The 53497-nt window shown below is 44.0% G+C and carries 73 protein-coding genes (1 of these 73 cut by a window edge); 61 read left to right on the top strand and 12 right to left on the bottom strand.

The features are described from left to right. The 35 genes from rpoC to rplQ all read left to right on the top strand — a co-directional run. Positions 1 to 79: the 3' portion of a DNA-directed RNA polymerase subunit beta' gene (rpoC, locus tag KS2013_RS10050; RefSeq protein ID WP_068993341.1), read on the top strand. The gene continues 4148 nt to the left of window position 1, outside the view; 79 of the gene's 4227 nt are visible here — the last part of the coding sequence; its start codon lies beyond the left edge, outside the window; the stop codon is at positions 77 to 79. Positions 80 to 232: 153 nt separating this feature from the next. Then, positions 233 to 607: a 30S ribosomal protein S12 gene (gene rpsL / locus KS2013_RS10045; protein ID WP_068993338.1), complete on the top strand. Its 375-nt coding sequence runs from the start codon at positions 233 to 235 to the stop codon at positions 605 to 607. 286 nt (positions 608 to 893) lie between these two features. Beyond that, positions 894 to 1367: a 30S ribosomal protein S7 gene (rpsG, locus tag KS2013_RS10040; protein WP_068993335.1), complete on the top strand. Its 474-nt coding sequence runs from the start codon at positions 894 to 896 to the stop codon at positions 1365 to 1367. Positions 1368 to 1382: 15 nt separating this feature from the next. Beyond that, a complete protein-coding gene (gene fusA, locus KS2013_RS10035; RefSeq protein WP_068993333.1) occupies positions 1383 to 3482 on the top strand; it encodes an elongation factor G in 2100 nt (699 codons plus the stop codon). Positions 3483 to 3523: 41 nt separating this feature from the next. Next, a complete protein-coding gene (tuf, locus tag KS2013_RS10030; RefSeq protein WP_068993330.1) occupies positions 3524 to 4714 on the top strand; it encodes an elongation factor Tu in 1191 nt (396 codons plus the stop codon). Positions 4715 to 4912: 198 nt separating this feature from the next. Then, positions 4913 to 5434, top strand: coding sequence for a peptide-methionine (S)-S-oxide reductase MsrA (gene msrA, locus KS2013_RS10025; RefSeq protein ID WP_068993326.1), 522 nt, complete (start codon positions 4913 to 4915; stop codon positions 5432 to 5434). 32 nt (positions 5435 to 5466) lie between these two features. Continuing rightward, a complete protein-coding gene (locus KS2013_RS10020; protein WP_068993323.1) occupies positions 5467 to 5745 on the top strand; it encodes a GNAT family N-acetyltransferase in 279 nt (92 codons plus the stop codon). Positions 5746 to 6037: 292 nt separating this feature from the next. Then, positions 6038 to 6349 (top strand): 30S ribosomal protein S10, encoded by a 312-nt coding sequence (gene rpsJ / locus KS2013_RS10015; RefSeq protein ID WP_068993320.1) that lies wholly within the window; start codon positions 6038 to 6040, stop codon positions 6347 to 6349. A gap of 49 nt (positions 6350 to 6398) precedes the next feature. Next, a complete protein-coding gene (gene rplC / locus KS2013_RS10010; RefSeq protein ID WP_068993316.1) occupies positions 6399 to 7031 on the top strand; it encodes a 50S ribosomal protein L3 in 633 nt (210 codons plus the stop codon). Between the two features lie 17 nt (positions 7032 to 7048). After that, the gene (gene rplD / locus KS2013_RS10005) at positions 7049 to 7651 is read left to right on the top strand and encodes a 50S ribosomal protein L4 (protein WP_068993313.1); all 603 of its coding nucleotides are present in this window, start codon (positions 7049 to 7051) and stop codon (positions 7649 to 7651) included. Next, complete coding sequence (gene rplW, locus KS2013_RS10000; protein WP_068993311.1) at positions 7648 to 7944, top strand: 50S ribosomal protein L23; 297 nt, start codon at positions 7648 to 7650, stop codon at positions 7942 to 7944. The genes rplD and rplW overlap by 4 nt, the downstream gene beginning before the upstream one ends. Positions 7945 to 7958: 14 nt before the next feature. Then, complete coding sequence (rplB, locus tag KS2013_RS09995) at positions 7959 to 8786, top strand: 50S ribosomal protein L2 (protein WP_068993308.1); 828 nt, start codon at positions 7959 to 7961, stop codon at positions 8784 to 8786. A gap of 11 nt (positions 8787 to 8797) precedes the next feature. Next, entirely contained in the window at positions 8798 to 9076 is a 279-nt protein-coding gene (rpsS, locus tag KS2013_RS09990; RefSeq protein ID WP_046561879.1) for a 30S ribosomal protein S19, read from the top strand. Between the two features lie 15 nt (positions 9077 to 9091). Further along, the gene (gene rplV, locus KS2013_RS09985; RefSeq protein WP_068993306.1) at positions 9092 to 9424 is read left to right on the top strand and encodes a 50S ribosomal protein L22; all 333 of its coding nucleotides are present in this window, start codon (positions 9092 to 9094) and stop codon (positions 9422 to 9424) included. A gap of 9 nt (positions 9425 to 9433) precedes the next feature. Continuing rightward, the gene (rpsC, locus tag KS2013_RS09980; protein WP_068993304.1) at positions 9434 to 10135 is read left to right on the top strand and encodes a 30S ribosomal protein S3; all 702 of its coding nucleotides are present in this window, start codon (positions 9434 to 9436) and stop codon (positions 10133 to 10135) included. A gap of 11 nt (positions 10136 to 10146) precedes the next feature. Next, a complete protein-coding gene (gene rplP / locus KS2013_RS09975) occupies positions 10147 to 10554 on the top strand; it encodes a 50S ribosomal protein L16 (RefSeq protein ID WP_068993302.1) in 408 nt (135 codons plus the stop codon). Beyond that, entirely contained in the window at positions 10554 to 10745 is a 192-nt protein-coding gene (rpmC, locus tag KS2013_RS09970; protein WP_046561875.1) for a 50S ribosomal protein L29, read from the top strand. Before rplP ends, rpmC begins: the two co-directional genes overlap by 1 nt. Beyond that, complete coding sequence (gene rpsQ / locus KS2013_RS09965) at positions 10745 to 11002, top strand: 30S ribosomal protein S17 (protein ID WP_068993300.1); 258 nt, start codon at positions 10745 to 10747, stop codon at positions 11000 to 11002. Before rpmC ends, rpsQ begins: the two co-directional genes overlap by 1 nt. A 110-nt stretch (positions 11003 to 11112) precedes the next feature. Next, complete coding sequence (gene rplN, locus KS2013_RS09960; protein WP_068993298.1) at positions 11113 to 11481, top strand: 50S ribosomal protein L14; 369 nt, start codon at positions 11113 to 11115, stop codon at positions 11479 to 11481. A 14-nt stretch (positions 11482 to 11495) separates the two neighbouring features. Continuing rightward, positions 11496 to 11813, top strand: a complete 318-nt coding sequence (gene rplX / locus KS2013_RS11930; protein WP_068993296.1) for a 50S ribosomal protein L24 — start codon at positions 11496 to 11498, stop codon at positions 11811 to 11813. 24 nt (positions 11814 to 11837) lie between these two features. After that, the gene (gene rplE / locus KS2013_RS11925; RefSeq protein WP_068993294.1) at positions 11838 to 12377 is read left to right on the top strand and encodes a 50S ribosomal protein L5; all 540 of its coding nucleotides are present in this window, start codon (positions 11838 to 11840) and stop codon (positions 12375 to 12377) included. Between the two features lie 10 nt (positions 12378 to 12387). Beyond that, complete coding sequence (gene rpsN, locus KS2013_RS09945) at positions 12388 to 12693, top strand: 30S ribosomal protein S14 (protein WP_068993291.1); 306 nt, start codon at positions 12388 to 12390, stop codon at positions 12691 to 12693. A gap of 18 nt (positions 12694 to 12711) precedes the next feature. Continuing rightward, entirely contained in the window at positions 12712 to 13104 is a 393-nt protein-coding gene (gene rpsH / locus KS2013_RS09940; RefSeq protein WP_068993289.1) for a 30S ribosomal protein S8, read from the top strand. A 13-nt stretch (positions 13105 to 13117) separates the two neighbouring features. Beyond that, a complete protein-coding gene (rplF, locus tag KS2013_RS11920; protein ID WP_068993287.1) occupies positions 13118 to 13648 on the top strand; it encodes a 50S ribosomal protein L6 in 531 nt (176 codons plus the stop codon). 12 nt (positions 13649 to 13660) lie between these two features. Continuing rightward, positions 13661 to 14014 (top strand): 50S ribosomal protein L18, encoded by a 354-nt coding sequence (gene rplR / locus KS2013_RS11915; RefSeq protein ID WP_068993285.1) that lies wholly within the window; start codon positions 13661 to 13663, stop codon positions 14012 to 14014. Positions 14015 to 14024: 10 nt separating this feature from the next. Continuing rightward, positions 14025 to 14528 carry a 30S ribosomal protein S5 gene (rpsE, locus tag KS2013_RS09925; protein ID WP_068993283.1) on the top strand — a complete coding sequence of 168 codons (504 nt, stop codon included), beginning with the start codon at positions 14025 to 14027 and terminating at the stop codon, positions 14526 to 14528. A gap of 4 nt (positions 14529 to 14532) precedes the next feature. Beyond that, positions 14533 to 14715: a 50S ribosomal protein L30 gene (gene rpmD / locus KS2013_RS09920; RefSeq protein ID WP_068993280.1), complete on the top strand. Its 183-nt coding sequence runs from the start codon at positions 14533 to 14535 to the stop codon at positions 14713 to 14715. Positions 14716 to 14719: 4 nt separating this feature from the next. Then, entirely contained in the window at positions 14720 to 15157 is a 438-nt protein-coding gene (rplO, locus tag KS2013_RS09915) for a 50S ribosomal protein L15 (protein ID WP_068993277.1), read from the top strand. Further along, positions 15157 to 16488, top strand: coding sequence for a preprotein translocase subunit SecY (secY, locus tag KS2013_RS09910; protein ID WP_068993275.1), 1332 nt, complete (start codon positions 15157 to 15159; stop codon positions 16486 to 16488). The genes rplO and secY overlap by 1 nt, the downstream gene beginning before the upstream one ends. Positions 16489 to 16505: 17 nt before the next feature. Continuing rightward, the gene (rpmJ, locus tag KS2013_RS11865) at positions 16506 to 16619 is read left to right on the top strand and encodes a 50S ribosomal protein L36 (RefSeq protein ID WP_046561862.1); all 114 of its coding nucleotides are present in this window, start codon (positions 16506 to 16508) and stop codon (positions 16617 to 16619) included. A gap of 87 nt (positions 16620 to 16706) precedes the next feature. Beyond that, positions 16707 to 17063 carry a 30S ribosomal protein S13 gene (gene rpsM, locus KS2013_RS09905; protein ID WP_068993272.1) on the top strand — a complete coding sequence of 119 codons (357 nt, stop codon included), beginning with the start codon at positions 16707 to 16709 and terminating at the stop codon, positions 17061 to 17063. Between the two features lie 14 nt (positions 17064 to 17077). Further along, positions 17078 to 17467, top strand: a complete 390-nt coding sequence (gene rpsK, locus KS2013_RS09900) for a 30S ribosomal protein S11 (protein WP_068993269.1) — start codon at positions 17078 to 17080, stop codon at positions 17465 to 17467. An 18-nt stretch (positions 17468 to 17485) separates the two neighbouring features. Then, entirely contained in the window at positions 17486 to 18106 is a 621-nt protein-coding gene (gene rpsD / locus KS2013_RS09895) for a 30S ribosomal protein S4 (RefSeq protein WP_068993266.1), read from the top strand. Between the two features lie 24 nt (positions 18107 to 18130). Further along, the gene (locus tag KS2013_RS09890) at positions 18131 to 19111 is read left to right on the top strand and encodes a DNA-directed RNA polymerase subunit alpha (RefSeq protein WP_068993263.1); all 981 of its coding nucleotides are present in this window, start codon (positions 18131 to 18133) and stop codon (positions 19109 to 19111) included. A gap of 189 nt (positions 19112 to 19300) precedes the next feature. After that, the gene (rplQ, locus tag KS2013_RS09885) at positions 19301 to 19705 is read left to right on the top strand and encodes a 50S ribosomal protein L17 (protein WP_068993261.1); all 405 of its coding nucleotides are present in this window, start codon (positions 19301 to 19303) and stop codon (positions 19703 to 19705) included. 49 nt (positions 19706 to 19754) lie between these two features. On the opposite strand, the gene KS2013_RS11910 is transcribed toward rplQ, so the two are convergent. Together KS2013_RS11910 and KS2013_RS09880 are read right to left on the bottom strand one after the other, a co-directional pair. Beyond that, positions 19755 to 19892, bottom strand: coding sequence for a DUF3149 domain-containing protein (locus KS2013_RS11910; RefSeq protein WP_083217832.1), 138 nt, complete (start codon positions 19890 to 19892; stop codon positions 19755 to 19757). A gap of 79 nt (positions 19893 to 19971) precedes the next feature. After that, the gene (locus KS2013_RS09880) at positions 19972 to 20613 is read right to left on the bottom strand and encodes a class I SAM-dependent methyltransferase (RefSeq protein WP_068994533.1); all 642 of its coding nucleotides are present in this window, start codon (positions 20611 to 20613) and stop codon (positions 19972 to 19974) included. A 226-nt stretch (positions 20614 to 20839) separates the two neighbouring features. On the opposite strand from KS2013_RS09880, the gene KS2013_RS09875 reads away from it, so the two are divergent. After that, complete coding sequence (locus tag KS2013_RS09875) at positions 20840 to 21778, top strand: cation diffusion facilitator family transporter (protein ID WP_068993257.1); 939 nt, start codon at positions 20840 to 20842, stop codon at positions 21776 to 21778. Between the two features lies 1 nt (position 21779). On the opposite strand, the gene KS2013_RS09870 is transcribed toward KS2013_RS09875, so the two are convergent. Next, positions 21780 to 22334 (bottom strand): response regulator, encoded by a 555-nt coding sequence (locus KS2013_RS09870; RefSeq protein WP_068993255.1) that lies wholly within the window; start codon positions 22332 to 22334, stop codon positions 21780 to 21782. 160 nt (positions 22335 to 22494) lie between these two features. Here KS2013_RS09870 and KS2013_RS09865 point away from each other — a divergent pair, with 160 nt between their 5' ends. The 10 genes from KS2013_RS09865 (at position 22495) to KS2013_RS09820 (ending at position 30341) form a co-directional block, all read left to right on the top strand. Beyond that, positions 22495 to 23076 (top strand): transglycosylase SLT domain-containing protein, encoded by a 582-nt coding sequence (locus tag KS2013_RS09865; RefSeq protein WP_068994531.1) that lies wholly within the window; start codon positions 22495 to 22497, stop codon positions 23074 to 23076. Between the two features lie 124 nt (positions 23077 to 23200). Next, a complete protein-coding gene (glyA, locus tag KS2013_RS09860; protein ID WP_068993252.1) occupies positions 23201 to 24451 on the top strand; it encodes a serine hydroxymethyltransferase in 1251 nt (416 codons plus the stop codon). Positions 24452 to 24475: 24 nt separating this feature from the next. Next, positions 24476 to 24931 carry a transcriptional regulator NrdR gene (nrdR, locus tag KS2013_RS09855; protein ID WP_068993249.1) on the top strand — a complete coding sequence of 152 codons (456 nt, stop codon included), beginning with the start codon at positions 24476 to 24478 and terminating at the stop codon, positions 24929 to 24931. A 14-nt stretch (positions 24932 to 24945) separates the two neighbouring features. Beyond that, positions 24946 to 26046, top strand: a complete 1101-nt coding sequence (ribD, locus tag KS2013_RS09850; RefSeq protein WP_068993246.1) for a bifunctional diaminohydroxyphosphoribosylaminopyrimidine deaminase/5-amino-6-(5-phosphoribosylamino)uracil reductase RibD — start codon at positions 24946 to 24948, stop codon at positions 26044 to 26046. Between the two features lie 4 nt (positions 26047 to 26050). Then, positions 26051 to 26650: a riboflavin synthase gene (locus tag KS2013_RS09845; protein ID WP_068993242.1), complete on the top strand. Its 600-nt coding sequence runs from the start codon at positions 26051 to 26053 to the stop codon at positions 26648 to 26650. A 12-nt stretch (positions 26651 to 26662) separates the two neighbouring features. After that, positions 26663 to 27781, top strand: a complete 1119-nt coding sequence (gene ribBA, locus KS2013_RS09840) for a bifunctional 3,4-dihydroxy-2-butanone-4-phosphate synthase/GTP cyclohydrolase II (RefSeq protein WP_068993239.1) — start codon at positions 26663 to 26665, stop codon at positions 27779 to 27781. Between the two features lie 131 nt (positions 27782 to 27912). Next, positions 27913 to 28389, top strand: coding sequence for a 6,7-dimethyl-8-ribityllumazine synthase (gene ribH / locus KS2013_RS09835; RefSeq protein WP_068993236.1), 477 nt, complete (start codon positions 27913 to 27915; stop codon positions 28387 to 28389). 19 nt (positions 28390 to 28408) lie between these two features. Continuing rightward, positions 28409 to 28837, top strand: coding sequence for a transcription antitermination factor NusB (gene nusB / locus KS2013_RS09830; protein WP_068993233.1), 429 nt, complete (start codon positions 28409 to 28411; stop codon positions 28835 to 28837). A 9-nt stretch (positions 28838 to 28846) separates the two neighbouring features. Beyond that, complete coding sequence (thiL, locus tag KS2013_RS09825) at positions 28847 to 29842, top strand: thiamine-phosphate kinase (protein WP_068993231.1); 996 nt, start codon at positions 28847 to 28849, stop codon at positions 29840 to 29842. Positions 29843 to 29852: 10 nt separating this feature from the next. After that, positions 29853 to 30341, top strand: coding sequence for a phosphatidylglycerophosphatase A family protein (locus tag KS2013_RS09820; protein ID WP_068993228.1), 489 nt, complete (start codon positions 29853 to 29855; stop codon positions 30339 to 30341). Between the two features lie 45 nt (positions 30342 to 30386). Here the strand turns inward: KS2013_RS09820 and dxs are convergent, their stop codons facing one another. Genes dxs through KS2013_RS09805 form a run of 3 tightly spaced genes read right to left on the bottom strand, consistent with a single transcriptional unit; the run spans position 30387 to position 33396 of the window. Next, a complete protein-coding gene (dxs, locus tag KS2013_RS09815) occupies positions 30387 to 32228 on the bottom strand; it encodes a 1-deoxy-D-xylulose-5-phosphate synthase (protein ID WP_068993225.1) in 1842 nt (613 codons plus the stop codon). Between the two features lie 33 nt (positions 32229 to 32261). Next, a complete protein-coding gene (ispA, locus tag KS2013_RS09810; RefSeq protein ID WP_068993222.1) occupies positions 32262 to 33152 on the bottom strand; it encodes a (2E,6E)-farnesyl diphosphate synthase in 891 nt (296 codons plus the stop codon). Between the two features lie 10 nt (positions 33153 to 33162). Continuing rightward, on the bottom strand, positions 33163 to 33396 hold the full coding sequence (locus KS2013_RS09805) for an exodeoxyribonuclease VII small subunit (RefSeq protein ID WP_068993219.1): 234 nt from the start codon (positions 33394 to 33396) through the stop codon (positions 33163 to 33165). A gap of 209 nt (positions 33397 to 33605) precedes the next feature. On the opposite strand from KS2013_RS09805, the gene KS2013_RS09800 reads away from it, so the two are divergent. The 7 genes from KS2013_RS09800 (at position 33606) to KS2013_RS09770 (ending at position 41885) form a co-directional block, all read left to right on the top strand. After that, positions 33606 to 34724, top strand: a complete 1119-nt coding sequence (locus tag KS2013_RS09800) for an ABC transporter permease (RefSeq protein ID WP_068993216.1) — start codon at positions 33606 to 33608, stop codon at positions 34722 to 34724. Between the two features lie 2 nt (positions 34725 to 34726). Then, positions 34727 to 35527: an ABC transporter ATP-binding protein gene (locus tag KS2013_RS09795; protein WP_068993215.1), complete on the top strand. Its 801-nt coding sequence runs from the start codon at positions 34727 to 34729 to the stop codon at positions 35525 to 35527. A gap of 23 nt (positions 35528 to 35550) precedes the next feature. Further along, a complete protein-coding gene (locus KS2013_RS09790) occupies positions 35551 to 36525 on the top strand; it encodes an MlaD family protein (protein WP_068993213.1) in 975 nt (324 codons plus the stop codon). Continuing rightward, positions 36522 to 37091 carry a PqiC family protein gene (locus KS2013_RS09785; RefSeq protein WP_068993211.1) on the top strand — a complete coding sequence of 190 codons (570 nt, stop codon included), beginning with the start codon at positions 36522 to 36524 and terminating at the stop codon, positions 37089 to 37091. Before KS2013_RS09790 ends, KS2013_RS09785 begins: the two co-directional genes overlap by 4 nt. 191 nt (positions 37092 to 37282) lie before the next feature. Beyond that, positions 37283 to 38968, top strand: coding sequence for a glutamine--tRNA ligase/YqeY domain fusion protein (locus tag KS2013_RS09780; protein WP_068993210.1), 1686 nt, complete (start codon positions 37283 to 37285; stop codon positions 38966 to 38968). Positions 38969 to 39220: 252 nt separating this feature from the next. Beyond that, positions 39221 to 41059, top strand: a complete 1839-nt coding sequence (locus KS2013_RS09775) for an AsmA family protein (protein ID WP_068993209.1) — start codon at positions 39221 to 39223, stop codon at positions 41057 to 41059. A 58-nt stretch (positions 41060 to 41117) separates the two neighbouring features. Continuing rightward, positions 41118 to 41885 carry a DUF4097 family beta strand repeat-containing protein gene (locus KS2013_RS09770; protein ID WP_068993206.1) on the top strand — a complete coding sequence of 256 codons (768 nt, stop codon included), beginning with the start codon at positions 41118 to 41120 and terminating at the stop codon, positions 41883 to 41885. 52 nt (positions 41886 to 41937) lie between these two features. Here the strand turns inward: KS2013_RS09770 and KS2013_RS09765 are convergent, their stop codons facing one another. Then, positions 41938 to 42576, bottom strand: coding sequence for a class I SAM-dependent methyltransferase (locus KS2013_RS09765; protein ID WP_068993205.1), 639 nt, complete (start codon positions 42574 to 42576; stop codon positions 41938 to 41940). A 43-nt stretch (positions 42577 to 42619) separates the two neighbouring features. Between KS2013_RS09765 and uup the strand changes: the two genes are divergently transcribed. Genes uup through KS2013_RS09745 form a run of 4 tightly spaced genes read left to right on the top strand, consistent with a single transcriptional unit; the run spans position 42620 to position 46576 of the window. Further along, positions 42620 to 44518, top strand: coding sequence for an ATP-binding cassette ATPase Uup (gene uup / locus KS2013_RS09760; RefSeq protein WP_068993202.1), 1899 nt, complete (start codon positions 42620 to 42622; stop codon positions 44516 to 44518). A gap of 20 nt (positions 44519 to 44538) precedes the next feature. Continuing rightward, on the top strand, positions 44539 to 45120 hold the full coding sequence (gene smrA, locus KS2013_RS09755; RefSeq protein WP_068993200.1) for a DNA endonuclease SmrA: 582 nt from the start codon (positions 44539 to 44541) through the stop codon (positions 45118 to 45120). Positions 45121 to 45132: 12 nt separating this feature from the next. Then, a complete protein-coding gene (locus KS2013_RS09750; protein WP_068993197.1) occupies positions 45133 to 45534 on the top strand; it encodes a hypothetical protein in 402 nt (133 codons plus the stop codon). Positions 45535 to 45550: 16 nt separating this feature from the next. Continuing rightward, on the top strand, positions 45551 to 46576 hold the full coding sequence (locus tag KS2013_RS09745; RefSeq protein WP_068993194.1) for a lipid A deacylase LpxR family protein: 1026 nt from the start codon (positions 45551 to 45553) through the stop codon (positions 46574 to 46576). Between the two features lie 2 nt (positions 46577 to 46578). Here the strand turns inward: KS2013_RS09745 and greB are convergent, their stop codons facing one another. After that, entirely contained in the window at positions 46579 to 47067 is a 489-nt protein-coding gene (gene greB, locus KS2013_RS09740) for a transcription elongation factor GreB (protein WP_068993191.1), read from the bottom strand. Then, on the bottom strand, positions 47068 to 47280 hold the full coding sequence (locus tag KS2013_RS09735) for a hypothetical protein (RefSeq protein ID WP_068993187.1): 213 nt from the start codon (positions 47278 to 47280) through the stop codon (positions 47068 to 47070). It lies immediately after the preceding gene. Between the two features lie 315 nt (positions 47281 to 47595). Between KS2013_RS09735 and KS2013_RS09730 the strand changes: the two genes are divergently transcribed. The 3 genes from KS2013_RS09730 (at position 47596) to KS2013_RS09720 (ending at position 50644) form a co-directional block, all read left to right on the top strand. Beyond that, entirely contained in the window at positions 47596 to 49818 is a 2223-nt protein-coding gene (locus KS2013_RS09730; protein WP_068993182.1) for a TonB-dependent receptor family protein, read from the top strand. A 116-nt stretch (positions 49819 to 49934) separates the two neighbouring features. Then, positions 49935 to 50273, top strand: coding sequence for a YqcC family protein (locus KS2013_RS09725; protein ID WP_068993179.1), 339 nt, complete (start codon positions 49935 to 49937; stop codon positions 50271 to 50273). 5 nt (positions 50274 to 50278) lie between these two features. Continuing rightward, positions 50279 to 50644, top strand: a complete 366-nt coding sequence (locus KS2013_RS09720; protein WP_068993176.1) for a TraR/DksA family transcriptional regulator — start codon at positions 50279 to 50281, stop codon at positions 50642 to 50644. Positions 50645 to 50650: 6 nt separating this feature from the next. Here KS2013_RS09720 and KS2013_RS09715 read toward each other — a convergent pair whose 3' ends face one another. Further along, complete coding sequence (locus KS2013_RS09715; RefSeq protein ID WP_068993173.1) at positions 50651 to 51028, bottom strand: MGMT family protein; 378 nt, start codon at positions 51026 to 51028, stop codon at positions 50651 to 50653. Positions 51029 to 51139: 111 nt separating this feature from the next. Here KS2013_RS09715 and KS2013_RS09710 point away from each other — a divergent pair, with 111 nt between their 5' ends. Continuing rightward, on the top strand, positions 51140 to 51658 hold the full coding sequence (locus KS2013_RS09710) for a DUF937 domain-containing protein (protein WP_068993170.1): 519 nt from the start codon (positions 51140 to 51142) through the stop codon (positions 51656 to 51658). Positions 51659 to 51697: 39 nt separating this feature from the next. On the opposite strand, the gene KS2013_RS09705 is transcribed toward KS2013_RS09710, so the two are convergent. Further along, on the bottom strand, positions 51698 to 52249 hold the full coding sequence (locus KS2013_RS09705) for a cytochrome b (protein WP_068993166.1): 552 nt from the start codon (positions 52247 to 52249) through the stop codon (positions 51698 to 51700). 132 nt (positions 52250 to 52381) lie between these two features. Beyond that, complete coding sequence (gene asd / locus KS2013_RS09700) at positions 52382 to 53233, bottom strand: archaetidylserine decarboxylase (protein WP_068993163.1); 852 nt, start codon at positions 53231 to 53233, stop codon at positions 52382 to 52384. Positions 53234 to 53497 lie beyond the last annotated feature (264 nt).

The raw sequence follows: 53497 nt of genomic DNA, 5'->3' as shown, positions 1-53497 counted from the left end.
TGTTGTAGGTCCATCAGCAGATGATGTTGAGCAAGCTCTTTCTGAAGAGTTGAGCTCAATGGAAGATAACGAGGCTTAAAGTGCTTGTGCCTGTTCAATTCTTGATCATTGAGCAGGCTTGACAACGTATTAGGACCTCTTTAGAATAGCGCGCCCTAGATGTAAGTCCTTACGGTAAACCGTATACAGGGTACGCTATATAAAGCGTGAACCAGATATAGAGAATGAATTAATGGCTACTATTAATCAGCTTGTAAGAAAACCTCGCGTTAAGCAGGTAAAAAAGACCAACGTTCCAGCGTTGGAAGCTTCTCCACAGAAACGTGGTGTATGTACGCGTGTTTATACTACAACGCCTAAAAAGCCGAACTCGGCTTTGCGTAAGGTTGCACGTGTGCGTTTAACTAACGGTTATGAAGTATCGTCATACATCGGCGGTGAAGGTCATAACCTGCAAGAGCACAGTGTTGTACTTATCCGTGGCGGTCGTGTAAAGGATTTGCCAGGTGTACGTTATCACTGTGTACGTGGCTCGCTTGACCTTGCTGGTGTTAAAGACCGTAAGCAAGGCCGTTCGAAGTACGGTGCTAAGAAGCCAAAAAGCTAAATTACTAGTTGCAGCGTTAATTGAATTTTTGTTTCAGCAACTCGTTGGAATCAAAGCCAACTTCGCTTCACAAAAATTCAATTGCCTTGCAATAGAAATTTAGTAGGTCTAGCTAAATAGACCAAGCGCTTTAATTAGTTTGACATATTAAAGCGTTACAATGAGAGAATAGTCTAGTAGCTGATCGTCCGATCGGCTATTTCACTATGTGAGTAAGGCCAGATAAGTGTCGTAACAGCTTATTCTGGGTCGTCCTGAAGTTACACATGCATGAGGAAAAATTGACATGCCAAGAAGACGTGTTGTCGCAAAACGCGAAATCCTTCCTGATCCTAAGTTCGGAAGTGAATTACTAGCGAAGTTCATCAACGTATTAATGCTTGACGGTAAAAAGTCTGTAGCAGAGAAAATCGTTTATGGCGCGTTGGATATCATCTCTGAAAAGAAATCAGGTGAAGAACCATTAGAAATGTTTGAAAAAGGCTTGGAAAACATCCGCCCAATGGTGGAAGTTAAGTCTCGCCGTGTTGGTGGTTCAACATACCAGGTACCAGTAGAAGTTCGCCCTGCTCGTCAGACTGCACTAGCCATGCGCTGGTTGACTGACGCAGCTCGTAAGCGTAGTGAAAAATCTATGCGTGAGCGTCTAGCTGGTGAAATTCTTGATGCTATCGAAAGCCGTGGCTCAGCTGTGAAGAAACGTGAAGACGTTCACCGTATGGCTGAAGCTAACAAAGCTTTCTCGCATTTCCGTTGGTAATCCAAGGAGTTTATTGTGGCACGTAAAACCCCAATTAAACGATACCGTAACCTTGGTATCGTTGCGCACGTGGACGCTGGTAAAACAACGACTACAGAGCGTATTCTTTTCTACACTGGTCTTTCTCATAAGATCGGTGAAGTACATGATGGCGCCGCGACCATGGACTGGATGGAGCAGGAGCAGGAACGTGGTATTACTATTACCTCAGCTGCGACTACTACTTTCTGGAGTGGTATGGAACAGCAGTTTGACGAGCACCGTATTAACATCATCGACACCCCTGGACACGTTGACTTTACCATTGAGGTAGAGCGTTCATTACGTGTACTAGATGGTGCGGTAGTTGTACTGTGTGGTTCATCTGGTGTACAGCCTCAGACTGAAACTGTATGGCGTCAGGCTAACAAGTATGAAGTTCCACGTATGGTCTTTGTTAACAAAATGGACCGTGCTGGTGCTGATTACGGAATGGTTATTGACCAGTTGAAATCAAAGCTGAATGCTAACCCAGTTCCGATGCAATTGACTATTGGCTCAGAAGACGAGTTCAAAGGTGTTGTTGATCTGGTTAAGATGAAAGCTGTTATCTGGAATGAAGAAGATATGGGTATGACCTTCTCTTATGAAGACATCCCTGCTGACCTTCAAGCTCAGTGCGAAGAAATGCGTGAGTTTATGGTAGAAGCTGCAGCTGAATCTTCTGAAGAGATGATGGAAAAGTACCTTGAAAATGGTGAACTTTCTGAAGAAGAAATCAAGAAAGGTATCCGTGAGCGTACTCTAGCTAACGAAATCATCCCAGTATTCGGTGGTTCTGCATTTAAAAATAAGGGTGTTCAAGCGGTATTGGACGCAGTTATTGAGTACATGCCTTCTCCAGTAGAAGTTAAAGCGATTCGTGGTACAGTGGACATCGAAAACGAAGAAACTGAATTGCGTGAAGCAGATGACAATGCTCCTTTCGCAGCGTTGGCATTCAAAATCGCAACTGACCCATTCGTGGGTACTCTAACTTTCTTCCGTGTTTATTCTGGTGTTATCAACTCTGGTGACCATGTTTATAACTCGGTTAAAGAGAAGAAAGAGCGTATCGGTCGTATTGTACAGATGCACTCAAACAGCCGTGAAGAGATTAAAGAAGTTCGCGCAGGCGATATCGCTGCAGGTGTTGGTCTTAAAGACGTAACAACTGGTGATACTTTATGTGACTTGGAACACAAAATTATCCTTGAGCGTATGGAGTTCCCAGATCCTGTAATCTCGGTTGCTGTTGAGCCAAAAACTAAAGCTGACCAAGAAAAAATGGGTATTGCTTTAGGTAAATTGGCACAGGAAGATCCATCGTTCCAGGTTCGCACAGACGAAGAATCAGGCCAGACTATTATTTCTGGTATGGGCGAGCTTCACCTGGATATTCTTGTTGACCGTATGAAGCGTGAATTTAAAGTTGAAGCTAACATCGGTGCACCTCAGGTAGCTTACCGTGAATCTATCCGTAACACGGTTGAAGTCGAAGGTAAATTCGTACGTCAATCAGGTGGTCGCGGTCAGTATGGTCACGTTTGGGTTAAACTTGAGCCACAAGAGCCAGGCTCGGGCTTTGAGTTCGTAAACGAAATCGTTGGTGGTGTAGTACCAAAAGAATACATTGGTGCTGTACAGAAAGGTATCGAAGAGCAGCTTGAAAACGGTATTATCGCTGGTTATCCAGTGCTAGACGTTAAAGCGACGCTTTATGATGGTTCTTACCACGATGTTGACTCGAATGAGATGGCATTTAAAATCGCAGGTAGTTTAGCGGTTAAAAATGCAGCTTCATCAGCGAATCCAGCATTGCTAGAGCCAATGATGAAAGTTGAAGTGGTAACTCCTGAAGAGTACATGGGTGACGTTATGGGTGACCTTAACCGTCGTCGTGGCCTTGTAAAAGGTATGGATGACAGCCCATCAGGTAAAGTTATTGATGCTGAAGTACCTCTTTCAGAAATGTTTGGTTACGCGACAGACGTTCGTAGTTTGTCACAAGGCCGTGCAAGCTTTACGATGGAGTTCGCACATTACGCTGAAGCTCCAAACAACATTGCTGAAGAAGTTATCAGTAAGAATTCTTAATTTTAAATTTGAAGTTCCAGATAGATTAGAGGAATTAAACAATGTCTAAAGAAAAATTTGAACGTACCAAGCCGCACGTAAACGTGGGCACAATTGGCCACGTTGACCACGGTAAAACGACTTTAACGGCAGCGATCTGTACTGTATTAGCAAAAGAATACGGTGGTGCAGCTCAGGCATTCGCAGATATCGATAACGCTCCAGAAGAGCGTGAGCGTGGTATCACGATTGCGACTTCGCACGTTGAATATGAAACACCAAGCCGTCACTACGCACACGTAGACTGCCCAGGCCACGCTGACTATGTTAAAAACATGATCACAGGTGCTGCACAGATGGATGGTGCGATTCTAGTAGTATCAGCGGCAGACGGCCCGATGCCACAGACGCGTGAGCACATCTTGTTGTCACGTCAGGTAGGTGTACCGAAGATTGTTGTATTCTTGAACAAATGCGACATGGTAGACGACGAAGAGTTGCTAGAGCTAGTAGAGATGGAAGTTCGTGAACTTCTAGATCAATACGAGTTCCCAGGCGACGACACGCCAATCATCCAAGGTTCAGCATTGAAAGCATTGGAAGGTGATGAAGGTAAGTTGGGTAAAGAAGCAATCATCGCTTTAGGTGAAGCTCTAGATACTTACATTCCAGAGCCAGAGCGTGCGATTGACAAGCCATTCTTGTTACCAATCGAAGACGTATTCTCAATTTCAGGTCGTGGTACAGTAGTAACAGGCCGTGTAGAGAGTGGTGTTGTTAAGGTTGGTGAAGAGATTGAAATCGTAGGTATCAAAGATACTACGAAGACAACAGTAACTGGCGTAGAGATGTTCCGTAAGCTTCTAGACCAGGGTGAAGCTGGTGACAACGTAGGTGTACTACTACGTGGTACGAAGCGTGACGAAGTAGAGCGTGGTCAGGTATTGGCACACGTAGGTACAATTACTCCGCACACACGTTTCGAAGCAGAAGTATACGTACTATCTAAAGATGAAGGTGGTCGTCATACACCATTCTTCAAAGGCTACCGTCCACAGTTCTACTTCCGTACGACAGACGTAACGGGTGCAGTAGAGCTACCTGAAGGCGTAGAGATGGTAATGCCAGGCGACAACATCAAGATGGATGTTGAGCTAATTGCACCGATTGCGATGGACGAAGGTTTACGCTTCGCGATTCGTGAAGGTGGCCGTACAGTAGGTGCGGGTGTTGTATCTAAAATCCACGAGTAATCTCGGACTTTAGTACGACATAAGCTATCTAGCTTAGAAAAGGGCACTTCGGTGCCCTTTTTTATTATCTGCTATAAAAATAGCCCATTGTTTATGTCGGGTTGTTGGAATAGCATGGGTGATTATGTTCACTCATTGCTAACGCCATAAGGCTTATGATTTGAAATACCCTAACTACAATACAAAGGTGCTTATATAATGAGGCAGGCAATTTTAGGTGGAGGTTGCTTCTGGTGTATTGAAGCTGTTATGCAGCGCTTAAAAGGAGTTCATTCTGTCGTCTCTGGGTATGCCGGAGGTGATAGTACCAACCCAACCTATCGTGAAGTATGCAGTGGAGAGTCAGGTCACGCGGAGGTGGTAAAAGTAACATTTGACGATAATCTTGTGACATATAAGGACCTTCTAGAGGTGTTCTTCACTACCCATGATCCGACACAGGTCGATGGGCAGGGTGCTGATATAGGAACCCAATATCGCTCAATAATAATGTACTCTGATGAAGAGCAAAGAAAAGTAGCAGAAGCAGTGATAAATGACGTTGGTAAGCTTTATGAAAAGCGATTAGCAACAGAGTTAGTGCCCGTAGAACATTTTTATCCCGCCGAGGATTACCATCAGGATTACTATGAGCATAACGGTATGCAGCCTTACTGTATGGCAGTTATAGAGCCTAAACTGCAGAAACTAAGACAAAAGCACTCAGATAAGTTAAAGTAAATCAGTGGGTTAAAAGTAAAAAAGGGGAGTATATGAAATACAAAGCCGTTCATCAGCCTATGGATAAACGTTTTATTGTACCTCTAGAAGACGACCATAAAGCAGTTGTTAGTTATGAAATGCAGGGTGATATTTTGAAATTGGTGCATTCCGAAGTGCCCGAGGAATTACGTGGTAAAGGGTATGGTTCAGTGATGATGGAAGCTGTATTAAAAGCAATTGAACAGGAAGGGTACAAGATTGTTCCAGTATGTTCTTATGTTAAACACTATATATCTAAGCATGACGAGTGGCAGCACTTAGCAGCGTAGCAATGGATGAAGGTTCTTCTAAGCTATCGTAATATTAAGGAATTAATTGCCATAGAGGCTTGCAAACACGGATAGGATCCCCTATAATTCGCGTCCCTTTGTAGGCGTAACGGCCACAATTAGGGTTGTTCTTGCGAAGCAATTTCAGACTTTTGTGTAAAGTAAGTTATTGATTTTGCTAACAACAGGCTCGATTTGAGTCTGAAACAAGTTTGGTAACCGCACCCCTCGTTAGTAGTAGGGTGGAGCGGTTTTTTATGTTCTTTTAATTAATATAGTGGAGTTCTTTGCAATGGCAAAGCAACGTATTCGAATCAGATTGAAAGCGTTTGATCACAAGTTGATTGACTTATCGACTTCAGAGATCGTAAACACCGCTAAGCGTACTGGTGCTCAGGTAAAAGGTCCTATCCCTTTACCAACACGTAAAGAGCGTTACACCATCTTGACGTCACCACACGTCAACAAAGATGCGCGTGATCAGTATGAAATTCGTACGCACAAGCGTTTAGTGGACATCATCGAGCCAACAGAAAAAACTGTTGACGCTTTGATGAAGTTGGATTTGGCAGCTGGTGTTGATGTTCAAATTAGCCTGTCTTAAGGCAGACATCAGTAGCAAGGTTATAACCATTTCGGTTGAGGTTTAAAACATGGCTATCGGAATAGTAGGTATAAAACGAGGTATGACTCGTGTCTTCACTGAAGACGGCGTGTCTATCCCGGTTACCGTAGTAGAAGCCGACCCAAATCGCATCACTCAGCTTAAGACAGCTGATGTTGACGGTTATGAAGCGGTTCAAGTCACTACAGGAAGCCGTAAGGCAAACCGTATCAGTAAAGCAGAAGCTGGTCACTTTAAAAAAGCTAACGTTGAAGCTGGTCGCGGTTTGTGGGAGTTCCGTGTGGACTCTTTGGAAGGTTTCGAAGTTGGCGGTGAAGTCAAAGTTGAAGTTTTCGAAGAAGGTCAAAAAGTTGACGTAACTGGTACCTCTAAAGGTAAAGGTTACGCTGGCGCGATCAAACGTTGGAACTTCCGTGGTCAAGATAGTACACACGGTAACTCATTAGCACACCGTGCTCCTGGTTCAATTGGTCAAAACCAAACACCAGGTCGTGTATTTAAAGGCAAGAAAATGTCAGGCCACATGGGTGCTGAGCGCGTAACAGTACAAACTTTAGAAGTTGTACGTGTTGATGCTGAGCGCAATTTGTTGTTAATCAAAGGTGCCGTCCCAGGCGCTACTGGCGGTGATGTAATCGTACATCCTGCTGAGAAAGCCTAGGCCAAGAGGAGTTGACTATGGAACTTAGTTTGACATCTGGCGGCGCAATAAAGGTTTCTGAAGTAGCTTTTGGCCGTGAATTTAACGAGTCATTAGTTCACCAAGTAGTAGTTGCTTACATGGCAGCTGCTCGTGCCGGAACTCGTGCACAGAAGAACCGTAGCGCTGTAAGCGGTGGTGGTAAAAAACCATGGCGTCAAAAAGGTACAGGTCGTGCCCGTGCTGGTACTATCCGTAGCCCATTATGGCGCAAAGGTGGTGTAACTTTCGCTGCGCAACCACAAGACTACACTCAAAAAGTAAACCGCAAAATGTACCGCGGTGCGATCCAAAGCATTCTTAGTGAATTGGTTCGTCAAGAGCGCTTGATTGTAGTAGAAGAATTTGCAGTTTCAGCTCCAAAAACAAAAGAGCTGGTTGGCAAATTGAAAGAGCTTGATGCTAAAGAAGCGTTAATCGTTACTGATGAAGTTGACGAAAACCTATTCTTGGCGTCTCGCAACTTACATAAAGTTGACGTTCGTGACGTTCAAGCATTAGACCCTGTTAGCCTAATTGGTTTTGACAAGGTTGTGATGACTGTCGCGGCTGTTAAGAAAGTAGAGGAGATGTTGGGATGAACCAAGAGAGAATCTTAAAAGTTCTTCTAGCGCCTCACGTTTCTGAAAAAGCGACGATTTTGGCTGAAAACGACAACCAATTCGTTTTCAAAGTAGCTAAAGACGCTAACAAGCGTGAAATCAAGAAAGCTGTAGAGACTTTGTTCGAAGTTGAAGTTGAAAGCGTTCGTACTTTGAACATGAAAGGTAAACGTAAGCGTTTTGGTCTACAAGAAGGCCGTCGTCCTAACTGGAAAAAAGCTTACGTCTCATTGAAGCCTGGTCAAGACCTTGACTTCGTAGGCGGCGAGTAACAAGGAGATTAGTAATGGCAATTGAAAAAGCTAAACCAACTTCTCCAGGACGCCGCTTTGTCGTTAAAGTGGTGAATTCTGACCTGCATAAGGGTAAACCTCATGCGGCTTTATTAGAGAAGAAATCAAAATCAGGTGGTCGTAACAATGACGGTCGTATCACGACTCGTCACATCGGTGGTGGTCATAAGCAACATTACCGTGTTATCGACTTTAAGCGTAACAAAGATAATATCGCTGGTAAGGTTGAGCGCCTTGAGTACGATCCAAACCGTAGTGCACACATCGCACTAATCTGCTATGCAGACGGTGAGCGTCGTTACATCATTGCTCCTCGTAACATAAAAGCTGGTGATACTATCGTTTCTGGTGAGCGTGCTCCGATTCGTGTCGGTAACGCGTTACCAATGCGTAACATCCCTGTTGGTACAACAGTTCATAACATTGAACTTAAGCCAGGCAAGGGTGCGCAAATGGCTCGTAGTGCTGGTGCTTATGCTCAGATCGTTGCACGTGAAGGCAGCTATGTGACCTTGCGTCTGCGTTCAGGTGAAACACGTAAAGTGTTGTCTGAAGGTCGCGCTACTATTGGTCAGGTAGGTAATTCAGAGCACATGCTACGTAGTTTGGGTAAAGCTGGTGCCAAACGTTGGCGTGGTGTTCGCCCAACGGTTCGTGGTGTCGCTATGAACCCAGTTGACCACCCACATGGTGGTGGTGAAGGACGTACCTCTGGTGGTCGTCATCCTGTGTCTCCATGGGGTACGCCTACTAAAGGTAAGAAAACTCGTAGCAACAAGCGCACAGACAAGCTAATTGTCCGTCGCCGTAATAAACGATAGAGGATAGCACAGTGGCACGTTCGTTAAAGAAAGGCCCATTCATTGACCTTCACTTATTAAAGAAGGTTGAAGAAGCTGCGGCCTCTGGTTCTAAGAAACCAATTAAAACATGGTCTCGTCGTTCAACCGTTTTTCCAGAAATGGTTGGTCTGACGATTGCCGTTCACAATGGTCGTCAACACGTACCTGTCTTTGTTTCTGAAGACATGGTTGGCCACAAGTTAGGTGAGTTTGTATTAACTCGTACCTATCATGGTCACGATGTTGATAAGAAAGCCAAGAAACGATAAGGCGAGGAGTGAAAGATGGAAGTAGCAGCTAAATTGCGTAATGCCACCATCTCGGCACAGAAGATGCGTCTTGTCGCCGATCAAATTCGTGGCTTACCAGTAGAAAAAGCGTTGAACACTCTTGAATTCAGCCCAAAGAAAGCGGCTCGTATTATCAAGAAAGTTCTTGAGTCTGCGATTGCAAATGCTGAGCATAATGAAGGTGCTGATATCGACGAGTTGAAAGTTTCAACTATCTTCGTTGATGAAGCGGCGACAGCAAAGCGTATGCGTCCGCGCGCGAAAGGTCGTGGCGACCGCATCTTAAAGCGTAATAGCCACGTCACCGTTAAAGTATCGGATAACTAGGAGAAGGTAATGGGTCAAAAAGTTCATCCTACCGGTATCCGCTTAGGTATCGTAAAAAAGCATACTGCAACTTGGTATGCTGAGCGCGGCGATTTTGCGGATAACTTGGAAAGTGATATCAACATCCGTAACTGGTTGTTAAAAGAATTGAAACACGCTTCAGTATCTCGCGTAGAAATCGAGCGTCCAGCGAAAGCGATCCGTGTGACTATTCACACAGCGCGTCCTGGTATCGTTATCGGTAAGAAAGGTGAAGATATCGAAAAATTGCGTGGCAAGATTGCCAACATGGCTGGTGTTACAGCTCAGGTGTCTGTTGAGCAAGTGCGTAAGCCAGAGCTTGATGGTCAGTTGGTCGCTGATAACGTTGCACAGCAGCTGGAGCGTCGTGTGATGTTCCGTCGTGCAATGAAGCGTGCCGTTCAAAACGCGATGCGTCTTGGTGCAGAAGGTATCAAGATTGAAGTAAGTGGTCGTTTAGGTGGTGCTGAGATTGCTCGTACTGAGTGGTACCGTGAAGGTCGTGTACCTTTGCATACGCTTCGTGCGAACATCGATTATGCTACATCTGAAGCGAATACTACTTACGGTATCATCGGCATTAAAGTATGGATTTTCAAAGGTGAAGTTCTTCCGGGTCAAGAAATTGAAGAGCCTAAAGAAGAGAAGAAACCTCGCCGCAGAAAACCTGCTCCTAAAGCGAAAAAATAGGGGTAAGTATTATGTTATTGCCAAAAAGAACGAAATATCGTAAGCAGCATAAATTACGTAACCGTGGTTCGAAAGCTCATAACGTTAGCTTTGGTGAATACGGTTTGAAAGCTGTGGGTCGTGGTCGTATGACTGCTCGCCAAATTGAGGCGGCTCGTCGTGCTATGACTCGTCACATGAAGCGTGCTGGTAAAGTGTACATTCGTGTATTCCCTGACAAGCCAATCACTAAAAAGCCTTTAGAAGTTCGTATGGGTAAAGGTAAAGGTAGTGTTGAATATTGGGTTGCTCAGATTCAGCCAGGTCGCATGTTATATGAAGTGGAAGGTGTTTCTGAAGAGCTAGCACGAGAAGCGTTTACGCTAGCAGCGGCTAAGCTTCCTTTCAAAACAACCTTTGTTAAGCGGACGGTGATCTAATGAAAGCGACAGAATTGAAAGATAAGAGCGTTGAAGAGCTCAACGTAACTTTGAATGAGCTTTTGCAAGATCAATTCAAGTTACGTATGGAAAAGGCTACGGGCCAAGTGACTGAAACACACAAGTTGCGTGAAGTACGTCGCGACATCGCCCGTGTTAAAACCATTATCAACCAAAAGGCAGGTTCATAATGAGCACTGAAACAATTCAACGCACATTACAGGGCAAAGTCGTCAGCGACAAAATGGATAAATCCATCACTGTACTAGTTGAGCGTTATGTGAAACACCCTTTATACGGTAAGTTCATTAAGCGTTCGACAAAAGTTCACGCTCATGACGAAGCTAACGAGTGCAAATTGGGTGATGTGGTGAGAATTGCTGAGTGTCGTCCACTATCAAAAACCAAGTCTTTTAAGCTGGTTGAGATAGTTGAGAGCGCTAGCTAATTGAACCATAGTTAACCCTGAAGTGATTAATTTCGCCTCGGGGTTAGGATTTTTAGTAATTTAATGGTATACTCCTGCGCCTTTTAGCGCGGGATTAAGCGGAGAAAACCATGATCCAGATGCAATCAGTACTAGACGTAGCCGATAATTCAGGTGCTCGTCGTGTAATGTGTATTAAGGTACTGGGTGGTTCGCATCGTCGTTACGCTAACATTGGTGACATCATCAAAGTGAGCGTAAAAGAAGCGATCCCACGCGGTAAGGTTAAAAAAGGTGACGTTCTAAACGCAGTTGTAGTTCGTACTCGTAAAGGTGTTCGTCGTCCAGACGGATCTCTGATCAAGTTTGACGGTAACGCAGCTGTTATTTTGAATAACAACCTACAGCCGATTGGTACTCGTATCTTTGGGCCTGTTACACGTGAACTACGTGGTGACAAGTTCATGAAGATCGTGTCTTTGGCACCAGAAGTACTTTAAGAGAGACGAGAATCATGCAAAAGATTAAAAGCGGCGACGAAGTCATCGTAATCGCGGGAAAAGACAAAGGCAAACGTGGTAATGTTGACCGCGTTCTTGCTGATGGTCGCGTGATTGTGAGTGGCGTCAATATCATCAAGAAGCACACAAAGCCAAGCCAAAATCCAGATGGTTCTATCAACGAAGGTGGAATTGTCGAGAAAGAGGCTGCGTTTGAAGCTTCTAATGTAGCTATTTACAACCCTTCAACAGGTAAAGCTGATCGTGTTGGCTTTAAGGTTGAAGACGGTAAGAAAACACGCTTCTTCAAGAAAACTGGCGAAGCGATTTAACTGTTAACATTTAGGTAATAAATGATGGCGAAACTGCACAACTTTTACAAAGATACTGTTGTACAGCAGCTTCAAGAGAAGTTTGAGTACAAATCAGTTATGCAAGTCCCACGCATTACCAAGATCACATTGAACATGGGTCTGGGTGAAGCTCTTGCGGACAAGAAGATCCTTGAGCACGCAGTAAGTGATATGACTGCTATCTCAGGCCAAAAGCCTATCATCACTAAAGCACGCAAATCAGTTGCGGGCTTTAAAATTCGTGATGGCTACCCAATTGGCTGTAAAGTGACTCTTCGTGGCGAGCGTATGTGGGAATTCTTAGAAAGATTTATCTCAATCGCGGTTCCACGTATTCGTGACTTCCGTGGTTTGAACCCTAAATCTTTTGACGGCCGTGGTAACTACTCAGTAGGTATCAAAGAGCAAATCATTTTCCCAGAAATTGATTATGACAAGGTCGATAAGGTTCGTGGTATGGACATTACAATCACCACTACGGCAAACAGCAATGAGGAAGGTCGCGCACTATTAGACGCGTTTAACTTCCCATTGAAATCATAAGAGGCACGCTATGGCTAAAAAATCAATGATCGAGCGTGAATTGAAGCGTGCAAAGACTGTAGAAAAGTACGCTGCAAAACGCGCAGAGCTAAAAGCAATCATCAAGAACCCTAACTCTTCAGAAGAAGACGTTTGGGAAGCTCAGGTGAAACTGCAAAAGCTTCCACGTAACGCGAATCCAGTTCGTCAACGTAACCGTTGTCGCGTAACTGGTCGTCCACACGGTTACCTTCGTAAGTTCGGTATGTGTCGTAACAAATTACGTCAGCATGCAATGAAAGGTGACGTTCCTGGTCTGGTAAAAGCTAGCTGGTAAGCTGTTGGAGAATCACACATGAGTATGCAAGATCCTATAGCAGATATGTTGACTCGTATTCGTAACGGCCAGACTGCTGCGAAGAAGACTGTCGAAATACCTGCGTCAAAAATTAAAAAAGCGATCGCTGAAGTATTGGTAAACGAAGGTTTCATCAATGGTTACAGCGTAGAAGAAGGTGCTATCCCAACTATGACTGTTGAGTTGAGATACTACCAAGGTCGTCCTGTAATTGACGAATTGAAGCGTGTAAGCCGTCCAGGCCTACGTATATACAAGAAAGTTGATGAACTTCCAAAAGTTATCGGCGGTCTTGGTATTGCTGTCGTTTCAACGTCTCAAGGTGTGATGACTGACCGTGCTGCGCGTAAAGCAGGACACGGCGGTGAGATCATCTGCACTGTAGCGTAAGGGGAGAGTAAAGATGTCACGTGTAGCAAAAGCCACTGTATCTATCCCTTCAGGTGTTGAAATCAACATCAAAGATGGCGTGATCAGTGTTAAAGGTTCTAAAGGTCAGCTTGAAGAACAACTACATAACGATGTAGAAGTTAAAGTTGAAGACGGCGAAGTAAACTTCGCGCCTAAAGACGATGCTAAAAACTGGGCAATGGCGGGTACATACCGTGCATTGGTCAACAACATGGTAACTGGTGTTACTGAAGGTTTTGAAAAGAAACTAAAACTTATCGGTGTTGGTTATCGTGCACAGGTTCAAGGTAAGAAATTGAACCTAACCCTGGGCTTTTCTCACCCAATCGAATTTGAGATCCCAGAAGGCGTTACTATCGAAGCTCCTTCGCAAACGGATCTAATCGTTAAGGGTCCGAGCAAGCAAATCGTCGGTCAAGTTGCGGCAAACATTCGTGGTTACCGTCCACCTGAACCTTATAAAGGTAAAGGTGTCCGTTATGAAGACGAATACATTGTTCGCAAAGAAGCCAAGAAGAAATAGTAGGGCAGGGTCATGAAAAAGAAAATTCAACGTTTGCGTCGTGCGTCTAAAAGTCGCGCAAAAATGCATGAGCTAGGTGTAACGCGCCTAGTTGTGAATAGAACCCCTCGCCACATTTACGCTCAAGTAATCAGCGGTGAGAACGGTAATATAATCGCAAGTGCTTCGACTGTGGAAAAGGCCGTTCGTGGTGACGTTAAGTATACAGGTAACCTCGACGCTGCTAAGCAGGTAGGTACTTTGGTTGCTGAGCGCGCTATCGAAGCGGGTGTAAAGCAAGTAGCTTTCGACCGCAGTGGATTCAAATATCACGGACGTGTGGCAGCATTAGCTGACGCCGCTCGTGAAAAAGGCTTACAGTTCTAAGGTGTGAAGCATGGCAAAAGATATGAATAACCAAGAAGGTTTAGTTGAAAAGTTAGTCAACGTAAACCGCGTTGCTAAAGTAGTTAAGGGTGGTCGTATTTTCGGTTTCACAGCTTTAACTGTTGTCGGCGACGGTAAGGGTAAAGTGGGCTTCGGTCGTGGTAAATCGAAAGAGGTGCCTGTAGCAATTCAAAAAGCTATGGAGCAAGCTCGTCGTAACATGATCCAGGTTGAGTTGAAAGACGGTCACACTTTACAACATCCAATTAATGCCCGTCATGGCGCATCAAAAGTTTACATGCAGCCAGCATCAGAAGGTACCGGTATCATTGCTGGTGGTGCGATGCGTGCTGTTTTTGAGGTGCTAGGTATCCAAAACGTCTTGGCAAAGAGTGTTGGTTCTACAAACCCAATTAATATCGTTCGTGCAACGATTAATGGTTTGACCCAAATGACTTCGCCAGAATCAATGGCTGCCAAGCGTGGTAAATCAGTAGAAGAGATTTTGGACTAAGACGATGGCAAAGAAAATGATGAAAGTAACGCAGACGCGTTCTAGCATTAGCCGCTTGGAAGCTCACAAGGCTTGTTTGCGCGGTCTAGGTTTGCGTCGCATCGGTCATACGGTAGAGGTTGAAGATACTCCTTCAACTCGCGGTATGGTAAACAAAGTTTACTACATGGTTAGTGTTGAGGAGTAATATCATGCGTTTAAATACATTGATGCCAGCTCCTGGTAGTAAAAAAGATCGTAAACGTGTTGGCCGAGGCATCGGTTCTACTGACGGTAAAACTGCAGGTCGCGGTCATAAAGGTCAGAAGTCACGTTCAGGCGGTTTCAATAAGATTGGTTTCGAAGGTGGTCAGATGCCTTTGAAACAACGTTTACCAAAGTTTGGCTTTAAGTCGCGTAAGGCTTTGGTTACTGCTGAAATTCGTTTAAACGAACTTTCAAAAGTAGACGGTGATGTTGTAGATATGTTGAGCTTGAAAAAAGCTGGCATTATCGGCAACAGCATTGAAAACGCAAAAGTGATCTTGTCTGGTGAAATTGAACGTCCAGTAACTGTTTCTGGTGGTGTTCGTGTGACTAAAGGTGCACAGAAAGCTATCGAAGCAGCTGGCGGTAAGGTTGAATCATAATGGCATTATCACCACAGCAATTAGCAAAAAGCGGTGGTTTGAATGAGCTCAAACAACGTCTGTTGTTTGTGCTCATTGCTATTGTAGTCTTCCGTCTAGGTTCTTTTGTACCTGTTCCGGGTGTAAACGCCGAAGCACTACAACAGATATTGAATTCAGATACTATTTTCTCTTTATTCAATGTCTTTTCAGGCGGTGCGATGGAACGTGCCTCAGTTTTAGCACTAGGTATCATGCCGTATATTTCGGCGTCGATTATCATGCAGATCCTGAGTTATGTCGATCCTCGTTTGAAAGAGATCAAGAAGGAAGGCGAAAGTGGACGCCGTAAAATCAACCAGTATACTCGCTATCTAACGGTTGGCCTGGCTACAGTTCAAGCCTTCGGTATGGCGACTCAGCTACCGAGCATGGTTCCTGGGTTGGTTGAGAATCCTGACTTTTCGTTCTATTTTGTTGCGATAGCTACATTGGTAACGGGCACTATGTTCCTGATGTGGTTGGGTGAACAAATTACGGAAAGAGGTATCGGTAACGGTATCTCTATTATTATCTTGGTGGGTATCGTTGCTGGTTTCCCACAGGCTATCAAGCAAGTATTTTCACAAGCTTATGATGGTCAGCGTGACGTTCTGGGTATCCTGGTGTTCGCTGTCTTTGCACTTGCTGTGATTTACTTCATAGTGTGGTTTGAAACGGCTCAACGTCGTATCACGATCAACTACGCAAAACGCCAACAAGGTAATAAGGTTTTTGCAGCACAAAGTAGCTTCCTACCAATGAAGCTTAATATGGCGGGTGTAATCCCTGCTATTTTTGCATCCAGTATCGTATTGTTCCCAGGTACTTTGTTATCTTGGTTCGGTAACGCTGGAGAAGTCAGTTGGTTAAGTACTTTGGCGCAGAATCTACAACCTGGTAATCCGGTCTACATGATGTTGTACGCCTCGGGTATTATATTCTTTGCTTTCTTTTATACAGCATTGACGCAAAACCCACGTGATACAGCTGATAACCTGAAAAAATCAGGCGCCTTTATTCCAGGTATTCGTCCTGGTCAACAAACGGCTAGTTATTTAGATAAGGTCACAACCCGATTGACGTTCTGGGGTGCCCTTTACATGACTGCAGTATGTTTGTTACCAGAGTTTCTGATTTTGCTATTTGAATATCCGTTCTACTTCGGTGGTACGTCACTATTGATTATTGTAGTTGTTGCTATGGACTTCATGGCTCAAGTACAAGCGCATATGATGTCGCAGCAATATGACTCGGTATTGAAAAAAGCAAATCTTAAAAAGCATGGCCCGTCGGGTCGTGTACGTCGCTAAGCATGTTGGAGTAACAAATGAAAGTTCGTGCTTCTGTTAAGAAAATGTGCCGTAACTGCAAAGTGATTCGTCGTCACGGCAGTGTTCGCGTTATCTGTGTTGACCCTCGCCATAAACAGCGTCAAGGTTAATTCGATAATTGTTTGATTTTTAGGCGTGGGATGGCTAAAATAGCCGCCCTTTCACGCCTGCTTATTTAATTTAGGAGAAATTGTTAAATGGCTCGTATAGCTGGTATTAACATTCCGGTACATAAGCATGCTGATGTCGCACTGACCGCTATCTATGGTATCGGTCGTCCTCGTGCACAGAAAATCTGTGCTGATGCAGGGGTTGAACCTACTGCAAAGATCAAAGATTTGAGCGAAGACCAAATTGAGAATCTACGTAACGAGGTGAGCAAATTTACTGTCGAAGGTGATTTGCGTCGCGAAATCAACATGAATATTAAACGTTTGATGGACTTGGGTTGTTTCCGAGGAATTCGTCATCGTCGTAACCTGCCTCTGCGCGGTCAACGTACGAAGACAAATGCTCGTACCCGTAAAGGTCCTCGCAAACCGATTAAGAAATAGTTTGGTGGAATACAATGGCTAAATCACCTCGTACTGCAAAGAAAAAAGTTAAAAAGACCGTAGTTGATGGTATGGCGCATATCCATGCGTCGTTTAACAACACCATCATTACGATCACAGACCGCCAAGGAAATGCTCTTGCATGGGCAACTTCTGGTGGCTCTGGCTTCCGTGGTTCACGAAAGTCCACTCCTTTTGCTGCACAGGTAGCTGCTGACCGCGCTGCCCAAACAGTAAAAGAGATGGGTATGAAAAATGTTGAAGTATTCGTTAAGGGTCCTGGACCAGGTCGTGAATCAGCGGTTCGCGCACTTAACGCTGCTGGCTTTAAAGTCACCAACATTACTGATGTGACACCGATTCCACACAATGGTTGTCGCCCGCCTAAAAAGCGTCGTGTGTAACAATAACGGGAGTTTATAATGGCTAGATATCTAGGTCCTAAACTTAAATTGTCGCGTCGTGAAGGTGTCGATCTTGGACACAAATCAGGCGTACGCGCAATTGAGACCAAATGTAAAATTGAAGTTGTTCCAGGTCAGCATGGCGCTCGTCGTAGCCGTCTTTCTGACTACGGTCTACAGCTTCGTGAAAAGCAAAAAGTTCGTCGTATCTACGGTGTACTTGAACGCCAATTCCGTAATTACTACAAAGAAGCTGATCGTATCAAAGGTGCGACTGGCTCAAACTTGTTACAATTACTTGAATCGCGTTTAGACAACGTAGTTTATCGTATGGGTTACGCTTCTACACGTGGCGAAGCTCGTCAGCTAGTTAGCCACAAAGCAATTTTGGTTAACGGCCAAGCGGTAAATATTCCTTCTTACTCAGTTAAAGCTGATGACGTGATCTCTGTTCGTGAAAAATCACAGAAGCAGGCACGTATCACTGCAGCTCTTGAGCTTGCAGCTCAACGCGATAAGCCTGAGTGGATTGAAGTCGATGCAAAGAAAATGGAAGGTACTTTTAAGCGTCTTCCAGAGCGTACAGAATTGGACGCTAGCATCAACGAAAACCTAATTGTAGAGCTTTACTCTAAGTAATTTTTAATCCTTGAGAGGGATAATATGTCAGCAACTGAATTTCTGACTCCGCGTCAAATTAAGGTCGAATCAGACGAAGGCACTAAAGCCCGAGTTATATTAGAGCCTTTTGAGCGTGGATTTGGACACACTTTGGGTAACTCACTGCGTCGCATCTTGCTATCGTCTATGCCTGGTGCTGCAGTGACAGAAGTAGAAATCGACGGCGTACTTCACGAATACTCAGCTATTGAGGGTGTTCAGGAAGACGTGATCGATATCCTTTTGAACTTAAAAGGATTGGCAGTTCGCCTTGAAGATAAAGAAGAGGTTACTCTGACTTTACAAAAGAAAGGTGAAGGCGTCGTGTCTGCTGCTGACATTGAAGAAGTTTCTGGTGCAGAAGTAGTGAACAAAGATCACTACATCGCCACTTTGAATAAAGGTGGCGCTTTAACCATGCGTATCAAGGTTAAACTTGGTCGCGGTTATGAAGCATCAAACACACGTAAACAACCAGAAGGTGAAGATAAGCCTATTGGTGTTTTACAGGTGGACTCTTCTTTCAGCCCAATGAAGAAAGTATCTTACACCGTAGAATCTGCGCGTGTTGAGCAGCGTACTAACTTAGACAAGCTGGTTCTTGATCTTGAAACAAACGGTACTATTGACCCTGAAGAAGCAATCCGCCGTAGTGCGACCATTCTTCAGCAGCAATTGGCAGCGTTTGTTGATCTTAAAGATGAGAAGCAAGCTGAGCCTGAGAAAGAAGAACCAGAAATCGATCCGATTCTATTGCGTCCGGTTGATGATCTGGAACTGACAGTACGTTCTGCAAACTGTCTGAAAACTGAGAATATCCATTATATTGGTGACTTGGTTCAGCGTACCGAAGTTGAGTTACTCAAAACTCCAAACCTTGGTAAGAAGTCATTGACCGAAATCAAAGACGTTCTTGCTTCACGTGGTTTGTCTTTAGGTATGCGTCTTGAAAACTGGCCGCCATCAAGCATTTTGGGTGAATAACCTAAGCTTATAAGGCTAGCTAAAGTTCAGCTGGATACTTCTGTTACTTTGTAATTAGTGAGTATCCAGTTTTTTAATCGAAGTAATTATTATTTGATGATTATTTCAAAATTGTAGGGTGCAAGCCCTACTTAGTAAGTGTTCGCAGTACTATAGCAGGCTGTGATTAAATAGAGTGAGGAACTCAATATGCGTCATCAAAAATCAGGTCGTAAATTAAACCGTAACAGCTCACACCGTAAAGCAATGTTCCGTAACATGACTGCGTCATTAATCGAGCATGAGCTTATTCGTACTACTTTGCCTAAAGCAAAAGAACTACGTCGCGTTGCTGAGCCGTTAATTACTTTAGCGAAGAATGATACTGTTTCTAACCGTCGTCTAGCTTTTGCACGTATTCGTGACAATGCAGCAGTAGCAAAACTATTCAGTGAACTTGGTGTTCGTTACCAAGATCGTCCGGGTGGCTACCTACGCATTTTGAAATGTGGAAATCGTCCAGGCGATAATGCTCCAATGGCATACGTTGAATTAGTAGATCGTCCTATCGTTGAAGAGGAAGACGATTTGGAAGTAGAAGAAACTGAAGCCTAATTCATTTCTTTTACCGATGAATAAAAAAGCCAGCTGTTAGCTGGCTTTTTTATTTTTCACCGGGCTTCTGTGCAGACTTGCTTACAAAAAGATAGATAAAGAAAACTGCCATCACAAGTATTGCAATGATTACTATTGCACTGAAAATACCAAAAGGGCTTGAGAAAAGTTCGCTGAATAACTTCATAGGCTGACTCCTATTAATTTGACAGTCTTCAGCTTAATTTATGGGTAGAATAAGGCCCTGATCCAGATCAAGGGAATTATCAGTAATCTGGATTTCTAATTACCAGTATCTCACCCTCAAAGTGTTCGGGTTCGGTTGCATACCAGTCTAGGAGATCGCAGTCTTTGTACTTATCCAGACATTTTTCTGCTAATTCATAAAACGGCTCTCGCCCAGGGTCGGCGATAATAATCTCCTTAACCCCAGCTTTGAATGCGCGATTAATCAGATTGTAGTGAATCTTAGTTAATTTATCCCAAAAGCAGATGTCAGCGCCTATCAATATATCGAACTCTGAGAACTGCTTTTTCGTTATTTTTTCAAAGCTAGCTTGTTTGGTTTTAATCTCTACCTCATTTAAGGCAGCTTGAACCTCGAGGTAAGGGAACACTTCATCATCGCGGTCAACACCTGTAACTTTTGCATCTGCATGCTGTGCACAAAAGATACTGGCAGGTCCCCAGCCACACCCGAGCTCCATAATTGTCTTTCGATGGCCCAAAGTTTCATTATGTAGAAAGTAGTCCATTAGTAGGAAGCTACTGTTCCATGTTTTGTGCCCATGAATAGAAGGAGTGTAGTATTTCTTCAGTTTGCGCACAAACCTGTGATTATTTTTCAGTAGTAAAATACCGTAAGCCTGAAATATATTGTTCTCTGGTAACTCCTGTAAAAGTGGCATAAGCATATTTTTAATTAACTTTGTTTCAGTTTAGAACTTGTTTGAGCATTTGTTAAGCGTGACTTATGTATTCCGCTTCGCTATCAAGCGTTTAATGCCTTCAAGGCTTTCGATATAAATGTTGTGTCATGTCAGTATGTTGCAGTAGTCTTACGTCTAATACTGTTTCTTTTCAATAAGACCTTCAGGTTGTTATAGTTAAGTTACACTAGCATTAGGAGAGACTATGCACTCACATGGGCATTCCCATAGAAATGATGTAGAACAGCAAGCTCACCCTGTAGCAAACCGTTTACAGATGCTCTGGGCCGTTTGCCTAACCGGTGGCTTTATGGTGGTTGAGGTCATTGGGGGACTAATCTCCGGCTCATTGGCGTTACTTGCTGATGCGGGGCACATGTTGACTGATACAGCAGCTTTGCTGTTGGCATTCTATGCCATGACCTTAAGCGCAAAACCGGCCGATAATAAACGCACCTTTGGTTACGGGCGTTTGCAGGTATTGGCAGCCTATACAAACGGCATGTTCTTACTGGCTTTGACTGGTTGGATTGTTTGGGAGAGTATCGAGCGCTTCTATGAGCCTAACCCGATAAAAAGTGGAACCATGTTAACGGTAGCGATACTAGGCTTAGTGGTTAATCTAATTGTATTCAAAGTTCTTCATAGCTCAAGTCAGTCTAACATTAATATTCGCAGTGCCATGCTTCACGTGCTGGGTGATCTGTTAGGCTCTGTAGGTGCAATTATTGCCGCTCTCATTATCTGGCAATGGCAGCTACTTTGGGTGGACCCACTATTATCCATTTTTGTTTCTATTCTCATCTTACGTAGTGCTTACCACGTAATAAAGGATTCTTCTCACATATTACTGGAGGGCAAGCCGCAAGAATTTGATACACAGGAAATTAAAAGAAACTTAATGGAACTCGAGGGTGTGGTTGATATTCATCATATGCACCTTTGGAGCATTAGTGAGCAGGAGCCGCTTATGACTTTCCACGCAATGATTGGTGAAAGGTACGACAACGATAAGATGATTGATCAAATGTTGGGGCTGCTACGAAACCGGCATGGACTGGCCCATGCGACGATACAGATTGAACGAAATGCTTGTCTTGAGGATACTACACAGGTTGCGTGCGCAGATGAGGCTAGTAACTGATCTATTTCTGAACTTCAGATAAAAAACGACGCTGATTATCAATGCCATCAAGTTTTCGGGCGAGTTTGTGCTGTAGTTCCTGTAAACTTTTTGAATGTGGGGCAGTCTGTTTTACCAGGCTTTCGGCGTCATTGGTATATTTAGCCAGGATCGTAGCAAGCATTGAAAGTTGCTGATGAGAAAAAAACTGCCCTTGGCGATAAAGCGAACGCTTGATGTGATTAAACAGTTGCTCTTCCTGCTGGTGATGCTCGAAAAAATAAGGGATATTATGCTTCTTCACCCAGTTGGCAATACTACGGTCTTTATTATTGGAGTAAACAATAATCGTCGCTCGGTCAGCCATTAATGAGTGTAGCTTACGCATCACAGGGTAACCCAGAGAATTATTCAGGGTGACGACAACGATTTGAATTGTTGGGCGAGATAGCCGAAGAAAGTTCAGGGCAGTCTTATAGTCGTTAACATAGTCATATTTGTAGCCAGCATCTTCCAATTTTTTGGCTGTATTTGCTAAGATGTTGCTGTCATCGTCGACTAATAAGATCGTGCTCATAAAATCAGTTGCCCGGTTTTAACTAATTATGGTCCAAATCAATGAGATTGCTATATTTTTCGGCATTTTAGCATTGATTTGAGCGTGATAAATTTATTTATACATAAAATATCGTTATAAAACGTGAAAGGATAGGTTTTTGCTTAAAAAAGTGTTAATTATGCTGACGCTGGGCAGCATCCTCAGTTCATGCGCTACTTATAAGCCAAGTAATGTCAGTGATTTGTGTAATATATTATCTGAAGAAGACTGGTACGAAGCGGCGTTAGAATCTCAAGAAGAGTGGGGGACGCCGATACATGTTCAACTGGCGATCATGCATCAAGAGTCAAAATTTAACCGTACCATTCGGCCCGAGATGGAATGGTTTCTTGGCTTTATTCCAGTTGGACGTCCATCTGATGCCTACGGCTATGCTCAGGCACTAGAGAGTACCTGGGAAACCTACGTCAAATCGACTGGCAACTGGAATGCTAAGCGAGATGAATTTGATGATGCAATACATTTCATTGGTTGGTATACCTACAATACCCATAAAAAGCTAGGGGTGTCTAAATGGGACGCTAAAAAGCAATACCTGGCATATCATGAGGGCTGGGGGGGGTATAAGCGTGGTACATACCGCGGTAAGGCTTGGCTATTAAAAGTATCGGATAAAGTAAAGGTACGCTCTTTGGATTATGCCCGTCAATATAAGCGCTGCCGTGCAGAACTGGACGATAGTCTTAGAGGTTGGTTTTAACTTATCAATAGGGACTCTATATCTCTGGAGAAAGTACCAATTAAGCGGTTATTTATGGCGCATTTCCCTATTGGATAGGTTAAAATGACGGCAATTTTTTAATGAACATTAGGGGAATTCAGGTATGTTGGGTAACACCACGTCACTAAGAGATTTCGATCCTGAGTTAGTAGCTTCTATTGATGCGGAAGAAAAACGTCAGGAAGAGCACATTGAGCTTATCGCTTCGGAAAACTATACCAGTAAGCGTGTGATGGAAGCACAAGGTTCTGTCTTAACGAACAAATATGCTGAAGGCTATCCAGATAGACGTTATTACGGTGGTTGTGAGTATGTAGATGTGGCTGAGAAGTTGGCCATTGAGCGAGTGAAGCAGTTATTTGGCGCAGATTATGCCAATGTTCAGCCTCACTCAGGTTCCCAGGCTAATGCAGCAGTGTATATGGCTTTGGTTAATCCCGGCGATACTATTCTAGGCATGAGCCTGTCTGATGGCGGTCACCTGACTCATGGTTCTAAAGTGAGTTTTTCTGGCAAAATCTACAATTCGATTGAGTATGGCGTCGACGAGAACGGTTACATTGACTACGAAGAAGTTGAGCGCCTAGCCTTAGAAAACAAACCAAAAATGATTATTGCCGGATTCTCTGCCTATTCACGTGTGGTTGACTGGTCTAAATTCCGTGAAATCGCTGATAAGATTGGTGCTTATTTATTTGTGGATATGGCCCACGTAGCCGGTTTAATCGCTGCTGGCGAATACCCAAACCCAATCCCCTATGCTGACGTTGTGACGTCAACTACTCATAAAACACTGGCTGGCCCTCGCGGCGGTGTGATTTTAGCTAAATCAAACCCAGAGCTTGAGAAGAAGTTAAATTCTGCTGTATTCCCCGGAGGACAGGGCGGTCCGTTGATGCACGTAATCGCTGCTAAGGCTGTCGCCTTTAAGGAAGCATTGAGCGATGAATTCAAGGTGATGCAAAAGCAAGTAAAAGCGAACGCTCAGGCGATGACGAAAGTGTTTGTTGAGCGCGGTGTAGATATCGTCTCTGGCGGTACGGATAATCATTTATTCCTTGTCAATCTAATCAGCAAAGACATCACAGGTAAAGATGCTGAAGAAGCACTTGGCAAAGCGAATATTACGGTCAACAAAAACACAGTTCCGAATGAGCCTCGCTCACCTTTCGTGACCAGTGGCCTTCGTCTGGGCACACCTGCGGTGACCACTCGAGGTTTTAAAGAAGCGGAAGTTACGGAGCTAGCCGGCTGGATTTGTGATATTCTTGATGACATTAATAATGAGCAGGTAATAAACGACGTTAAAACAAAAGTGTTAGAACTTACGAAACGTTTTCCTGTTTATAAATAACTGAAGGACTAAGGATTAGCGGCTATGCATTGCCCATTTTGCGCTCACCCCGACACTAAAGTGATTGACTCTCGACTTGTTGCTGATGGTAGTCAGGTCAGGCGTCGTCGAGAGTGCTTATCCTGTGGTGAACGATACACCACTTTTGAAAGTGCTGAGCTGGTGATGCCAAAGATCATAAAGTCGGATGGAACGAGGGAACCATTCGATGAACTTAAGCTTCGCACTGGCTTAGCAAAAGCCGTTGAGAAGCGGCCCGTAAGTGTTGAAGATCTGGAAGCCGCTATTAACAAGATACTGTCCAACTTACGAGCTTTAGGAGAGCGCGAAGTCTCTGCTAAAGTTGTAGGAGAAGAAGTGATGAAAGCGTTGCGTGCATTAGACGATGTTGCTTATGTTCGCTTCGCTTCTGTTTATCGCCGTTTTCAGGATGTTCAGGCGTTCCGTGAGGAAATCGATAAGCTACAGAGCGATAAATAAACCGCTCGATTTATATGAATTTTAATGCAGATGATTCGCGTTATATGGCGCGAGCTATTCAACTTGCTAGACGTGGCTGGTTCACTACGCGAACCAACCCTCGCGTCGGTTGTCTTTTGGTTAAAGACAATATCGTTATAGGTCAGGGCTGGCATGAAAAGGCCGGCCTACCTCACGCCGAAATTAATGCAATCTTTGATGCCCATCAGCAGAACCATGAAGTGGAAGGCGCAACTGCTTACGTTACCTTAGAGCCCTGTTCACATCATGGGAAAACCCCGCCTTGCGCAGAAGCTTTGGTTCAAGCGGGTGTTCGAAAAGTAATTTGTTCTATGCTGGATCCCAACCCTAAGGTATCCGGGCGAGGTGTTTCCATATTAGAGAAAGCCAATATTGAGGTGCAGTCTGGCTTGATGGAAAGCGAGGCTCGAGCACTCAACTCCGGTTTTATAAAAAGAATGACAACAGGACTTCCTCGTGTTGTGGCCAAGACAGCAGTGAGTCTCGATGGGCGAACTGCAATGGCCAGTGGGGAAAGTCAGTGGATTACAGGCCCTGAGGCGCGCAAGCAAGTACAAACACTTCGAGCAGAAGCTGGCGCTATCCTCACTGGCTCTGGCACCGTGCTGAGTGATAACCCGGCTATGAATGTTCGTGATTCGCGTTACCTCCAGAATCAGCATTTTGTGCAACCATTGAGGGTGGTGATTGATTCCGGTCAGCGAGTTAATCCTACGGCAAAAATACTCAATCTTGATGGAGACTGCTGGTTAGTAAACTCTCGGCGCTCCACAAACGACTTTCCTGGCAATGTCAGGCAGAAGCACGTTAATACAGTAAAAGATAGAATTGACCTGAAAGCTTTATTAACAGAGCTTGGCAAGGAAGGAATTAATGATGTTCTGGTTGAAGCTGGGGGTGAGCTATTAGGAGGCTTCCTGAGCTCAGGTCTGGTGGATGAGCTGGTAGTATTTATGGCGCCCAAATTAATGGGTAGTGATGCCAGAGCCATGGCAGAATTGCCACTGGTAAAAATGAGTGAAGCAATGAATCTAGAACTGAGGGACGTTCGACAAGTTGGTCAGGATTTGAAATTAACCTACAGAGTGGATTGAAGCTGTGTTTACTGGAATTATAGAAGCGACAGGTTTTATTGAAACAATTGAGCAAAAAGGTGGCGACGCCCGTTACGTTTTCAATACTGGAAAATTGGAACTGAGTGATGTCGAGCTGGGTGACAGTATTGCCTGTAATGGTGTCTGCCTGACTGTGATTGAGAAGCTTGATAAGGGGTTTGCTGCTGATGTTTCTGTGGAAACTATAGAGGTAACCTGTTTTAAAAATTATCATACGCAACAACCCGTGAACTTTGAGAAAGCCATGCTACCAACCACTCGTTTTGGTGGTCATATGGTCAGTGGTCATGTTGATGCTATCGGTGAGGTGGTTTCTATCGAGGAGGCGGCTCGATCGATTCAGTATATAATTAAGGCTCCTTCTGAGGTACTCAAATATATCGCCATTAAAGGCTCGATTACGGTTGATGGCACCAGTTTGACAGTGAATAACCTTGAAAATGATAGCTTCAGCCTTAATTTAGTACCCCATACACTGCAGGAAACTATCGCTGATAGTTATCAGGTAGGGACACAGGTAAACCTAGAGATTGACCTTATCGCGCGCTACTTGGAGCGCTTAATGCACGCAGACAAAGCCTAGCAGGGCAACGTTATGAAGCTAAATACTATAGAAGAAATTATTGAAGATATTCGTCAGGGTAAAATGGTAATCCTGATGGATGATGAAGACCGTGAAAATGAAGGCGATTTAATCATGGCTGCCAGCCAGGTACGTCCAGAAGATATCAACTTTATGGCGCGATATGGTCGCGGATTGATTTGTTTGCCAATGACGCGTGAACGCTGCGAGCAAATTAACTTACCTCTGATGTCAGCCAATAATGGGGCTAAGTTCAGCACTAATTTTACGGTATCGATTGAGGCCGCTACGGGAGTGACCACGGGTATTTCTGCTGCAGATCGTGCTCGAACTGTCCAGGCTGCAGTTGCGCCGGATGCCAAGCCTGAAGATATTGTACAACCCGGTCATATTTTCCCAATTATGGCGCAAGAGGGTGGGGTATTAAACCGCGCTGGTCATACTGAAGCGAGCTGTGATTTAGCAAGACTGGCTGGATTTGACCCATCGGCAGTAATCGTCGAGATTTTGAATGAAGACGGCACCATGGCTCGTCGTCCCGATCTTGAAGTTTTTGCACAGGAGCATGGCTTGAAGATGGGTACTATAGCGGATCTTATTGAGTATCGTACTGTAAAAGAGCAGATGGTTGAAAAAATCAGTGAGTGCCACTGGCCTACTGAACATGGTGATTTCCGTCTGCATACTTTTAAAGATGCTATTGATGAGCAAATTCACTTCGCTCTGGTAAAAGGGAATCCCACAAACGACGTCTCTACCCTGGTTCGAGTTCATCTAAGCGACAGTCTATCGGACTTGCTAGAATCGCAGCGTGGTAAAAGCAAAAGCTGGACCGTAAGTCAGTCGATCGAAAGAATTTCTGAAGAAGGTGAGGGTGTCTTAGTCTTACTCGGTAAGAGAGAGTCGGGAGATGAAATGCTGGACCGGATTCGTCAGTTTGAACGTGAAGACCATGGTGAATCACTTACCCAGGAACAGCAGCGCAAGAAGAAACGGACCGTTGGGATTGGATCGCAGATTTTGGTTAACTTGGGTGTTCGTAAGATGCGCCTGCTAAGCTCTGGTGCTCAATATACGGCATTGGGCGGGTATGGCCTGGAAATTGTAGAGCATATAACCCCAGAAAAATAGACCATATTATTAGTGATTAAGCCACGGTTATAATACAATATGTCCCTGTAATCGTGGCGAAGCCTGTCTTCTCTCCATTAACTATTCATCCTTTAAACTCCCTATAACAATAAGGGGTGTAAGAGCTGCAAATGAGCGACTTCAAATTAGATTTTTCAAAAACGGAATATAAAGGCGGTAAAATCGCTATTGTTCATGCGCGTTTTAACCAGCCGATCATTAACATGATGATTGATGGTGTGGAGCAAAAACTTGCAGAACTTGGAGTACCAGCTGAAAACGTAGAGCGTTTTGATGTTGCAGGTGCTTATGAGTTGCCTTACGCGACACAGCAGGTTGCAATGAACGGTGGCTATGACGCAGTGATTGCCATCGGTGTAGTGATAAGAGGCGATACGCCTCACTTTGACTATGTTTGCGCGGAATCGAGTCGTGGTTTGATGGATGTTTCCATAAAGCACAATTTACCGGTGATTTTTGGTATCCTGACCGTCAATACTGATGAGCAAGCTGAAGAACGAGCCAACCCTAATAAAATGAATAAGGGTGGTGAAGCAGCAGCAACTGCAATCGAAATGATTAACTTAACCCGCAATTTGGCGAATTAAAAACTGAAAGAGCGTAATTATGGAACATACTTTTAAACCTGCAGCACGCCGAAAGGCTCGTGAATATGCGATGCAAGCTATCTATCAGTGGCAGATGACGGGTAATGCGTTAAATGAAATTGAAGCGCAATATATTTCAACCATGAACAGCAAGAAAGTAGATACCGTTTACTTTCAGGAGCTTTTTCACGGAGTCTTAACCGATCTTGATGATATTGACGGGGTCGTTTCGCCTGCTGTGGATCGAAAGATGGAAGAGATTGATCCAGTAGAGAGAGCGATTATCCGCCTCTCTGCATTTGAGCTAAAAAATAGAATCGATATACCACGTCGAGTTGTCATTAATGAGGGTATTGAATTAGCGAAGACCTTTGGGGCAACCGATGGTCATAAATTTATCAATGGTGTATTGGATAAGATAAGCAAAGAACTTCGTCCACACGAATAGTCTTTTATTATGGCCGAGTTTGATCTGATCGAGCAGTATTTTAATTTTCATTATGATTTTAGCTCAAACTCGGCTGACAAAAAGGGTCAGCCATCAGTCGTTAAAGGTATTGGCGATGACTGTGCCATTTTTAACATACCGGATAAATTCCAGCTGGTTACTTCGACTGACACACTGGTCAGTGACGTTCACTTTTTCTCTAACCTTCAGCCCGAACTCATAGCTTACAAAGCGCTTGCGGTAAATGTCAGTGACCTCGCTGCAATGGGAGCTAAGCCACTGGCATTTACTTTATCAATCACATTACCAGAAGTTAGTGAACGCTGGTTGTCTGATTTTAGCAAGGGATTGAAGAGCGCTTCTGAAAAGTTTCAAATACCTTTGGTAGGCGGTGATACAACACAGGGACCATTGACGATCAATATCACGGCCTATGGAACCGTGAAGCAGTCTCGCCTTTTAAGGCGCGATAAAGCTCAGGTTGGAGATGATATATGGGTTACAGGTTACTTGGGTGAAGCAGCTGCTGCTCTTGATTTGTCCGAGAAAGCTTTAGGGGGCAGAGACGAATTAACTGAAGCAGAAAATAACTTATGGCAATCACTGGCTACCCCAAAGCCACCGGTAAAGTTCGCAACTAAACTGGCGAAGTTTGCTGAGTGTGGACTTGATATCTCGGATGGACTGATGGCTGACCTTGGGCATATTTTGAAACAAAGTCAGTGCGGTGCGAACCTGGACGTGGAATTTTTACCGCTATCGGATAGTCTGGTAGAAGTTGTTGGTATTGAGCAGGCTCGTCAGTTTGCGTTGAATGGTGGCGATGACTATCAATTATGCTTTACCGCAAAAAGCCAGCACCGCAATAAGATATTAAATCTGGGGGAGAGATATAAGGTAAATACCACCCGTGTAGGGAAAGTGACTGAAGGGGACCTCATTGTTCAATTGGAGGGAGAGGCCTTTCAGCCAACGAGAGCCAGCTGGCAGCATTTTAATCAATAATAAATAGCTTATGAAACAATCCACTCAGACATCACTTAAAAAGTCAGTACTGACTAATCCTCTAAACTTTCTATCCTTCGGGTTTGGTTCAGGACTTCTACCAAAAGCACCGGGAACTTGGGGTACTCTGATAGCCATTCCAGTCTGGTATCTGCTGTCAGCTTTGTCGTTGCCATACTATTTGATGGCTGCAGCTCTACTTTCAATAGTAGGTGTTGGGCTTTGTCACTACACTGCTAAGAAGCTGGGTGTTCATGATCACCCCGGGATCGTCTGGGACGAAATTTGCGGCTATCTCGTGACAATGATTGCTGTGCCAGTTTCCTGGCAATGGGCTCTTGCGGGCTTTGTATTATTTCGAGTCTTCGATATTCTCAAACCCTGGCCTATCAAGTGGCTTGATAAAAAGGTTCATGGCGGATTTGGAATTATGGTGGATGACCTGTTAGCGGGCGGATTTGCTCTCGCAATTTTGCACATTGCTATATTGTTGCTATAACTGAATATCGTTGATGGCGATGCTGCATGTTATCTACACCCTGATCTAATAAGCAGCATGAGCAATATCTGCTGCCGTTAACCCCACTCTTTTCAGTAAATCATTGGTATTACCGTGCTCTACAAAGCGATCCGGCAGGCCCAGGTTCTTAGTTTTAATATCGATATTGTTGTTAACAAGAAACTCGTTAACGGCACTTCCCGCACCGCCTTGGACGGCATTTTCTTCAACAGTAATAAATTGCTGATGGCTGTCTGCAAGTGACTTGATCAAGGATTCATCCAAGGGTTTGACGAAGCGCATGTCGACCACTGTTGCGTTAATTTTTTCAGCAGCTTCTAGCGCGGGTTGTAGCATGGAGCCAAAAGCTAGAATAGCGACTTTATCTCCCTTTCTTTTAACTTCACCTTTACCAATTTCAAAAGGTGTAAAGGTCTTCTCTGCTTCAATACCGGAACCCATCCCCCTCGGATAGCGAACTGCCGCAGGACCTTCGTATAAATACCCTGTATATAGGCATTGTCGGCATTCATTTTCGTCACTGGGCGCCATAATAACCATATTCGGGATACAGCGCAGATAACTCAAATCAAATGCACCATTGTGAGTTGCACCATCACCGCCAACTAACCCACCCCTGTCAATGGCAAAAAGCACATCCAGGTTTTGCAGTGCAACATCGTGTATCAGTTGATCGTAACCTCGTTGAAGGAAGGTTGAGTATATAGCACAAACAGGTTTTAGACCTTCACAGGCAAGCCCAGCTGACACAGTTACTGCATGCTGTTCAGCAATACCAACATCATAGTAACGCTCTGGAAATTCTTTGGAGAAGCGGATTAGATCCGAGCCTTCTCTCATTGCCGGTGTGATACCCACCACTCGTTCGTCTTTTGCGGCGATGTCACACATAAATTCTCCAAAAATATTGGAGTATGTTTTAGGTTTAACACCCTTCGGGAGTTCACTGATTTTCGGGTCAAAAATGGGCACACCGTGATAGGCAATGGGGTCATTCTCAGCAGGAGCGTAACCCTTTCCTTTTCGTGTAACCACATGAAGGAACTGAGGACCACTGAGTTCTTTAATATTGTTAAGGGTACTCAGTAATGTCGGTAAATCATGTCCATCAATAGGGCCGTTATAGTTGAAACCGAGCTCTTCAAATAGAGTTCCGGGAAGCACCATGCCTTTCATGTGTTCTTCTGCCCGGCTGACAAATTCAGATAATGGTTTAATTCCATGCAAAGCTTTCTTGCCTGTCTCTCGGACTCGCTGGTAGAAGCGACCGGCCAGTAACTTGGCTAGATATCGATTCATGCCACCAACGTTCTCAGAAATCGACATTTCATTGTCGTTCAGAATAACCAGCAGGTTGGCATCGGTGTCCGCAGCATGGTTCATGGCTTCAAAAGCCATGCCACCCGTCAGAGCACCATCTCCAATCACCGCCACGCACTGGCGTTCCTCACCTCGTTGTTTAGCTGCCAGAGCCATACCGAGCGCCGCACTGATTGAGGTGCTGGAGTGCCCGACAGCAAAGGTATCGTATTCTGATTCGGTACGAACGGGAAATGGATGAAGGCCATCAGTTTGTCGAATGGTATGCAACTGCTCTCTACGACCGGTTAGGACTTTATGCGGATAGGCCTGGTGACCAACGTCCCAGACGATTCGATCGTCCGGTGTGTTGAACATGTAATGAAGCGCGACCGTTAATTCGACCGTTCCCAAGCCGGCTGCAAAATGGCCTCCGCATTGACTGATCGTATTAATTAAATATTGGCGAAGCTCATCGGCTACATCACCTAACTGCTCTTTTTCAAGCGCACGGAGGGCGACAGGTGAGTCGATTTGCGTCAATAATGGATAAAGATCAGTGCTCATAAGTCTAAAACAGTCTCAAACGTTGAAAAATCGCTATGCGTTTCTATGAACGATAAATTTGGCCAAATCGGCAAGTATTTGCGTATTGTAGGGTAACTTAGCTAATGCTTGTAGCGCTAATTGTAATAAATCATCGAGTTTTTGGCGTGAGCCATCAATCCCAAGCAGAGCTGGATAGGTGTTTTTCTGATTGGCTACATCAGAGCCTTGAGGTTTGCCCAGTGTTTCCGTATCAGATTCGATATCAAGGATATCATCCTTAACCTGAAAGGCCAGGCCTATAGCATCTGCATAGTCTTCAAGTGCCTGTCTTTCATCTTTTTGTAAAGGACCAGCACATAAAGCCCCCAGCAAAACACTAACTTTGATCAGTGCACCAGTTTTCATACGGTGCATATTTTCCAGCATATCAAGATCAATCGATTTCTGGGTGGACTCCAGGTCAATTGCCTGACCTCCACCCATGCCCAGTGATCCGCTTGCCTGGGCCAGTAGCTGAATCATTTCAAGCTGCTGAGGGGCTGCTCGCTCGCCTAGTTTTGCCTTTGATAACTCTTCAAAAGCCTGAGTGTGCAGTGCGTCGCCAGCAAGAATGGCAGTCGCCTCGTTAAACTGGATATGGCAGGTAGGTTTTCCCCGGCGTAAATCATCATCATCCATTGCTGGCAGGTCATCGTGCACCAAGGAATAACAATGGATTAACTCTACCGCTAATGCAGGGTGAGTTAAATCATCTTTATTGGCGCCAAAGGCCTCCCCAGTAGCGAAAACTAGAACCGGGCGGATACGTTTGCCACCATTAAGTGCACCATACCGCATCGCTTGATGTAGCGTGTGTGGTGAAGAACTTTCTGCTGGTAAGCGCTTTTTTAATAACTCAGCAACCTGGCTTTGCCATTGCTGAAGATGGTTTTCTAGGTTCATGAAATTTGAACTATTCGTCTTCGGGTGCCGGAAAATCCTGCTCCTGATTTTCCATTAGGATAGTAACTTTCTGCTCTGCCTCAGAGAGAAGCTGTTGGCATTGGCGTGATAGCTTTACGCCTTTCTCAAAGACTTTAAGAGATTCTTCCAGAGGTAACTCTCCCGTCTCCAATTGTTCAACGATAGATTCCAGCTCTTCTAGCTGTGTCTCAAAGTTGGTTTTGGCTGATTTTTTAGCTGGCATAAGGCGACGTAGAGTTCATGTAAATAGGGTGCTATTGTCCTATATTGAGAGGTAAAAGAAAAGTATCATGAAATTGAGTAATGCTGATAACCTCCGCTCCTTTCACTATTGCGGCAGCTGTATACCTCAGATACTATGAACATCAGTAGGCTAATAGAAACAAAGGGTTATAAACCGGTTTCTTTCCAATAAGGAAGCAAAGACAATTGATGAGTGGGAAACGATACGAAATAACCGATAAACAAGGAGCCAAAGAGCTGCTACTGTACGGTGACTGGACTATTCATCAGGCCCTTGCCCCTGCTGACAGTATCATTCAAAGCTACCAGCAGACTCCCTTTACTCAGATTAACGGCGAGTCCATAGAGCAATGGGATAGCGCTTTGATTTCTTTATTGCTACGACTTAGTCAGATAGCGAAACAGCAGGGCGGGGAGTTAAAGTTCATTTCATTCCCGCAAGGTGTAGAGCGGCTGGTGGAACTGGCCAATACCGTACCAGAAAGGCAGGATGCGAACCAAAAGAAAGAACCCCCAACTTTATTGACTCACATCGGAGATAAGATCATTGAAGATTATCGCGAAGCGATGAGTTTCTTTTTCTTCCTTGGAGAAAGCGTTAAAAGTTTTTTACGTTTACTGCGAGGACGAGCGAGGTTTAGAGGCTCTGATCTTAAAGAGATTTTATCTGATACTGGGCCTGAAGCTTTACCCATCGTAACCTTAATCAGTATTTTGGTAGGGGTCATTTTAGCCTTTGTGGGCGCTGTCCAATTAAATAAATTCGGTGCTGAAATATACGTGGCTGATCTGGTCGGTATTGCAATGGTTAGAGAGATGGGCTGCATGATGACGGGCATCATTATGGCGGGAAGAACGGGAGCCGCATTTGCTGCGCGAATTGGAACCATGCAGGTCAATGAAGAAATTGATGCCTATAAAACGCTGGGTATATCACCAATGGATTTTATTGTACTGCCAAGGATACTGGCTCTGGTCATAATGATGCCGCTGCTTTGTTTGTACGCTGACGTGCTTGGTATTCTTGGTGGTGCCGCTATCAGTATTGGAGCAATGGGGATAAGCTTTACTGAATATTGGAATCAGACCTTAAATTCAGTTGATATGGTCGATATCAGCCTAGGGCTCATTAAAGCATTTATATTTGGTATCGTGATAGCCATTACAGGTTGTATGAATGGTATTCTGTCTGGGCGTAGCGCTTCTGCCGTAGGTGATGCTGCAACTTCGGCCGTTGTCGCTGGAGTAGTGTTCATTATTGTCATTGATGGTCTGTTTGCCATTATTACCAGCTTGTTGGGTATATAGATATGTCGCAGATTACTTCCTCCGAGCCGGTAATTCGAGCTAAGGATCTGACCTTGGCTTACGGTGACTTTATCGTCCAGAGTGGCTTAACCTTTGATGTAAAAGAACAAGATATTTTCATCATCATGGGGGGGAGTGGTTGCGGTAAGAGCACTTTACTCAAGAGTTTTATTGGCTTAAAAGAGCCTGCTGAGGGCCAGGTATTATTTCGTACCGGCGGCTCAGGAGCCTCAGTCAATGAGCAACGTTATATTGATTTCTGGCAAGCTTCTGAGTCGCAGAGACAACAGCTGATGCAGCGCTCTGGAGTTTTATATCAAAGCGGTGCACTGTGGAGTTCAATGACGCTGGCAGAAAATATCATCCTGCCCATGGATGAGTATTTGGACTTATCCCCTATGGATATGAAATATCTGGCTTCATTGAAGTTGGCTTTAGTTGGATTAAGTGGCTTTGAGGATTATTATCCGTCAGAGATAAGCGGAGGTATGCGCAAGCGAGCAGGAATTGCGCGGGCACTGGCCTTAGAGCCTGATATTCTCTTTTTGGATGAGCCATCGGCGGGCCTGGATCCCATCAGTGCAAGTTTGCTGGATGATTTAATCTTACAGTTACGTGATAATCTAGGTTGTACTTTCGTCGTCGTAACTCATGAGTTGGCCAGTATTTTTACGATTGGTAATAACTCAGTATTTCTCGACGCTAAAAGCAAGACAATGCTAGCGACCGGAGACCCGGGTGACTTGATGAAGCACTCTGAAAACGAAGCTGTCAGGCGATTTCTGGCCCGTGGTGATACATAACTTAAACAGGAACCATCAGTGATATGAGTAATAAATCCCAATCAACAGCAATCGGCGGTTTTGTCCTTGGGGCAATTGTTTTATTTGTCGGTGCCGTTATGTTTTTTGCAAAGGGGACCTTTAATGACTCAGCTCAGCGCTATGTGCTGTTTTTTGATGGTTCATTGGCTGGCTTGGACGAAGGTTCTCCAGTCGTATTCAAGGGGGTTAAAGTCGGTATTGTTAAAAAAATCGAGGTGGTGACCGATACGGATGGTCTCGATATATATACCCCTGTCTATGTGGATATTTATGCAGATAGTTTTAGAGAACTGAATGGTCAGAGAGCTCAAAGCCTGACGGAAGTTACTGACCGTATTATTGATAAGGGATTAAAAGGAACTTTGGAGACACAAAGTCTGGTCACTGGCAAAATGCGTATTGCCCTGGAGTTTCGACCTGATGTGAAGATGAGGTTGCGAGGTATCATTGAAGATGTAGAAGAGATACCTACAGCGCCAAGTGCGCTAAGCGCTTTTGCTGATGAAGTCTCTAAGTTGCCCCTGGCTGACATCGCTAACAATATGAATCAGCTCCTTGAGAATGCCAATAGACTTGTCAATGAGACCGATTTGCAGGCCAGCCTGGAGCAACTTAACGGAACACTTGATGAATACCGTCAGGCAGCTGAAGTATTTAATCAGGAAATTAAGCCGGTAGCGAAGGAGTTCAAGCAAACTATGGATGAGTATGAGTTACTTGCTAAACAGCTCAACCAGCAACTTCCGGGAATGATTGGCAGTGTTCAGTCGAGTTTTGACGGGCTTGAAAAAGTTTTGGTTGATACACAAAACTTGGTACGCTCTATGAATCACTCTTATGGGTCTGACTCAGAGCTGCAGTATCAGCTAAACCAGACCCTGCAGGAGCTTTCTAAGGCTGCACACTCTATACGCGTTTTAACCGACTACATTGAGCGACACCCAGAAGTCTTAATATACGGTAAGGATGAACAATGAAAATATTACTGTCTCTCATAACCCTGTGTCTGGTATGGAGCATAAGTGGCTGTTCGACCCGTTCGCCTGACTCCAATTTTTATTTACTACAAAATCCAATGCCATCCGAAAACTTGGGTAATGAAATCAGAATTGGTTTAGGCCCGGTAACCATTGCTGACTACCTACAGAAACCTCAAATTGCTATTCGTACCGATGGAAGCAAGATGCAATTTGCAGAGTTCGAACGATGGGCTTCGGATTTAAGAGGACAAATAATCACTGCGCTACAATACGAACTCTCTGCGCAATTGAATACTGCGGATGTCTTTGAGTACCCATGGCGTCGTTCAGATAAAATTGATGTTTCTCTTTCAGTTGATATTAAAAGGCTGGATGCCAGTTTTGATGAGAGTAAAGCCTATTTGCACGCGACAGTAACCATGACTGATAAAAGTGGAAACTCAAACATTAGGTCTTATGTTTTAACGCAGGTTCTGGCTGATAATTCTTACGATGCTGCGGTAACTGCTGAGCGTCGCCTGCTAACTCAAATGGTCAATAAAATAACTTTATCGCTGCGCTGAGTAACCACGCCCGTATTTTTTTAGCTATAGCGCGAGTTTTGGACTAAAAGCTATCGCATTCACTGGTTTTTCTCGTTAAAATCACTCTCTTGTGACAAATTCAGTCACCTTTATAACGGCATTAGACTGAATCATGCCTGAGCCGAAGGCTCGGTATCAATAACTTTGAGCAATGTGTGAGCAACTTCAACATGTCTGAGACAAAATCAACGGATAACACCACTGAAAACTCAACACCGACTAATTTTATCCGCAATATCATAAATAAAGATATTGCGGAGGGGAAAAATGACGGCAAAGTTCATACGCGATTTCCACCGGAGCCAAATGGCTACTTACATGTGGGACATGCAAAATCAATTTGCCTAAACTTTGGGATAGCTGAAGATTATCAGGCACCCTGTAACTTACGATTTGATGACACCAACCCTGAAAAAGAAAGTGAGGAGTTCGCACGTTCTATCCAGGAGGATGTGTCATGGCTTGGTTTTGAGTGGGAAGGCGACGTTCATCACGCGTCGGATTATTTTGATGATTTATATAACTTTGCTGAGGAATTGATCGAAAAGGGCAAAGCCTACGTTGATGAGCAACCTGCTGAAGATATTGCTAAAAACCGTGGTAATTTCCAGGAACCCGGCAAGGAAAGTCCGTATCGCGACCGTCCTGCCGAAGAGAGCCTGGAGCAGTTCCGTAAAATGAAGGCCGGGGAATACCCAGACGGACAAATGGTTCTGCGCGCTAAAATTGATATGTCTCACCCGAATATGCTGATGCGTGATCCGGTTTTATACCGTATTCGCCGACTGCACCATATCCGTACTGGTGATAAGTGGTGCATTTATCCAATGTATGACTTTACGCACTGTATTTCGGATTCACTGGAAGGAATTACTCACTCATTATGTACTTTGGAATTCGAAGTTAACCGTCCACTGTATGACTGGGTACTGGACAACATAAGTGCACCATGCCACCCGCAGCAAATTGAGTTTTCACGCTTAAACTTGGCTTACACCATTACTTCGAAGCGTAAGCTGACTCAGTTGGTTGAGAGTGGAAAGGTTGATGGGTGGGATGATCCTCGAATGCCAACTATCGCAGGCATGCGTCGCCGAGGATTTACACCTAAGTCCATCCGTGACTTCTGTGCCGCGGTTGGAATTAGTAAGGTTAACAGCGTGACAGATATGATCCTTTTGGAGGATGCTGCGAGGAATGATCTCAACGACACTACTGAGCGTCGTATGGCGGTACTTGATCCAATAAAGGTGATTATTACGAACTACCCTGAAGATAAAGAAGAAACTCTACAGGGTATGAATCATCCCAAGATTGAAGATATGGGAACTCGTGATTTACCATTCACCCGTGAACTGTATATCGATCGTGCGGATTATCGTGAAAGTGCTAACAAGAAATATAAGCGCTTAGTTAAAGACGGTGAAGTTCGTTTACGCAACGCTTATGTCATTAAAGCAAATGATGCCGTGCTAGATGAAAATGGCGAGGTTAAGGAGCTTCATTGCACGTATGATCCAGACACTCTGGGCAAAAATCCAGAGGGTAGAAAGGTGCGTGGTGTGATTCACTGGGTATCTGCAAAATATGCAAAAGAAGCAACGGTTCGTTTGTACGATAGATTGTTCAATGTACCTAACCCTGGGGCAATGGATGACTTTCATGATGCACTAAACCCTGAATCATTGAAGGTGATTAAGGCTATGGTTGAGCCAAGCTTGGCTGATGCGAAGCCAGAAACGTGTTTCCAGTTTGAGCGTGAAGGTTATTTCACGGCAGACCGCTATGAACATTCAGCTGATAAGCTGGTGTACAATCGTACGGTTACATTACGTGATTCATGGAGTGATAAATAGCTTTAATCAGCAAAAAAAAGGCCAACTCTACGTTGGCCTTTTTTGATTGACTAACAACTTTTGATAACTACCAATGTTCCTTATAAATATCTACTCGTTAATTACACAACAAAGAATTTTTTACCTTTCACTTCTTTAGTCCACAGTTTTTACAAATAGTTCAAATAAAAAGTGACAAAGTAGGTTGGAACCTTCCTCGTTCGGAGTTAATCTAAGAAAGAACATTCCAACTCATTGATATTGTGGCTGATTATGAAAAAACTATTTAAATGGATCTTAGGTATTGTCGGAACCTTCATCACGCTCATTTTAATTTTGGGCATTATTGCTTTCTTTGTCTTTGATAGCGAAGACATTAAGAAGCAGCTGGTGAAGCAGGTGAAACAAAGCACAACAGCAGATTTGGCTATCAGCCAAGAGCTAAGTCTTGGTTTCTTTCCTTGGTTGCAGATTGAAACAGGCGGTGTTTCCTTATCCCAGCCAGCGAACTTTAAAAGTGATAAACCATTACTCACGATTGATGATGTCGCAGCCAGTATTAAACTTTTGCCTTTAATATCGGGAGATATAGAGGTGGGCTCTGTGACTTTATCTGGAACCGAAGTGAACATGATAACTGACTCTTCGGGCCGCTCAAATTTTAAAGCAATGATGGATGCTCAGGGCAATAAGGGCGCGCAGGCGGAAGAAAGCGGTTCAGAGAAGTCCGCTACGAAACAGCTCAGTCTGGAAAGTCTATCTTTAACGGATGTAACATTTAATCAGTTTGATGAAAGCAGACTATCCCAGAGCTTCCAGCTCAAACAATTTGAGGTTCAAAATTTTAAGCCAGAAGTAAGCACTCCTATATCTGCAGAGGGCTCTTTGACTGCAGACGGGAAACAGTCGAAGTGGGGGTTAACCGGTAATCTTTGGGTTGGATCTGATTTTAAACAAATCAAAATAGATACTTTAACAACTGAACTTGAAGGGGTCAGTGAACAGTTCCGCTCGATTTCCTTAAATGGCGACCTGGACATGCAACTGGATAATGATGCCACCAGGCTAAATCATAAGGGTGTGCTAAAGCTTAACGGACAACCTGTTAACCTCGATTTAAAATCAGCTTTTGGTGATTTAACCGAACTGAACGCAACGCTCAGTGCAAACCGAATTGAGCTGGCCGGATTAATGGCATCAACCGGCACCCCAAAGCAAGCCAAATCATCCCAAGACATGGATTTATCACCTGTAGCAAACTTCCTTAAGGGCGCTCGTATAAAAGGACAGTTAGATGTGAAGGAGTTTGTGCTTAAAAATGCGACCTTTACCGATGTCTCGGCGAACCTAAGTAATCAGGGGGCAAAGCTGATTCTGAACCCATTCAAAGCTAACGCCTTCCAGGGCCACGTTGAAACTGTAGCTAGTGTTAACTTCGCTGCTAATCCCTTAGCCCTGGCAGTGCAGCCTCAGTTTGAAAGTATTCAAATTGGTGACTTATTGGCAGCATTTTTTGAAGTAGAAAAGCTAAGTGGCCTCGGCGAGCTGGATTTAGATATGAAAACTCAAGGTGCCGGTGTTAAGCAAATGCTTCAAAACTTAAATGGTACAGGTAAGCTTGAGTTATCAGATGGCTCCTTCAATGGCATTGATGTAGCTAAGTTAATAGAAACAGGTTTGACCTTACAGGCCTTAAACAAAGAAAACTATAGCGGCAAAACCTCCTTTGCTAATCTCAGCAGCAGTATTCGAGCTAACAAAGGTTTGATTGAGCTTCCTGACTTTAACTTGAATTCTCCTCTGTTTGATTTGGTGGGGAAAGCCTCAACCGATGCTAATAAAGAGACAGTTTCAGGCAAATTCCAGTTAATGTTAAAAGGGCGTCTAAAAGAAGCTATGGAAAACAAGTATCCTAAGCTTAAGGCTAAAGCTTTGCCTTTTGAGCTGAAAGGTACCTGGGCTGAACCCAGTGCCAGTATTGATATTGAGGCGCTTTTAAAAGCCCAGTATCAGGATAAGGTCGATGAAAAGAAGAAGGAGCTGGAGGATAAAGCCAAGGAAGAGCTGGAAGATAAGCTCGGTGATATTTTTAAACGCAAAAAAGATAATTAAACCCTTTCGCAACCATTTGCATCAAAAGAGTAAATGGTCGTAAACATAGAGGTAAATTATGAAAACAGTTAAGAAATGGTTGGGAACGGTTTCAATGATAGCCTTGGGGCTTTCTTCGTTAGCAGTAACGGCTGATGAGTCAAAGTCATTCTCAGAAACTTATGATTTCTCAGAAAACGGTAGTATTAATCTGGATAACATCAACGGGAATATTGAAGTGACCGGCTGGGATAAGGAAGAAATCCTGCTGGAGTATACTATTACTGCTGATGATGAAGACGACCTGGACAATATTAAGGTTGAGATTGAACACAGTGAAGACGATTTTGATGTCGAGGTTGATATTGATTCCGGTGGTTTTATGAGCTGGGGAGGAAGCTCTGGTGAAGTATCTTTTACTTTAAAGGTGCCTCATGGTGTGACATTGGATTCTATTGAGTCGGTTAATGGCAATATTGAAATTGAAGATGTTTCTGGAGAAATTAAAGCCGAGACAGTGAATGGTAAAATTGTTATCAAAAATACTGCGCAGGACGTGAAGTTTGGTACTGTAAATGGTGACGTTGAAGTTGTCGTGGATACGTTAAGCCGCTCAGCACGAATCAAGGGCGACAGCGTCAATGGTGATATTGATATTTACTTGCCTGAGAATGACGGCTTTGAGTTAAGCTCTGATACAGTCAATGGAGACCTGTCGAACGACTTTGATATCGAAGTTGATGAAGGTGAATTTGTTGGTGCTGACATGAACGGTGAGTATAAGTCAGGCGGCGCTTCATTGAAGTTTGATACGGTTAACGGCGATATCAGTATTCACAAGAAGTAGTCATCTGCTTCAATAAACAAAAGGCGGCCTGTGTCGCCTTTTGTGATTTTGGCTACAGTTTTTGCATGATGACAGTATCGTTTCCGGGGAAATCCACTGAGTAACCAAGCCACTTACCAATCCAGCGGAAAGTGTGTTCAGAAAAAAAGCAGATGTGAGTTGGGTCATTTTTATAGTGCCATTTTTCGAAGGCTTCTTTAGTGGTAACTCGTTTAGTCATGATTCCCATATAACCTCCAGCCCTCAAAAGAGAATGGAGAAGCAATAGTTCCTTTCTTGGGGTTACGAAGTGCTCTATCGCTTCGGTACAGGTTATAAAGTCGTATGTCTTTTTGAGTGCCTGCGAGTTTTTAGCATAGTAGATATCGTAGTTGCTGACTTGGTAGCCGAGTTCTTCCATCATAGGCTTGATGGTGGGGCCCGGACCGCAACCAAAGTCCAGCCCCTTCGCTTCAATGGGTAATTTCCTGGCTAAGGGCTTTAAGAGTTTATTGAGAAATTGTCGGTAGCCAGTGTCCCGGGGAGAGTTCTGGTGGAGATCATACACTTTCTTCTCAGCATCATGATCGAGGTGGTGTTGGGGAGGAACAAAAACCAGCTGGCATTGAGGACACTGATGGTAGTTGCGTTGTTTATCCTGGCAGTAAAACTCTGTTTTCTTATTGGTGCAAAGAGGGCAAGCCATGCTCATTGTTTTCAGTTAAAATAGGTCAAAACGTTAATCATACAGTGTAATGCCTTTAGTTACCTTACAACAAGTTGAAGTCAGTTATGGTGGTGCGCCATTACTGGATAAGGTTGATTTTGTTATCGAACCCGGCGAAAGGGTTTGCATCATTGGTCGAAATGGAGTCGGCAAATCAACGCTACTAAAAGTGATAAATCAGGAAATCACACCTGAAGATGGTGGGCTGCGATTTCAGGAAGGGATTAAAGTCGCCAAACTTACGCAGGAGGTTCCTCACGGAACCAAAGGCACTGTCTTTCAGGTGATTTCTTCCGGTTTAGGACAGGTAGGCGAGCTGCTTCAGCAGTTTCATCAATTAAGTGTTAATACCGACGAAAAGTCATTAGAGAAACTTGCTCGTGTTCAGCAAAAGATTGAAGCTGAAGATGGTTGGGCCATGGATCAGAGAGTACAATCCGTTGTCGATCGTCTTGGGCTTAGTTCAGAGGCAAGCTTTGAGGAACTTTCGGGCGGTATGAAGCGCCGGGTATTATTGGCGCAGGCTCTGGTCGAACAGCCTGATATATTGTTACTTGATGAGCCAACCAACCACCTGGATATTGATTCTATCGAATGGTTAGAAGGTTTTTTGAAAGCCTATACTGGCAGTATCCTGTTTATTACTCACGATAGACGCTTCTTAAAAAGTCTGGCTACCCGAATTGTAGAAATTGACCGTGGACAGCTAACCTCATGGCCCGGTGATTACGACAATTATTTGCGCAGAAAAGAGGAGCGCCTGGCTGCAGAGGAAAAGCAAAATCAGGAGTTTGATAAAAAACTAGCGCAGGAAGAAGCATGGATTCGTCAAGGCATTAAAGCTCGACGTACCCGTAATGAGGGGCGGGTGAGACGCCTTCAGGCAGCTCGCAAGGAACGTGCTGAACGACGTAATTTAATCGGTAACGTTGATATGAAGGCGCAAATAGCCGAAATGTCAGGCAAGAAAGTGATTGAGGCAACGAGTCTGCATAAAAGCTACCAGCAGAGAGTTTTAGTCGATGACTTTTCTACCCTAATCATGCGCGGAGACAAAATTGGTATTGTTGGGCCGAATGGTTGCGGTAAATCTACCCTGATTAAGATGTTGCTGGGTGAAGAGGAGCCAGACAAAGGAGCCGTAAAGCTCGGTACTAAGCTGGAAGTGGCGTATTTTGATCAGCATAGGGCGCAACTGGATGAGTCACTTTCGGCAATGGATAACGTATCTGACGGGAAAGATATGATGACTATTAATGGTAAGCCGCGTCATGTCATCAGTTATTTGCAAGACTTCTTGTTTACTCCCGAAAGAGCTCGGGCGCCGATAACGGCATTGTCTGGTGGTGAGCGTAACCGGTTATTGCTGGCGAAAATCCTGGCCAAGCCTTCAAATCTGCTGATCCTGGATGAGCCTACAAATGATCTGGATATCGAAACTCTGGAGTTGCTCGAGGATATGCTGGCTGGTTACGAAGGAACTATGCTGCTGGTTTCTCATGACCGTGACTTCATAAATAATGTGGTAACCAGTACGATCGTTTTTGAGGGTGAAGGCAAGGTTAGGGAATATATCGGTGGCTATGATGACTGGTTGCGGCAACGGCCCCAGTCCAGGGGAGCTGGATCCGCATCGAGCAAGACTGGTAGCAAAAGCGAGTCAAAGCCTAAACCTAGGAAAAAATCTGCTAAACTAAGTTATAAAGACCAGCGGGAGCTGGATCAGTTACCTGCGGATATCGCTCAGCTTGAGGATGATATTGAGCAATTACAGGCTAAGATGGCATCTCCTGAGTTTTATCAACAGCCCAGTGACGATATAGCAGAAGTAAACAGTCAGCTCGCACAGCTTGAAGCCAGCCTTGAGCAGCGTTTTGAGAGGTGGGAAGAATTAGAGGCGATGAAAGACGCTTTGCATAACGATTAGCAGTTAGGTGTAGATTTATTATGTCACAAGATGATTTTGACTTATTTAAGAAAGAACTTAAGGGCGTCAAACCAATTAAGAATGACCAGGTTAATCTGCACGTGGCTAAAAAAGAGCCGACACTTTCACAAATGGCTAGACAGGAAGCGGCACTCGGGCGTAAGCCTAACCATGATCCCAATTACTTGACGACCGATTTTGTCGAACCCGTCGAGCCGAATGACTGGTTAGAATATAAAAAAGATGGAGTGCAGGAGGGCGTCTATAAAAAATTACGTCTAGGGAAATATGAAATTGATGCGCATACGGACTTGCATCGTTTAACCGTGAAAGAAGCCCGTGACGAAGTCTTCTACTTTATCAACGCCTGTGTAAAAAGAGGCAAGCGAACTATATTGATTACCCACGGTAAGGGTGAGCGAAGCATTCCGCAGGCAGTTTTAAAAAGCCATGTTAATCATTGGCTAAAACAGCATGAGTTGGCGATGGCTTTCCATAGCGCACAGCAACGCCATGGCGGCTTGGGTTCGGTTTACGTCCTGCTTAAAAAGAATGAGCATCATAAGCAGTTGAACCGCGAAATTTATAATAAAACAATGTGATGATGGATGAATATGAGGAATACGGATAAACCATTAATTGTTCAGAACAAAGTGACATCAGGTTCTTGGGGAAAAACTCGAGATCTATTGCTGCTGCAGGTTAAGTTATGGTGTGATGCAGTACGTGATTTTGCGCTAATGCCAGTCGCACTGATTTGTTATATTTTAGACCTGAAAAGTAACTCCGAGGATAGGGTTTACTGGGAGCGGTTGATGAAGTGGGGACGTCGGAGTGATGAGCATATCAATTTGTTTCATCATGACTCATTTGAGCAAAAAAAGACTGTAACCGTGGATGATGTAGCAGATATTGTTGAAGATGTGTTGAAATCTGGGGTTAAAGGCTCCACTAATACCCAACAAGTTGTCGAAACCGTTAAGCAACAGATCAGGGCGCGGTTCGGCAAGGAATAAATTTTAAGGGTTTTCTATGCGCTTTTTAGTAGCGTTCAGCGTCATTACAATTGTTTCTTCCTTTCTGCTTCCTACTTCTCAGGCTGCAACCTTTCGTGACCCAGGAGAACAGGATGTGGGGTCTTTTGGCACATTAACTATTGAAAATGATTTATTTGCCGGAAAAGATGGTGGCTACACTAACGGTATTGGCTACAGCTGGGGATACGGTCCTTACGATGACTATGCTGATAGCAGCGCCCCAGAGTGGATGGTTAGTCTCGCGGACTTGACCTTGATTGATGTCGATGATTCCCGAAAAAAAGCTGTCAGTTATAGTGTCTTTCAGGCCATGCAGACTCCTGAAAATATCAAAACGGATGTGTTGATTGAGAATGATCTTCCGTATGCCGGCATGCTTGGCTGGCAAGGAACTTTGTATTCCTGGGACAGTGACATAGCCGATCAGTTTTATGTTATTACAGGCGTTGTTGGTCCTGCCTCTCTAGCCGAAAAAACTCAGAAGTTAGTTCATGATATCACCAGCTCAGATGAGCCCAGGGGCTGGGATAATCAGTTGCGTAACGAGTTAGTTTTTAGTGTGGCAGGGCAGAGAAGCTGGCGTTTTGACATTACACCCAGTAACGGTGTTGGCGCTGACTTTTTAACGTTTGCAAGTGGTAGTGTAGGAACATTCACCTCTGATGTTGCTGGATCAGCAATGATTCGCGTCGGATCCGGTTTAGAAGAAACCTTTCCTTCCGTAAGTATTCTCCCCGGTAGAGATATCAACCCATTAGCTGGGGCTGAGGACGACCATTTTTATATGTTCCTGGCGGCACAGGCAAGTTATGTTTTCAATGACATTTTCGTCGATGGTAATACATTCCAAAGTAGTCACTCGGTTACTTTGAAGCATGAACAGTTTGTGGTTTCAGCCGGTGCTGTCTGGAATTGGGATCAATGGGGATTGCTTTTTTCAATTGCTGAGATAGGCTCTACTTTTGAAGAAAACGATGTTAACGGCCGGTTTGGTTCACTGAGTTTTAGTTATAGATTTTAGTATTATTCCTGGTTGGGATCCGGATACTCTATTTCTGAAATCCAGAACTGCTTTGATTCTTCCGGCAATTTAACAGTAACCTCATCATCAAGACCTTTACCCAGAAGCGCTCTTGCCATGGGAGAATCAACGCTAATATATTCTGCTTTGTAGTCAAACTCATCTGAACCAACAATTCGGTAGACGGTTTCGTCGTTCCGTTCATCTATTAGCGTAACGACAGCGCCAAAATATATTTTGCTCTGGTCTACAGGACGATGCTCAATAACCTTCATTTCAGCCGTACGTTTTTGTAAATAGCGGATTCTGCGATCAATTTCTCGTAATTGTTTTTTTCGATATATATATTCGGCATTTTCACTGCGATCACCCTCAGCGGCAGCGGCATTAATAGCGCGGGTTACTTCCGGGCGAAGATTTTTCCATAAATGAGCCAGCTCATTGCGAAGTCTTGTGGCTCCAGCAGCAGTGATTAGATTTGAGCGTTTCATTTATTGTGTATCGTCGTCTTCTTGAGTTGTAGATTGATCTAGTTGTTGGTCTATATTCTCGATACGCTTATTCATTTCCTGCTCGACTTTCTTTGCTTTATCAAGCTGCTGTTGTTTATAGTCACTCAGCGCGGTCTGCTCTTCTGGTTGCGAATCACAAGCACTTATCAACAATGCACCTAAGCTAATAATAATCAGGATAAAGGCTTTCATGGATTCTCCTATTTGTTAAAGGCCTACATTATAAGTAGCTTTGAAATAGGCAACAACCGCAACAGCCATAAGTGTTAGCAGAATAACAGCTGCCTTGAGCTGTCTTTAGGGCACCTGGTGTAAGACCATAACCAGACCAATTTACCAAATCTAGGTGGGGTATCAATGACATCACGGGCGCTGAGTATCTATCTTTGGGCTATACAACGTAAGATACTCAAAAAAGGATCTTAAAACTGCAAACATGGATGGTAATCATTATCATTTAGATTTATAATCCTGCCTGTAATCAATTTATAAAGTTAGGAACTATTGATGAAAACTCCATTTCTTTTAAATACCGTTGCTGCTGCCACGGTTTTAGGACTTACTGCAACATCAGCGTTAGCTGAGGAGCAAGCAAGTGATGATATCGAAACTATCACTATCATTGGCAATAGCTCAAACACGCTTAAAGTGGCGGGCTCTGCTCACGTTGTGACCGAAGAAGATTTAGAAGAATTCAAATATAGTGATGTGAATCGCGCCATGCGACAGGTACCAGGTGTGTATATTCAGCTAGAAGATGGTCTGGGTTTGAGACCAAATATTGGGCTACGGGGTACAGGTACTAGCAGAACGGGACGGGTCAGTCTTATGGAAGATGGTGTACTTATCGCTCCTGCTCCCTACGCAGCTTCCTCTGCATATTACTTCCCTACTTTTGATCGAATTACAGGTATAGAGGTTCTTAAAGGCCCTGCAAGTATTCAGTATGGTCCTTTTACTGTAGGTGGTGCAGTAAACTTGATCTCTAGACAAATTCCAATAGAAGGGCAGGGACAGCTGAAACTTGAAAAAGGTCAGCATGAGGAGCTTCACGGCTATTTTTATTATGGAGACAGCTTCGAGAACTTCGGCTATTTAGTTGAGCTTAATGATCATCAAACCGATGGCTTTAAGGTTATTGACCGCATTGGCCAGGATACTGGCTTCGAAAAGCGCGATCAGGTTGTAAAGTTACGTTTTAACACTGACTCAGACGCTAGCGTATATCAGCAACTAGATATAAAACTACAAAATTCGTCAGAAGTGTCCGATCAGTCCTACGTTGGTTTAACAGATGCTGACTTTGGAGTTGACCCTTATCGAATGTACGGTATTTCTGCCGGTGACCAATTTCAGGGCAAACATGAGCAATTGGTAGTGAGTTATTATGCGGACCTAACGGAAAGCTTAGATCTGCATGTTACTGCCTACGATAACGATTTCGCTCGAAACTGGTATAAAACTGGAAAATTTTATATCGAAGATAGCGCCACCCCGGGGACTTATAACAGCGTTAGCTGGTCATCAGTTATTGGTGAAATAAACACTAATCCTGGCAGTGCTCTGGCTAACTATTACCAGTCTATTTTAGATGGTGCTGACAGTGGGAGTGACTTAATTGACAAAGTTGATGGTAATCGCTCTTACATGAATCGAGGTGTACAGGCTCGGCTGGATTGGAACTTTACTACTGGTGGAGCGGAGCATGACCTCAAGTTGGGACTGCGTGCTCATGAAGATGATGCAGATCGTTTCCAGCGTCGAAGCTACTTTACTCAGGAGAATGGTCAGTTGGTTCTGTCAGAAGCCGGAATTTGGGGAGATGCCGGTAACCGCATCGACTCAGCTGAAGCGAACTCCTACTATTTGATTGATACTGTTTCATGGGGAGACTGGATATTCACTCCTGGTGTCCGCTATGAAGACGTTGAACTTAAACGTGAAGACTGGAGTTCCGCTCCTGATCGAGAGGCACAGCCTAGTGTCCGTACTAATACTGTATCAGAGGTGTTACCAGGTTTTGGAGCGCTATGGTCAATCAATGACACGACCAGCGTATTATTTGGTGTTAACAAAGGTTTTGCTCCTCCAGGAAGTAGTGCTGATGATCAGCCTGAAGAAAGCTGGAATTATGAGATGGGTCTACGCTTTAGTGGCTCTCAGTACAACAGTGAGTTGATAGCTTTCTTTAGTGACTATGACAATTTGCTAGGCGAGTGTACCCTGGCTAACAGTGGTTGTGACATTAATAATGAAGGCGATAAATTTAATGGTGGGGAAGCTGAGGTTAAAGGTGTTGAGTTGCTGGTAAGCGGTGAGTTTGCAGAGAACTGGCCAGCACGATTCAGTTATACGTTTACTGAAACTGAATTTGGAAGTTCTTTTGATAGTAACGTCTGGGGCACTGTAGAAACAGGTCAGCCAATTCCTTATATCCCCGAAAATCAGGCGCAGTTAATGCTTGGTTACGATAATCAGACATGGAGTCTTTTGGCGAGTATCAACTATATGGACGAGTTATGTACTAAACCGGCCTGTGGGCAGTTTCAGAAAACGGAAGAGCGTACGCTTGTCGATTTAGCAGCGGAGTATCAGGTAAATGATGCTGTTACGTTCTTTGCTACTATAGAAAACGTGACTGATGAGGATACCATAGTAGCTCGTGAGCCATACGGTGCTCGTCCTGATAAGCCAAGAACAGCAAAAGTGGGTTTGAAGTTAAACTTCTAAACAGCGAAAGCTGATGTTGAGCCCGCCTTGAGCGGGCTTTTTTATAGGGGGCTTGTCTGAAATTCGACCCGAAATAAGGTAAAATTATCAATGAATCTGTAATTTGAGAGTAAGCAATGAAACAAGTTGATTGGTTTGAGCAATATCTGATTGTTTTCGAGACTATTGAGAAGAGGTTGATAGAACTTGACCTTTGGTCGAGTCAGCATCCCGGACAGGACGCATTGGAAAGCGATATGCCTTTTTGTGTTGATACCCTAAGGCTTGAGCAGTGGTTACAATTTGTTTTTTTGCCTCGTATGCGAAATATTGTCGAACGTGAAGAGTTGCCACCGGGACCGGCTCAGATTGCACCAATAGCAGAAGAAGCATTTAAAGAAACAGAGGATGCAGAGAGACTTATCCGAGCAATCCAAAAGTTTGATGAGGTGTCTCATTTAAGTCACTTACATTAGCAGAAATGAATAAAAAGCAGTTAAGACATTATACTGAAAAGTTACATCAGCTCGAAACGGAGTTGATGGACTATTTAGGTCTAACTTCAGAAGCGGGTCAGGCTGTTGAACTCGATCAAGCACGGCAGGGACGTGTGTCTCGTGGAGACGCAATGCAGCAGCAGGCTATGGTAAATGCCTCTCATGTTCGAGATCAGAAGCATCTGCTAGCAGTGCGTAATGCGCTAAAAAGAGTCGCGTCTGGCGACTATGGTTTTTGCCTTGAGTGTGGGGAAACCATAGCTCCTGAGCGCTTAGATATCGCACCGGATACGGAGCTTTGTCTGGACTGTCGGGCTTTACAGGAAAAGAGAGAAGGGCTTCTCGGGTAGGAGACTCTATCTAAAGAATTCCTCTGCCCGCATATTGTTTTCCGTTTGATGCTCAGACTGCTGTAAAGGGCTCTCCCAGCTAAAGCGCTTCATATCTACCTTTCCATTAATCACTCTAATTCCTTCTTTTTGTAATAACGTCTGCTGTAAGGCGTAGTGATCACTATCAGGATGGAATGCTATTTTTCCATCAGCACCGATAACTCTCTGCCAGGGTAGAGATTTACGATCAGGAGCTGAGCCTAAGGCTTTACTAACATGCCTGGCATGGCGAGGGAATCCTGCGAGCTTGGCTATAGCACCATAACTGGTTACCTTCCCTTTGGGGATTTTTTTAACCCAATAGTAGACCTGTTGGCGGAAGTGATCCATTCTTGATGTCATAGATTTCTCACTATAAAAAATAAAGAGAGTGTATGAATATCAGTTTTGCCTGATTTTCATACAAGGAGTATATTCTAATGTAGTGTAAGGATAAATAACGAGGGGTTAGCGATGCAAGATCTTCTTGAGAGAGTGCTTGGTGAGCAAAATAAGGACGTTATTAAACATATTGGAGCGGAATATAACCTGGAACAAGATGAGTCCGATAAGGTATTCAGATATTTTTTGCCACTACTTATCCATGGTCTTAGACACAACTGCCAGCTTCAGGACGAGTTTGAAGCGGTTATGAGGGCATTGCTGGATGACGGGAATGAACAGTATATAGAAAGGCCGGCGGAAATTACTGAGGAAAAGGCTATTGATAATGGTAATTCTATTTTGGGCCATATCATCAAGACCAAGGATAAGAGCAGAGAAGTGGCGAGATATGTTACGAATAAAACAGGTTTTGATCTGGGAGTAATGAAACAAATGTTGCCTGTAACTGCTAATCTATTAATGGGAACATTGAGCAAGGATATCCAGGAGCATGATGATAAAAGACGTTTCTTACGTAATGTGCTGGATTTGGATAATGATAATGTAGCTCTGGATGATGCCTCCGGAATGATTGTAAAAATTTTCTAGCCCATCAAAAAAGCCCTGCATTATGCAGGGCTTTTTAAATTAAATCATACGCTTCAGTACATCGGTGTCTTTACCCTTGTCCATAAATCTATGCTTTAAAGCACCAAGGATATGCAACAGAATTAGCCCCAGCAGCGAATAAGCAAGAATCTCGTGAACTTCCCCTAGTTGTTCAAACATATCCATATCATCTGGGATTAAATCCGGCATGGTGAAAACACCGAACCACTCTAGAGGGAAGATTCCCAGGTAGTCCATCATTATAATTCCAGATAAGGGAATCGAGAACATTAGAAGGTATAGTAAAAAATGAGTAAGCTTGGAAAGAACTTTTTCCCACCAGGACATTTGTGGTGGAAGCTCGGGAATGGGACTGGAAAGTCTCACCAAAAGACGAATAAGAATTAGCGGCAATAGTGTAATGCCAAAGGATTTGTGTAGGCTGTAAAGCTCTTCTTTTAGTGGTTCTTCATCGGGCAATCCATGCATATACCAGCCTGAGGCAATCATTCCTAGGATTAAAATACCGATAAGCCAGTGCAGCAAGCGCATGGTTAAAGGGTATTTTGTGGTTGCAGGGGCTACCGACATACTAGTCTCCAAATGTTTTAATTATCAATTGTTTGACTAAAGAATGGCAGATTATTTTGAGGAAGGCAAGGCGACACTTGTCCCTTGCCCTTTTTTTGAGACGTGGTGTTTTAAGTTTATATATTGAGTTACTTAATTTGTTAAAGCTAAGGGGGTACCCATTACTGTGGTGGCATTAGCTTTCATCTGTTTTTCCCACTTGACCGTGTTTTCCGGGAATAATAGAACGACCGTAGAGCCTAGTTTGAATCGACCCATCTCGTCACCTTTTTCAAGACGAATATCCTTACCCTGATAATCCCAGACCTTAACATCGTCGCGAGTAGGTGGAGTTATGGTGCCTTCCCATACGGTTTCAATACTGCCAACGATGGTTGCACCAACCAGCACCATAGCAACTGAGCCGATTTCGGTATCAAACATTGCGACGACGCGTTCGTTACGAGCAAACAGATTGGGAACATTGCGGGCGGTAAGAGGGTTAACGCTGAATAACTTGCCTGGGACATGGATCATTTTAGTCAGCTTACCGCTGATCGGCATATGTACACGATGATAATCTTTTGGGGATAAATAAATCGTCGCAAAGTCACCATTTTCAAATGGTCTGGCTAACTCAGCATCGCCGCCGAGCAACGTTTTCGCACTGAAACGATGACCTTTTGCCTGGAAAATATAGCCTTCTTCAATTTTTCCGCGTTGACTGATTTTACCATCAGCAGGGTTGACCAAAACCTTATCGCCTTCAGCAATAGGTCTTAATTCCGGCTTCAGGCTACGAGTAAAAAAGTCATTGAAGGTTTCGTAGTCTTCTGGATTTTCGCGTTCAGCCAGGCTCATGTCGATGCCGTACTTTTTAATAAACCATTTGGCAAAAGCATTTTTAAGAGTTGGATTTTTACTTTCCGCTACTTTCCCCATAAGGATAGAAATCCCGTGCTGTGGGATTAAGTATTGAAGTAAGACTTTGAGTTTATCGGCCATGGTGATCTTTGATTTAAACTTAATTATTTGAATTGTAACCTAAATATTGGAGTATAACTATTCTCAATATTCCAGGTTGTACTTTCTTTACTTGCATAAACTCCTGAAGAAAATTTATGATTAGATGATAGCATAAATTGCCGTTATTCTAAGGAGACTTATTGAATGGATCTTAACGCCACTGTTGTTATTAATTTTGTGTTTTTATGGGTAGTGGTTGCCACTTTGGTCGCGTACTTTTTGGCAAAGAAGAGAGTTAAAAGC

It is taken from the genome of Kangiella sediminilitoris, assembly GCF_001708405.1.
GTDB lineage: Bacteria > Pseudomonadota > Gammaproteobacteria > Enterobacterales > Kangiellaceae > Kangiella > Kangiella sediminilitoris.
This window is presented reverse-complemented; position numbering and strand designations above follow the sequence as displayed.

Excerpts from the sequence above, each read along its gene's own strand:
- rpsL (WP_068993338.1), top strand. The coding sequence starts at position 233 with ATGGCTACTATTAATCAGCTTGTAAGAAAACCTCGCGTTAAGCAGGTA.
- rpsG (WP_068993335.1), top strand. The coding sequence starts at position 894 with ATGCCAAGAAGACGTGTTGTCGCAAAACGCGAAATCCTTCCTGATCCT.
- tuf (WP_068993330.1), top strand. The coding sequence starts at position 3,524 with ATGTCTAAAGAAAAATTTGAACGTACCAAGCCGCACGTAAACGTGGGC.
- msrA (WP_068993326.1), top strand. The coding sequence starts at position 4,913 with ATGAGGCAGGCAATTTTAGGTGGAGGTTGCTTCTGGTGTATTGAAGCT.
- KS2013_RS10020 (WP_068993323.1), top strand. The coding sequence starts at position 5,467 with ATGAAATACAAAGCCGTTCATCAGCCTATGGATAAACGTTTTATTGTA.
- rpsJ (WP_068993320.1), top strand. The coding sequence starts at position 6,038 with ATGGCAAAGCAACGTATTCGAATCAGATTGAAAGCGTTTGATCACAAG.
- rplC (WP_068993316.1), top strand. The coding sequence starts at position 6,399 with ATGGCTATCGGAATAGTAGGTATAAAACGAGGTATGACTCGTGTCTTC.
- rplD (WP_068993313.1), top strand. The coding sequence starts at position 7,049 with ATGGAACTTAGTTTGACATCTGGCGGCGCAATAAAGGTTTCTGAAGTA.
- rplW (WP_068993311.1), top strand. The coding sequence starts at position 7,648 with ATGAACCAAGAGAGAATCTTAAAAGTTCTTCTAGCGCCTCACGTTTCT.
- rplB (WP_068993308.1), top strand. The coding sequence starts at position 7,959 with ATGGCAATTGAAAAAGCTAAACCAACTTCTCCAGGACGCCGCTTTGTC.
- rplV (WP_068993306.1), top strand. The coding sequence starts at position 9,092 with ATGGAAGTAGCAGCTAAATTGCGTAATGCCACCATCTCGGCACAGAAG.
- rpsC (WP_068993304.1), top strand. The coding sequence starts at position 9,434 with ATGGGTCAAAAAGTTCATCCTACCGGTATCCGCTTAGGTATCGTAAAA.
- rplP (WP_068993302.1), top strand. The coding sequence starts at position 10,147 with ATGTTATTGCCAAAAAGAACGAAATATCGTAAGCAGCATAAATTACGT.
- rpmC (WP_046561875.1), top strand. The coding sequence starts at position 10,554 with ATGAAAGCGACAGAATTGAAAGATAAGAGCGTTGAAGAGCTCAACGTA.
- rpsQ (WP_068993300.1), top strand. The coding sequence starts at position 10,745 with ATGAGCACTGAAACAATTCAACGCACATTACAGGGCAAAGTCGTCAGC.
- rplN (WP_068993298.1), top strand. The coding sequence starts at position 11,113 with ATGATCCAGATGCAATCAGTACTAGACGTAGCCGATAATTCAGGTGCT.
- rplX (WP_068993296.1), top strand. The coding sequence starts at position 11,496 with ATGCAAAAGATTAAAAGCGGCGACGAAGTCATCGTAATCGCGGGAAAA.
- rplE (WP_068993294.1), top strand. The coding sequence starts at position 11,838 with ATGGCGAAACTGCACAACTTTTACAAAGATACTGTTGTACAGCAGCTT.
- rpsN (WP_068993291.1), top strand. The coding sequence starts at position 12,388 with ATGGCTAAAAAATCAATGATCGAGCGTGAATTGAAGCGTGCAAAGACT.
- rpsH (WP_068993289.1), top strand. The coding sequence starts at position 12,712 with ATGAGTATGCAAGATCCTATAGCAGATATGTTGACTCGTATTCGTAAC.
- rplF (WP_068993287.1), top strand. The coding sequence starts at position 13,118 with ATGTCACGTGTAGCAAAAGCCACTGTATCTATCCCTTCAGGTGTTGAA.
- rplR (WP_068993285.1), top strand. The coding sequence starts at position 13,661 with ATGAAAAAGAAAATTCAACGTTTGCGTCGTGCGTCTAAAAGTCGCGCA.
- rpsE (WP_068993283.1), top strand. The coding sequence starts at position 14,025 with ATGGCAAAAGATATGAATAACCAAGAAGGTTTAGTTGAAAAGTTAGTC.
- rpmD (WP_068993280.1), top strand. The coding sequence starts at position 14,533 with ATGGCAAAGAAAATGATGAAAGTAACGCAGACGCGTTCTAGCATTAGC.
- rplO (WP_068993277.1), top strand. The coding sequence starts at position 14,720 with ATGCGTTTAAATACATTGATGCCAGCTCCTGGTAGTAAAAAAGATCGT.
- secY (WP_068993275.1), top strand. The coding sequence starts at position 15,157 with ATGGCATTATCACCACAGCAATTAGCAAAAAGCGGTGGTTTGAATGAG.
- rpmJ (WP_046561862.1), top strand. The coding sequence starts at position 16,506 with ATGAAAGTTCGTGCTTCTGTTAAGAAAATGTGCCGTAACTGCAAAGTG.
- rpsM (WP_068993272.1), top strand. The coding sequence starts at position 16,707 with ATGGCTCGTATAGCTGGTATTAACATTCCGGTACATAAGCATGCTGAT.
- rpsK (WP_068993269.1), top strand. The coding sequence starts at position 17,078 with ATGGCTAAATCACCTCGTACTGCAAAGAAAAAAGTTAAAAAGACCGTA.
- rpsD (WP_068993266.1), top strand. The coding sequence starts at position 17,486 with ATGGCTAGATATCTAGGTCCTAAACTTAAATTGTCGCGTCGTGAAGGT.
- KS2013_RS09890 (WP_068993263.1), top strand. The coding sequence starts at position 18,131 with ATGTCAGCAACTGAATTTCTGACTCCGCGTCAAATTAAGGTCGAATCA.
- rplQ (WP_068993261.1), top strand. The coding sequence starts at position 19,301 with ATGCGTCATCAAAAATCAGGTCGTAAATTAAACCGTAACAGCTCACAC.
- KS2013_RS11910 (WP_083217832.1), bottom strand. The coding sequence starts at position 19,892 with ATGAAGTTATTCAGCGAACTTTTCTCAAGCCCTTTTGGTATTTTCAGT.
- KS2013_RS09880 (WP_068994533.1), bottom strand. The coding sequence starts at position 20,613 with ATGCCACTTTTACAGGAGTTACCAGAGAACAATATATTTCAGGCTTAC.
- KS2013_RS09875 (WP_068993257.1), top strand. The coding sequence starts at position 20,840 with ATGCACTCACATGGGCATTCCCATAGAAATGATGTAGAACAGCAAGCT.
- KS2013_RS09870 (WP_068993255.1), bottom strand. The coding sequence starts at position 22,334 with ATGAGCACGATCTTATTAGTCGACGATGACAGCAACATCTTAGCAAAT.
- KS2013_RS09865 (WP_068994531.1), top strand. The coding sequence starts at position 22,495 with ATGCTGACGCTGGGCAGCATCCTCAGTTCATGCGCTACTTATAAGCCA.
- glyA (WP_068993252.1), top strand. The coding sequence starts at position 23,201 with ATGTTGGGTAACACCACGTCACTAAGAGATTTCGATCCTGAGTTAGTA.
- nrdR (WP_068993249.1), top strand. The coding sequence starts at position 24,476 with ATGCATTGCCCATTTTGCGCTCACCCCGACACTAAAGTGATTGACTCT.
- ribD (WP_068993246.1), top strand. The coding sequence starts at position 24,946 with ATGAATTTTAATGCAGATGATTCGCGTTATATGGCGCGAGCTATTCAA.
- ribBA (WP_068993239.1), top strand. The coding sequence starts at position 26,663 with ATGAAGCTAAATACTATAGAAGAAATTATTGAAGATATTCGTCAGGGT.
- ribH (WP_068993236.1), top strand. The coding sequence starts at position 27,913 with ATGAGCGACTTCAAATTAGATTTTTCAAAAACGGAATATAAAGGCGGT.
- nusB (WP_068993233.1), top strand. The coding sequence starts at position 28,409 with ATGGAACATACTTTTAAACCTGCAGCACGCCGAAAGGCTCGTGAATAT.
- thiL (WP_068993231.1), top strand. The coding sequence starts at position 28,847 with ATGGCCGAGTTTGATCTGATCGAGCAGTATTTTAATTTTCATTATGAT.
- KS2013_RS09820 (WP_068993228.1), top strand. The coding sequence starts at position 29,853 with ATGAAACAATCCACTCAGACATCACTTAAAAAGTCAGTACTGACTAAT.
- dxs (WP_068993225.1), bottom strand. The coding sequence starts at position 32,228 with ATGAGCACTGATCTTTATCCATTATTGACGCAAATCGACTCACCTGTC.
- ispA (WP_068993222.1), bottom strand. The coding sequence starts at position 33,152 with ATGAACCTAGAAAACCATCTTCAGCAATGGCAAAGCCAGGTTGCTGAG.
- KS2013_RS09805 (WP_068993219.1), bottom strand. The coding sequence starts at position 33,396 with ATGCCAGCTAAAAAATCAGCCAAAACCAACTTTGAGACACAGCTAGAA.
- KS2013_RS09800 (WP_068993216.1), top strand. The coding sequence starts at position 33,606 with ATGAGTGGGAAACGATACGAAATAACCGATAAACAAGGAGCCAAAGAG.
- KS2013_RS09795 (WP_068993215.1), top strand. The coding sequence starts at position 34,727 with ATGTCGCAGATTACTTCCTCCGAGCCGGTAATTCGAGCTAAGGATCTG.
- KS2013_RS09790 (WP_068993213.1), top strand. The coding sequence starts at position 35,551 with ATGAGTAATAAATCCCAATCAACAGCAATCGGCGGTTTTGTCCTTGGG.
- KS2013_RS09785 (WP_068993211.1), top strand. The coding sequence starts at position 36,522 with ATGAAAATATTACTGTCTCTCATAACCCTGTGTCTGGTATGGAGCATA.
- KS2013_RS09780 (WP_068993210.1), top strand. The coding sequence starts at position 37,283 with ATGTCTGAGACAAAATCAACGGATAACACCACTGAAAACTCAACACCG.
- KS2013_RS09775 (WP_068993209.1), top strand. The coding sequence starts at position 39,221 with ATGAAAAAACTATTTAAATGGATCTTAGGTATTGTCGGAACCTTCATC.
- KS2013_RS09770 (WP_068993206.1), top strand. The coding sequence starts at position 41,118 with ATGAAAACAGTTAAGAAATGGTTGGGAACGGTTTCAATGATAGCCTTG.
- KS2013_RS09765 (WP_068993205.1), bottom strand. The coding sequence starts at position 42,576 with ATGAGCATGGCTTGCCCTCTTTGCACCAATAAGAAAACAGAGTTTTAC.
- uup (WP_068993202.1), top strand. The coding sequence starts at position 42,620 with ATGCCTTTAGTTACCTTACAACAAGTTGAAGTCAGTTATGGTGGTGCG.
- smrA (WP_068993200.1), top strand. The coding sequence starts at position 44,539 with ATGTCACAAGATGATTTTGACTTATTTAAGAAAGAACTTAAGGGCGTC.
- KS2013_RS09750 (WP_068993197.1), top strand. The coding sequence starts at position 45,133 with ATGAGGAATACGGATAAACCATTAATTGTTCAGAACAAAGTGACATCA.
- KS2013_RS09745 (WP_068993194.1), top strand. The coding sequence starts at position 45,551 with ATGCGCTTTTTAGTAGCGTTCAGCGTCATTACAATTGTTTCTTCCTTT.
- greB (WP_068993191.1), bottom strand. The coding sequence starts at position 47,067 with ATGAAACGCTCAAATCTAATCACTGCTGCTGGAGCCACAAGACTTCGC.
- KS2013_RS09735 (WP_068993187.1), bottom strand. The coding sequence starts at position 47,280 with ATGAAAGCCTTTATCCTGATTATTATTAGCTTAGGTGCATTGTTGATA.
- KS2013_RS09730 (WP_068993182.1), top strand. The coding sequence starts at position 47,596 with ATGAAAACTCCATTTCTTTTAAATACCGTTGCTGCTGCCACGGTTTTA.
- KS2013_RS09725 (WP_068993179.1), top strand. The coding sequence starts at position 49,935 with ATGAAACAAGTTGATTGGTTTGAGCAATATCTGATTGTTTTCGAGACT.
- KS2013_RS09720 (WP_068993176.1), top strand. The coding sequence starts at position 50,279 with ATGAATAAAAAGCAGTTAAGACATTATACTGAAAAGTTACATCAGCTC.
- KS2013_RS09715 (WP_068993173.1), bottom strand. The coding sequence starts at position 51,028 with ATGACATCAAGAATGGATCACTTCCGCCAACAGGTCTACTATTGGGTT.
- KS2013_RS09710 (WP_068993170.1), top strand. The coding sequence starts at position 51,140 with ATGCAAGATCTTCTTGAGAGAGTGCTTGGTGAGCAAAATAAGGACGTT.
- KS2013_RS09705 (WP_068993166.1), bottom strand. The coding sequence starts at position 52,249 with ATGTCGGTAGCCCCTGCAACCACAAAATACCCTTTAACCATGCGCTTG.
- asd (WP_068993163.1), bottom strand. The coding sequence starts at position 53,233 with ATGGCCGATAAACTCAAAGTCTTACTTCAATACTTAATCCCACAGCAC.